This window comes from Rathayibacter sp. AY1F3, from assembly GCF_002931975.1.
GTDB lineage: Bacteria > Actinomycetota > Actinomycetes > Actinomycetales > Microbacteriaceae > Rathayibacter.
Window position 1 is genome coordinate 1 of record NZ_PSVF01000022.1, and the last position, 53,183, is coordinate 53,183.

The following is a 53,183-nucleotide window of genomic DNA, read 5'->3' on the forward strand; positions in this document are numbered from 1 at the left end:
CCGCACGCCCCCAGCCTCACGCGAACCGCCCCGCCACCTCCGCCAGGCACTCCCGGAACACTCGCACGGCCGGCGACGCCAGCTGCGCCTCGCGCTGGGCGGTGAAGATCGTGCGCCGGGGCGTGCCGGGCAGCTCGAGGAGGCGGCAGTCCGGCGCCTCGCCCGCCCAGACCAGGTCGGGCATCAGGGCGACGGCGTGGCCGGAGGCGGCGAGGCGGATCTGCGCCTGCAGGTCGGCGGTCTCGAAGCGGACGTCCGGCTCGAACCCCGCGACCCGGCAGGTCTGCTCGGCGAAGTGGCGGCTCGCGGTACCGCGCGGCTCCATCACCCAGGCGGAGTCGCGGGCCGAGGCGAGGTCGACGACGGCGGAGTCGCGGCTCACGGCGAGGCGGATCGCGTCGGTCGTCAGGTCGCTGCGCACCAGTCCGGGCAGCCAGGAGGTCGAGTGGCCGGGGTACTGCTCGGCGACGACGAGGTCGAACTCCCGCGCCCACGACGTCTCGTGCAGCGCGCCCTCGGGCTCGCGCTGCACCATCTCGACACGCACCTCGGGGAAGCGGTCGGCGACGGCCCGGAGCGCACCCGGCATGAGCGCGAGCGCGGCCGACTGGAACACCGCGACGCGCACCCGGCCGGTCACCGACTCCCCCGAGGCCGCGAGCGCCGCCTCCGCCCGCTCGAGCAGGGCCATCACCTCGCCGGCCGCTTCGACCAGGATCTCGGCCTGGGGTGTGAGCTGCACGCGCCGGCCCGCCTTCCGCAGCAGCTCGACGCCGGCCTCGCGCTCGAGCACGGCGAGCTGCTGCGAGACGGCGGAGGGACTGTAGGCGAGGGCCTCGGCCGCGGCGGCGAGAGTGCCGCGGATGGCCACCTCGCGGAGCAGGACCAGGCGGCGGACATCGAGCACGGCGTCTCCGATCGTTCAGCTGAGCTGACCGGTACCGGTAAGGAACGGTCGCTTCTGCTCAACGGTAGTCGGTCGAATACTGAAGGCACCCACCTCAGAGCAGAAGGACCGCACGATGACGGATCTCGCCAGCCCCGCTCTCGCCACCGGCCCCGCGGCCGACGGTCCGTCCGCCGATTCGATCGATCCCCGCCTGGTCGACGAGAGCGTCGCCCTGGTGCGGCGCTGGCTGCGCGAGGCGTCCGCGATCCCGATCGACGCCTCCGGGGCGCAGCTGGCGGGCGTGCTGAAGGACCCGGCCGGCCTGGACTTCACGGTCGGCTTCGTCGACGGCGTCGTCCGACCCGAGGACACCCGCGTCGCGGCGGCGGCGCTGAAGGCGATCGCGGGCGGCGTGCCGTCCTTCCTCCCTGCTCCGATGCGCGGCGCGGTCGCCCTCGGCGGCGTCATGGCGCCGCTCCTCCCGGACGTCGTGGTGCCGATCGCGCGCCGGGTGCTGCGGCGGATGGTCGGCCACCTGATCATCGACGCGACCGACTCCCGCCTGGGCCCGGCCATCGCCGCGATCCGCCGCGACGGCGTCCGGCTCAACATGAACCTGCTCGGCGAGGCCGTCCTCGGCCGCGAGGAGGCCCACCGCCGCCTGGAGGGGACGCACCGGCTCCTCGCCCGCGACGACGTCGACTACGTCTCGATCAAGGTCTCCTCGAGCACCGCCCCGCACAACCCGTGGGCCTTCGACGCCGCGGTCGACGACATCGTGGAGGAGCTGGCGCCGCTGTTCGCCCGGGCCGCCGCGTCCTCGCCGCAGAAGTTCATCAACCTCGACATGGAGGAGTACAAGGACCTCGACCTCACCATCGCGGTCTTCACCCGCATCCTCGACCGGCCGGAGTTCCTCGGCCTCGAGGCCGGCATCGTGCTGCAGGCCTACCTGCCGGACGCGCTCTCGGCGATGATCCGCCTGCAGGAGTGGAGCGCCGCCCGCCGGGCCCGCGGCGGCGCCGGCATCAAGGTGCGCCTGGTCAAGGGCGCGAACCTGCCGATGGAGCAGGTCGAGGCCTCGGTCCACGGCTGGCCGCTGGCGACCTGGAGCAGCAAGCAGGACTCCGACACGAACTACAAGCGCGTCGTCGACTACGCGCTGCACCCGGAGCGGATCCGCAACGTGCGGGTCGGCGTCGCCGGGCACAACCTCTTCGACGTCGCGTACTCGTGGCTGCTCGCCGGCACCCGCGGCGTAGGCGAGGGGATCGAGTACGAGATGCTCCTCGGCATGGCCCAGGGCCAGGCGGAGGCGGTGCGCCGCACGGTCGGCTCGCTCCTGCTCTACACGCCGGTCGTCGCGCCGGCCGAGTTCGACGTGGCGATCGCCTACCTGATCCGCCGCCTGGAGGAGGGCGCGTCGAGCCAGAACTTCATGTCGGCCGTCTTCGAGCTCGAGGCCGACCCGGCGCTCTTCGCGCGGGAGGAGGAGCGGTTCCGCGCTTCCGTCGCCGCCCTCGACGGGGCCGTCCCCCCGGCGCACCGCGTGCCCGACCGGTTCGCCGCGAGCGGCCGCCCGGGACCGGGCGACTTCCGCAGCACCCCCGACACCGACCCGTCCGTCGCCGCGAACCGCGAGTGGGCGCAGGCGATCCTCGCGCGCGTCCCCTCCTCCCGGGCCGGCGCCGACGCGATCGAGGCCGCCACGATCGGCACCCTCGACGAGCTGGAGTCGGTGCTCTCCGGCGCCCGCGGCAGCGGCTGGAGCGACGTCCCGGCCGAGGAGCGCGCCCGCATCCTGCACCGCGCGGGCGACGAGCTGGAGGCGCGCCGCGCCGAGCTGCTCGAGGTCATGGCGGCCGAGGGCGGCAAGACCCTCGACCAGGGCGACCCCGAGGTCTCGGAGGCCGTGGACTTCGCCCACTACTACGCCGAGCGCGCCCTCGAGCTCGACGCGGTCGACGGCGCCCGCTTCCACCCGGCCGCGCTGACCCTGGTCGCTCCGCCGTGGAACTTCCCGGTCGCGATCCCGGCCGGCGGCGTCCTCGCGGCGCTCGCGGCCGGCTCCGCGGTGGTGCTCAAGCCCGCCGGTCCGACCGCGCGCTGCGGCGCCGTGGTGGCCGAGGCGCTGTGGGCGGCGGGCGTGCCCCGCGAGGCCCTGCGCCTGCTCCGCCTGCCGGAGGAGGAGCTGGGGCGCGACCTGATCGCCTCCCCGCAGGTCGACCGCGTGATCCTCACCGGCGCCTACGAGACGGCGGAGCTGTTCCGCTCCTTCCGGAACGACCTCCCGCTGCTCGCCGAGACGAGCGGCAAGAACGCGATCGTGGTCACTCCCTCGGCCGACCTCGACCTGGCGGTGAAGGACGTGGTGGCGAGCGCCTTCGGGCACGCGGGCCAGAAGTGCTCCGCCGCCTCGCTCGTGGTGCTGGTGGGCTCCGTCGCGCGCTCGAAGCGGTTCCGCGCGCAGCTGCTCGACGCGGTCTCCTCCCTCACGGTCGGCTACCCGACCGACCCCGCGACGCGGATGGGGCCGGTGATCGAACCCGCCGAGGGCAAGCTGCTGCGCGGCCTGACCGCGCTCGGCGCCGGTGAGACCTGGCTGCTGCAGCCGCGGAGCCTCGACGACTCCGGACGCCTGTGGAGCCCCGGCGTCCGCGACGGCGTGCGCCGCGGGTCCGAGTTCCACCGCACCGAGTACTTCGGGCCGATCCTCGGGATCATGACGGCGGCGACCCTGGACGAGGCGATCGCGATCGTCAACGAGGTCGACTACGGGCTCACCTCGGGCCTGCACGCGCTCGACCCGGAGGAGATCGGCACCTGGCTCGACGGGATCGAGGCGGGCAACCTCTACGTGAACCGCGGGATCACCGGGGCGATCGTGCAGCGCCAGCCGTTCGGCGGCTGGAAGAAGTCGGCGGTCGGCCCGGGCACCAAGGCGGGCGGGCCGGACTACCTGCTCGGCCTGGGCTCCTGGACCGCGGCGCCGTCGGAGGCGACCGCTCCGGTCGTCGGACCGGCCGCCCGCCTGCTCGCCGCGTCGCGCGCGGAGCTCCCGGCGCAGGAGTACGCCGCGGTGGAGCGGACGGCGCGCAGCTGCGCGGCGGCGTGGGCCGCGGGCGCTCCTCGCGACGTGACGGGGCTGGAGGCGGAGCGGAACGTCTTCCGCCGCCTGCCCTACGACTCCGCCGTGCTGGTGCGCCTGGCCGCCGGGGAGCCGCTGGGCTCGCTCGTGCGGGTGGCCGTCGCGGCGGCGACCGCGCAGGCACGGGTGGTCGTCTCGAGCGCCGTGGCGCTGCCTCCGCAGCTCGCCGCCGGTCTCGACGAGGCGGCCGGCGCCGTCGTGGTCGAGGACGACGCGGCGTGGGAGGCGCGGGTGCGCGCGCACGGCGCCGGACGGGTGCGCCTGCTGGGCGCCTCCGCCGCGACGGTGACGGCCGTGACGGGCGGGCGCCCCGACCTCGCGGTCTACGCCGGCCCGGCGACCGAGGCGGGCCGGCTGGAGCTGCTGCCGTTCCTCCGCGAGCAGGCCGTGTCGATCACGGCCCACCGCTTCGGCACGCCGGACCACCTCACGGACGGGCTGCTCTGACCGGCGCGGTCCGACCGGCGTGATCCGACCGCCTGCCACGAGGTGCCGCTCCGGTACGCCCGCTCCGGTACGCCCCCTCCCGCGTGTCGCGTAACGGAGCGGCGTCTCGCGGGAGAGGGCGACGGAGCGACGACGGGGCGGAGAGGGGTCAGCCGCAGGCCGCACGTCAGTCCGCGTCAGCTCCGCGGTGGGTCCGCAGGGAGGGAGCGCGCGTCGTTGCTGGTGCGCGGGCCCTCCGGGAGGAGCGCGGCGCGTCCCCCGCCCGATCGACGGCGGCGGCCGGGGTCAGCAGGATGTGCGCATGACCCGCCAGGAGAACAGCCGGCGCACCGCCGCGCCCGCCCGCGCGCCACGCCCGCGCACGCGGCCGACCGTCGGCTCCGCCTTCGATCCGCGGTCGAACAGCATCAACGCCCTGCGGCTCGGGCTGGCGGTCCTCGTCATCGTGTCGCACTCCTTCCCCCTCGGCGGCTACGGCGACGACCCCGGTTTCGGCGGCTCCACCCTCGGCGCCTGGGCGGTCGGCGGGTTCTTCGCCACCTCCGGCTTCCTGATCACCGCGAGCCGGCTGCGCTCGCGATCGCTGGTCGACTTCCTCTGGCGGCGCTTCCTCCGCATCTATCCCGCCTTCCTCGTCTCGCTCCTGGTCGTGGCCTTCGTCGCCGCACCGCTGGCGTCGCTCCTCCTCGGAGCCGGCGAGTACAGCGCGGCCGGGGCGGTGCACTTCGTGGTCGCCAATGCGGCCCTCTACATCCGGGAGTACGGCATCGCGGGGATGCTCGGCTCCGTGCCCTACCCGGGCGCGTGGAACGGCTCGCTCTGGAGCCTGTTCTACGAGTTCGTCAGCTACGTCGTGATCGGCCTGCTCATCTCCCTGGCGCCCACGCGCTGGGTGCGCCCCCTCGTGGTCACGGGATTCGCGGGCCTCACCCTCGTCGCGGCGGTGCTCGCGACGGACCTCGTCCCGTTCCCGGCACCCCTCAACCAGACGGTGACGCTCGTCGGGTACTTCCTCGCCGGCGCGCTCGTGCACCTGTACCGCGACCGCCTCCCCCTGACGGGCGCACTCACCGCCGTCGCGGCCGCGCTGCTCGTCCTCGTGATCGCAACCGGCCTCTACCGCGTGCTCGCCGGCCTCCCCCTCGCCTATCTGATGGTCGCGCTCGGCGCCCGGCTCCCCCTGCGTCGGGTGGGCGCGACCCACGACGTCTCCTACGGGATGTACATCTACGCGTTCCCCGTGCAGCAGCTGCTCTCGCTGGCGATCGTCGGAGCCGGAGCCGCCGTGCCGCTCTGGGCGTACATCGCGCTCTCGGTCGCAGCGACCGTCCCCCTCGCGTGGGCGAGCTGGCTGCTGGTCGAGCGCCCCGCGATGCGGCTGAAGCGCCTCACCGCCCGGGCTCCCGTCGACGTGGAGGGCCACGTCCTGCGCTGAGGCGCCGAGCCGAGAGCCCGGAGCCGCGAGCCCGCGGCCGAGAGCCGAGCCGAGAGCACGGAGCCGCGAGCCCGGAGCCGTCCTCGCACATCCGCCTGCCCGCAGCCGTCCATGCCCGGTCGCGCCCCCGGAGCCGCCCGCCCGCAGCCCCCGCCGGTACCCGCGAGCCCCGCGCAGCCGCCGGACTCCGACTCTCCGCGTCAGCCGTCCCAGCCGCCGGGGAGGTCGCGGACCACCCGCCAGCGCGGGTCGAGCTGCGTCGCCGCCCCTCCGTTCCACGCGCGGCTGTGGAACCACGGCGCGATCACGTCGGCGCCGCCGTGCACGTGGTCGCCGAGATGAGCGCCCCAGTACGAGAAGGTCGAGTTCGTCAGCACGAGGCGGCGGGACGCGGCCAGCAGGGCGAGCTGCTGCGGCACCGGCGTCCCCGCCCCCGGGAAGCGCACCTCGAGGCCCTCGAGGACGCGGGCCAGCTTCACCCGGCACCAGTCGAGGTCGTCCGACACGATCAGGACGCTGCGCACGGGCTCCCGCTCGCGGGCCAGGGCGAGCGCCGCGTCGACGTACTCGACCACGTCGAAGGAGTAGCGGCCGCGGAAGGCCGGGACGCTGTAGTAGTCGCCGCGCCGGATGTTCACGGTGAGGTCCGCCTCCGGACGCGCCGCCGCCACCAGAGCGGTGAAGGGGCCGCCGGGCGGGAGCAGCATCGTCGCGACGAAGTCCGCCAGCTCGTCCGCCGTGAACTCCACGCCGAGCTCCTGGTGGACGCTCCCGAGCTCGCGGGGGCTGAAGAACGACATCTCCGCCGGGGGCACCACGAGCTCCTCGAGGACCCGCGGGAAGACCTCCGCCCACTCCGCGGTCCTCCGCGTCGCGCGCACCGCGGTCGGCACCCCGCGGCTCCGGCGGGCGTGGGCCTGCAGCCAGAAGTAGGCGAGGTTCCCGACCCCGAACGACTCGCCGGGCAGCAGCACCGTCGTGCCCCGTCGGCGGAGGGGCGCCAGCAGCGCTGAGCGGACGTCGCCGAGCGTCACCACCGCGGGCCTCCCCTGCTCACGAGAGCTCTCCGAGCGCCACGAGCTGGGCGAAGCCGGGGTGCGCGGCCCGCACCTCCTCGAAGGTGCCGGCCCCCTCGATCCGGCCGCCGTCGAGGAAAAGCAGCCGGTCGGCGCCGCGCACGGTCGAGAGCCGGTGGGCGACCACGAGGACGGTCATGCTGCCGTGCAGCTCGGCGACGGCCCGCGAGATCTCGTGCTCCGTGCGGTTGTCGAGCGCCGACGTCGCCTCGTCGAGGACGAGGACGGAGGGGCGCCGGTACAGCGCCCGGGCGAGGCCGAGCCGCTGGCGCTGGCCGCCGGAGAGGCGGACGCCGCGCTCGCCCACGCGGGTGTCCAGACCCTGCGGCAGCCCGCCGACGAACTCCTCGAGCTGCGCCGTCCGCAGCACCTCGCGCACGCGCTCGTGGTCGACCTCGGCCGCCGGCACCCCGAAGGCGACGTTCGCGGCGACGGTCGCGTCCAGGAGGAACACGTCCTGCGGCACCACGCCGAGCCCCGCGTACCAGGCCGCGGGGTCCTCGTCGATCGGCCGCCCGCCGCAGAGGATCCGGCCGCTCGTGGGCGGGAGCAGGCCGAGGACCAGGTCGAGGAGGGTGCTCTTGCCGGCGCCGCTGGATCCGACGAAGGCGGTCGTGGCGTTCCGCGGGATCACCAGGGAGACGTCCCGCACCACGTCCACGTCGGAGTCGGCGTAGCGGTACGTGACGTGCTCGAGCGCGATGTCGCCGGAGTAGCGGCCGCCCGGCCCGGGCGTCTCGTCGTGCGCCCCCTCGGAGGCGAGCTCCTCGGCCGCCTCGGAGACGATCCGCAGGCCCGCCTGCCCGCTGCGCACGATCGCGAAGGTGGCCGAGACGCGGTTGAGCGTCGGCAGGGCGCGGAGGGAGGCGGCCGCGAAGACGCCCAGGACGGAGAGCGCCTCGGCGCCGGAGCCGGTGGCGACCAGGATCCCCGAGACGCCCACGACGGCGACGACGAAGCCGATCTCGAGCAGGTACTTCGGCAGCTCCGAGACGAGCGAGAGGGAGCGCAGAGCCTGGGCGCTGCGGCGCTTGGCCCCGCTGAAGCCGGCGACCAGGCTCGCCGCGCTCGACGTGAGGCGCGCCTCGCGGAACCCGTCGAGCGAGGGGAGCAGGAACTGCCACGACTCCAGCGCGGCCTCCGCCATCTCCTCGCCGATCCGGCCCTGCCGCCGCCGCAGGAGCGCCTGGACGCCGCCGAGCAGCACCGCGAAGAAGACGGCCGCGAACAGGGTCGCGACCGGCGAGGCGACCAGCAGGATCGCCACGATCGCGACGAGCACCAGCAGGTCGGAGGCGATGCCGATCACGCCGAGGAGCACGCCGGCCGCCTGCGCGCTGGCGTCGTTGATGGTCCGGTACACCTCGGCGAGGCGCCGGGAGCGGTGGACGGCGTAGGGCGCGAGGACGTACCGCCGGAGCAGCTCCGTCGCAGCGTCGGCCGATATCCGCGTGGTGCGGCCGAGCAGCCACCACCGGAAGACGATCGTCCCGGCGCTCTTGAGCACGAAGACGACCGCGACGAAGCCGGCGATGATCGGGAGGAGGGTCTGGACGTCGGTCGAGCCGAGGACGCCGGAGAGGACGCCGAGCGCGCCCGTGGTGGTGTCGGTCCCGGTGAGCAGCGCCATGAGCGGCACCATCGCGGCGACGCCCAGGGTGTCGAGGACCGCGAGCGCGAGGGAGCCCGCGACGGCGGCGGTGATCCAGCCCGGAGAGGCGGCGCCGGCCAGCGAGAGGAGGGTGCGCAGTCCCGGTCGCAGGGACCCGCCGCTCACGCCGCCACCCCCTCGTACACGGCGGCGATCCCGCCGCACATGGCGGCGACGTCCCGCACGGCGCGAGGAGCCGCGGCCCTCGACGCCTGCCGCTCCAGCGCCGCGGCCACCGCCTCCGGGTCGTCGGCGTCGACCAGCGAGTCCCGCTCGACGATCTCGGGGTTCCCGCCCACCGCGGAGGCGACCACGCCGATCCCGCGGGCGGCCGCGTCGAGCAGCGTGTAGGAGCAGTTCTCCCAGACCGAGAGCTGGGCGACGACGTCCGCCGCGGCGAGCGCCGCCTCCGGATCGGCGAAGCCGGGGAAGGACACCGCGTCGCCGAGGCTGAGCCGCTCGGCCCGGGCGCGCAGGGCGCCGTCGAGCGGTCCCTCGCCCGCGACGGTCAGCGTGGCGCCGGGGACGCGCCGGTGCAGCACCGCGAAGGCCTCGAGCAGCGCGTCCAGGCGCTTCTCCGGCGCCAGGCGCGCGAGCGAGAGGACCCGGAGGGAGCCCGGCTCCCCCGGCTCGCGGTCGCGGGGCGCGGCGTCGACTCCGTTCAGCACGACCTGCACCGGCAGGCTCGGCCGCCACTTCTCGATCATGGTGCGGCGGGTGGCCTCCGAGACGGCGATCGCGCCGTGGAACGACCGCAGCCGCGCGTGGTGCGCCGCCGCGGTCGTCCGCGCCCGCAGTGCGGTGCGGTGGTAGACGTCGGGCCCGGCGATGCCGTGCTCCGTCGTGACGCGGCGGACCCCGCGGGGCAGCGGGGTCGCCGCGGTCACGAGGTCGGCGTGGGCGAGGTGGGAGTGGACGACCGCCGGGCGGAGAGCCGCCGCGGTCGCGCGCAGGGTCGCCACGGAGGCGGCGGCACCGGCGGACACTCCGAAGCGCCCGGTCGTCACGGCCGAGCCCTGCTCCCGCAGCCGCTCGGCGAGCGCTCCCTCCGGGCAGAGCACGACGAGCCGGTGGCCGGGGATCCCGTGCCGGGCGGCGTCGAGGACGTGGCGGGCCACCCCGCCGAACTCGCCGACCGGCACCGCCCAGAGCGCGAGCGGGGTCACAGCCACTCCTCCAGCCGCTCGAGCGCGGTCCAGAAGCCCTCGCCGCTGTTGACGTGCCCCTGCCAGATCTCGGGGATGAACGGCACCCCGGGCGCCAGCTCGTCGAGCGACGCCGCGAAGTCCGGCCAGTCGATCTCGCCCTCGCCGATCTGCACCCCCTCGCCGTCGACACCCGTCGCGTCGACGAGGTGCAGGTGCGCGCTGAGCGGAGCGAGCAGCGCCACCGCCTCCGAGAAGGCGAGCCCGAGGTGGTTCGCCGCGAGCTTGGTGTGCGAGGCGTCGAGGCAGAGCGGCGTGCCGGTCGCGGCCGCGAACTCGGCGGTGTCGTGCGGGTCCACGAAGAGGTTGTGGAACTGCTGCCCGCCCATGAGCCACGGGTAGGGCGGGAGGGTCTGCGCCAGCACGCGGACGCCGCTCGCGTCGATCCGCTCGAGGGCGTCGGCGACGCGCTCGTAGAGGGGAGCGCGCTGATCCGGAGCCACGTGCGCGTGCCGGGTGAAGCCGCCCATCGTGACGACCATCATCGGGTCCTCCTCCTGGCGGAACCAGCGCGCGAGGCTCCGGGTGGTCTCGACGGTGCGCTGCACCTCCGCGATCGAGCGCTCCCACACGTCGTCGTCGAAGGAGGCGAGATCGACGAGGAAGTCGCCCGCGAACAGGTCCGGCAGGTGGGTGGTGAAGCCGGAGTCGAGGCGGCGGGTGAACACGTCGTCCGGCTCGATCTCCAGGTCGCGGTACGAGAAGTGGAACTCGAGGAAGTCGGCGTTCGACTCCGCGGCGAGCGCCGCATGGTCGTGGTACCGCACCGGCAGGCCCCAGGGGCGGCGGAACCGGAACGGCCGGCCGGACGGCGTGCTCTCGCGCAGGTCGCCGGCGAAGAAGAACCCGCCCTCCTCGACGTCGCGGTGGAGGGCGCGGCCGAGCAGCTGCGGCAGCTCGTTGGGCTGGAGGCCCCGGCCGGGGCTGCGGACGACGACGTCGGCGGCGCGCACCACGTCCCCGATCGCGAGGTCGCGGGAGGCGACCAGCGACTTCGCGAGCGAGACGCGGTTCATCGACTCCCCCGTCGAGACCGATCGGGCGTCGCGCGTGCCGAGCGAGTCCTCGATGTCGCGGATCTCGCCGACCATGCGGCGGAACTCGTCCGGGAGCAGGGACACTGTGTGGTCGTTGCCCTCCATCCCCCGGTCGACCGTGAAGTGCTTCTCGACGATGCGGGCCCCGCGGGCGACCGCGGCGACGGGGACGTGCCAGCCCCGCTCGTGGCCGGAGTAGCCGACGACGCCGCCGCCGATCTCGGCGAGCCGGTCGAGGTAGGCGAGGTTGAGGTCGCGGTAGGGCGCCGGGTACGTCGACTGGGTGTGCAGCAGGGCGAAGGAGGTGCCGAGCGAGCGCAGCAGCGCGACCGACTCGAGGATCTCGGACTCGCGGGACATCCCGGTGCTGAGCAGCAGGGGCAGTCCCCGGGTGCCGGCGTCCTCGATCAGCCCGTGGTTGGTGAGGTCCGCCGAGGCGATCTTGAGGCCCGGGATCCCGTAGTCGACGAGGGCCTGCACGCTCGGGGCGTCCCACGGGGTGCAGAGGACGTCGATCCCGGCCTCGGCCGCGTGGTCGAAGACCCGGAGGAGCGGCTCGGCGGGCAGCGAGAAGCGGCGCAGGAGGTCGATCGTGTACTGGGCGCCGAGGTCCTCCCCCGCGGTGGCCCCGCCGGCGCGCCGGTAGAGGGAGTCGAGGTCGCGCAGCTGGAACTTCACCGCGTCGGCGCCCGCCTCGACCGCGAGGTCGACCAGCCGCCGCGCCAGATCGACCGATCCGTTGTGGTTGTTGCCGATCTCCGCGATCAGGAAGGCCGGGTGGCCGTCGCCCACCTCGTGGCGGCCGATCCGCAGCGCCCGATCGCCCTCGACCGCGATCGCGACGAGGTGCCCGCGGTCGTCGACGAGCGGGAGGTGGCTGATCCCGTCGCGGCCGAGCCGGGCGGCGATCGCGGTGGCCGGCTCGTCCGCTCCCGCCGTGCGGACGGCGGTGTTCGCGACGGCGAGGGCCGGGACGTCGAGGGAGGCCGTCGGGTTCGCGATGATCCAGCGGCGGAAGTCGCCGTCGGACACCGACCCGCGGAGGATCCCGTGCCCGTCGACGCAGAAGACGATCCGCTGCTTGTTCGCGTTGATCTTGGCCAGCGCGGTGAGCACCGGGTCCTCGGCGAAGACGATGAACGGGGCGAGGTGCCGGTCGATGATCATGCGCCGCCTCCCGCCGCGAGGCCGAGGAGGGTCTGCTCGACCACCGCGAGGTCCGCCTCGGTGTCGATGTCCCCGCCCTCCGCCTCGTCCATGACGAACAGGCCGACCCGGCCGCCGATCCGGTTGTTCTCGCGCTCGTAGACCTCGGTGCGGGTGAGGTAGAGGGACCCGGTCTCGCGGTAGAAGAAGTCGGCCTCAGCGAGGTCCTGGCGCCGCGGCCGGGCCGTGACGTCGTACTGCGGCACGGAGGCGCCCTCCTGCAGGCGCCAGAGGAACGGCGTCTGCGGGACGACGCCCACCAGCGAGTCGACCCCCGTCGAGGCGAACTGCTCGAGCGCGCGGGCGAGGGTGCCCGGGAGCCGGATCGGCGAGGTCGCCTGGAGCAGCATCACCGCGTCCGGGCGGCGCCCCAGCGCGGCCCGGTGCTCGATCGCGTGGAGCACGACGGGCTCGGTCGCCGTCTCGTCGCGCGCCAGCTCGGCGGGCCGGAGGAACGGCACGTCCGCTCCCGCCCCCTCCGCGATCGCGGCCAGCTCGGGGTCGTCGGTCGACACGAGCACGTCGAGACCGGCGGCGAGCGCCTGCTCGATGCTCCAGACCACCAGCGGGCGGCCCGCGACGGGGCGGGCGTTCTTGCGCGGGACGCCCTTCGAGCCCCCGCGCACGGGGATGACGCAGAGAACGGTCACGGGGTGCCTCCTTCGGCGATGGCGAGCGCCCGGCGGGCGACGGCGACGGCCGGCTCGACGGACGGGACGGGCGGAGCCGCGGTCGGCGTCTCCCCGCCCCAGCGCGCGAGCCGGTACCGGCTCCAGAACTCGAGCACCCAGGCGGGCGGGTCCTCGCAGACGACCCACGCGGGGATCCCGGCGGCCGCGGCCTCGAGGACCCCGGTCGAGAAGATCGAGGCGACCGGCCGGGCCTGCGCGGCGAGGTCGCCGCCGCGGAGCACCCGGATGCCGCGGCGCTCCCACCGCGCGTGCTGCCAGCGCGAGCGGCGGTCGACCTCGGCGGGGTGGGGGCGGTAGTCGGCGCCCGCCTCGCGGCAGAAGCGGGAGGCGGTGGCCGCGGCCGTCCGCCGGGGCAGCTCCGCGCCGTGCAGCTGGCCGAGGAACAGGGGCCGCTCCTCGAGCCGCTCGGGGCGCGGGCGGCGCGATGCGGTCCAGAGCAGCTGGCTGCCGACGACCTCGGTCTCCACGTCGCTGCGGCCGGAGGTCCAGAAGGCCGCGTCCTCCTCCGAGAACGCCAGCAGCGTCGCTCCGGGCGGGAGCGGCGGGGCGGAGGGGGTGAGCAGGCCGTGCTGCACGACCAGGAAGCGGGCGCCGAGGATCGCGGACCAGCGGTGGGCGGCCGCTCCCGCCGCGAGGAAGTGGCCGGTGGCGATCACGGCGCAGAGGCTCCGCAGCTCGGCGGGCGGGTCCGCCTCCGGGTCGACCGGGTGCGCACTCCAGCGGCCCGGCAGCAGCCCGGACAGCGCGTCGCCGGCTCCGGAGGGAGCGAGGACCGCCGCCGGAGCCCCGCCGAGAGGAGCGAGCGAGGCCGCGGTCGAGGCGAGGGCGCTCGCCGTCGACGCCTCCACCGCGAGCAGGACGGCGGGCCGGTCGCCGCGCACGTGCAGCACCAGGCGGGTCGGCTCGGAGCGCCGCAGCGCCGCCCGGGCGGTGCGCAGCGGGTCGCGGCCGCGCTGCCAGCGGCGCCAGGCCTCCAGGTCGGTCGGGTGCGTCAGCGCCACAGGGCCCTCACCTCCCGCATCCGGTGCACGAAGGTGTGCTCGGCGCCGGTGCGGCGCGCGCCCGCCTCGCGGATGCGCCGCGCCCACGAGGGGTCCGCGCCCGCCCGCCGCACGTGCTCGACGAGCTGGTCGCGCTCCTCGAAGACGAGCACCTCGCTGCCCACCTCGTAGAACTCCGCCACCTCGGGCCGGTCGATCAGGGTCAGCGCCCCGACGCCCGGCGCCTCGAAGGCGCGCATCGAGAGCCCGCCGTGGCCCGCGCCGTGCAGAGCCAGGGTCGCGGTCGAGCCGGCCATCACTCCGTAGTAGCCCGCCCGCGGGACGTCGCGGCGGGCGGGGACGCCGGCCGAGCGCCAGCGGCCGGTGCGCGCGACGTCCCAGGGATGGCGCGACCACTGCCGCCCGTACGCCTCGACCGCGACCCCGCCGGCCGCGAGCTCCCGCAGCACGCGCTCGCGCTCGGGGTAGCGGGCGCCGACGAAGGTCACCGCGGAGGAGGGGCGGGGGCGGAAGGAGAGGAGGGAGTCGAAGGCGTCGGGCAGGTGCCCGGCCGGAACCCCCGCGCGGGCGAGCTCGGCGACGTCGGCGGTGGAGTAGCTGACGATCGACACCGCCTCCCCGGCGAGGGAGCGCAGGCGGTCGACGGGGTGCCCCATGTTGCGGAGCTCGTCGTAGAGCCAGAGCACCACGGGGACGCCGGCGCGGCCGACCTCCTCCCACCAGGCGTCGCCGAGGGAGTCGCCCTTCACCACGAGGACGGCCCGGGGCCGGACGGCCCGCAGCGCCGCGATCGCGCGGTCGGTCTCGGCGCGCATCGACGAGCGCCGGAGCCGGCCCCCGGGGAGCCGGTGGCCGAGGGCGTCCCGCACGTGGGCCAGCCCGGTCGCGGCGTCGTAGCGGTGGACGACCACGTCGTCGCCCAGGTGTGCCAGCGCCGATTCGAGCGCCTCCCAGTAGCCGTGGAAGACCGGGCTCACCACGAGCACGGGCCCGCTCACCGGGACGCCGCCTCGGCGGCGGCGACGAGCCGGAGCTCGCGCCGGAGGACGGCCAGCGGACGCACGTCGCTGCCGGCGGCGGCGCGCACCGCGTTGGCGGCGAGGTTCACGGCGGAGGCGGCGCGCAGGGCCGCGGCGAGGGCGGCGGGGCGCCCGCCCCACTTGCGGGCGTAGCGCAGGCGCGAGGCGACCAGCCAGATCAGCCGGCGCGCGGGGTCGGAGGAGCCGCCTCCCGTGTGCTCGGCGACGACGGAGCCGGCGAAGACCGAGGGCACGCCGCGCTCGCGCAGCCGGCGCTGGAGGTCGACCTCCTCGCAGTTCATGTGGAAGGACTCGTCGAACCCGCCGACCGCGCGGAACTCGGCCACCGGCAGCAGCATCACGGCGCCCACCACCCAGTCCACCGGCACCGTCGCGCCCGGGGCGCACCGAGTGTCGTGGCCGACGGCCGCGTGCAGCCGCGGTCGCCAGCGCGCGAGCGGAGTGAGCCACTCCACGACGTAGTGGTGCGGCCGCGGGAAGCGCCGGCCGACCCACTGCCGCTCCCCGCCCGCGTCGACGAGGTCCGGAGCGACGACCGCGGGCAGCCACGGCCGTCCCGCCTCGAGCAGGTCGCGGAGGAAGGAGGGTCCGACGACGAGGTCGCTGTTGAGCACCAGGAGCAGCGGGTGGCGCGCCCGGGCGGCGCCCGTGTTCACCGCGGCGCCGAAGCCGCCGTTCCGCTCGCGCCGCACGACCTCCACTCCGTCGATCCCGGCCGGGAACGGGACCGGGGAGGCGTCGTCGACGACGACGATCTCGAGGGCGGGGGGCGACTCCTGGCTGCGGAGCCGCTCGACGAGGGCGAGCGCGGGCGCGGGGTCGCCGTAGTGCGGGATCACGACGCTCACCCCCTCGGCGGTCACCTCGCGACCGTCTCGGCGGCGCGATCCCGGCGGAGCGAGCGGCGGGTGCTCCGGACGGTGGCGGCCGGGGGCTCCGCGCCGACGGGCAGAGCGCCGAGAGCGGGGAGGATCACCCGGAGCAGGGCGTCGATGTCCTCGACGGCCGCCGCGGCGACGTCCGGTCCGCGCCCGAACGGGTCGGCGAAGTCGTCCTCGGCGCCGTAAGGGGCGGTGTCGTCGGCGAGCAGCCGCAGGAGCGGGACGCCGGGGGCGGCTCCCGCCAGCCGCGCCGCCCGGCGGACCGTGGTGGTGCGGCGCGCGGCGGCCGGGAAGTGGCGGGTGACCCACTCGCGCTGGCCCGCCTCGAACACGAGCACGGGGTCGGCGCCGGCGAGCATCCGGCCGTCGGCCTGGCGCGCGCGGTGCCCGGCCGTGGAGAGCCCGCGGGCCCGCAGCGCATCGCTGAGCTCGGGGTCGAGCCCGCGGCCGACCTCCGCGTGCGTTCCCGCGCTCTCGACCCGCCAGTCGGAGCCGGCGCCGAGCAGGCGCGCCGCGATCAGCTCGGCCGAGGGCGACCGGGCCACGTTCGCATGGCAGAGCAGGAGCAGGCGCCCGCTCATCGAGCCGCCCGGCGGGACGTCTGCGGAGGCAGGGCCCGCGACTCCACCGGGGCGAGCTCGGACCGGCGCGGTGCCGCCGCCGCGCGCTTGCGCCCCGTCGCCGGCTGCGGCTCGGCATAGTACGCGTTCTTGCGGTCGTAGTAGTAGTACCCGGTGTCGCCGTCACGGGCGGTGACCATGTTGAGCACGGTGCCGAGCACGCGGGCGCGGACCTGCTGGACGATCCGCCGGGCGGCGACGACCTCGGGCCGGCGCGTCTGGTTCGAGGCGACGACGAAGACGACGCCGTCGACGACGGTCGCGACGATGGAGGCGTCGGTGACGGGCAGCACGGGCGGCGCGTCGATGATGACGAAGTAGTCCTTCGAGAGGCGCGCGACCAGGGCGCGCATCGCCTCGGAGCCGAGCATCTCGGACGGGTTGGGCGGGATGTGCCCGGCCGGGAGAGCGTAGAGGCCCGCGGTACCGGTGGGGCGGATCGCGTCGTCCACAGGGATCTGGTGGCTGAGGACCTCGCTGAGGCCGATGGCGCCGTCGATGTCCAGCATCCGCGCCACGGAGGGCCGGCGGAGGTCCGCGTCGACCAGGAGGGTGCGCTGCCCGGACTCCGCGGTGACGCGGGCCAGTCCGGCGGCGATCGTGGACTTGCCCTCGGCCTGGTTGGCGCTGGTGATCACGACGCTGCGCGTCTCCTCGTCGACGCTGGAGAAGCGCAGGCCCGTCCGGAGCGAGCGGAACGCCTCCGCGGTGAGCGCGTCGGTGCCGCGGCGGCCGCCGGTCCGGCCCGGGCGTCCGGCCTTGGGGATGCGGCCGAGGACGCCGACGCCGAAGAGCTCGGTGAGGTCGTCGACGGTCCGCACGCGGATGTCGAGGGCCCGGCGGAGGAAGGCGAGACCGAAGCCGAGCACGAGCCCGCCCAGGGCGCCGAGCAGGATGTTCCGCACCCAGTCGGGGCTCGTCGGGGCGGCGGGCGGCTCCGCGTTCTCGAGCGGGACGACGGTGATCTGCGGTGTGCGGTCGGCGGTGGACTGCGTCTCGATGTCGGTGATGACGGCCGCCAGCGCCGCGAGCGCCCCGTTGGCCAGGGCGGCGGCGTTCTGCGCGGTCCCGGCCTCGGCGGTGACCTCGATCAGGGTGCTGCCCGGAGCGACCCTCGCGGTGAGGCGGCCGCTCAGGGCCTCTCCGCCGGGGTTCGCCTCCGGGTCGGCCTCGATCCGCTCCGAGACGGCGCTGCTCGAGATCAGCGGCAGGTAGGCGTTGGCCCGGGTCACCGCGGTCTGCGACCCGCTGATCGCATCGGCCGAGCTGCCGTCGCTCGCGGCGATCACGAATCCGGCCGAGCTCGACTCGTAGACCTTCGGAGTGAGGAACGAGAAGGCGGCCATCGCCAGGGCTCCGACGAGCACGGCGACCACGAGGGTCCGCCAGTTCCGCCGGATGAAAGCGATGAGATCGACGACAGTCACTGCGCACCTTTCTGCGTGCCGCGCATGCGCCGCACGACGATGCTGAGGTGTCGGTCACGCTAGCAATGCGGAGCGCCTTTCCCTAGGCGGTCCCCGACCCCTCGGGAGGCCCTTTCTGCGAGGATGACGACATGTCCGCGCCAGGGGGAGAGATCGTCGTCGAGAGGCGTTCCCCGCTCGTTCACGAGGCCTTTCCGGTAGCACATTCCGCTCGGATACTCGATGCCGTCCTGATGGGCCTCCTGGTCTACCGGCTCCCCACCCCCTTCCTCCCGGGGAGCGTCCCGCTGGCGCAGACGGCCCTGGCCGCCCTGGTCCTCGTCAGCCTCTTCCGGCGGCCCACCCGCCGTCTCGGACGGGCCGCCTGGTACCCGTGGCTGTGCCTCGCCCTGCTCGCCTTCGTCCTCGCCGGCTCGTCCTTCGACGGCCTCGACGCCCTGCGCCGGGCGGCGAACATCGCGCTCGTCATGCTCGCCGCGGGCTTCCTCGCGAGCGGGCGGATCGACGTGGTCTCGGGGCTCAAAGGACTCGCCGCGGCCCTGTCGCTGAACGCCGTGCTGTTCGTCGCGGGACTCGCCCCGGACAGCTACCAGGGCGCCCTGACCGGCTTCCTCCAGGACAAGAACGTGGCCGGTCTCGTCTACGGGGCGGCGGCACTGCTGGTCTCGGCGCTCAGCTCGCGGCTGTGGCTGCGAGTCGGTGTGCTCGCGCTCGGGGCCGCCGCGGTCGTCGCCACCGACTCCCGCACGTCCATGGCGGCCTACGCCTGCGCGCTCGTGTGGCTCGTCGCGGCGCCGTACCTGCGCCTGCTCTTCCGCGCGCTCCTCGGCGGCGGCCTCGTCCTGCTGTTCCTCTGGGCCGAGCGGAACCTGGCGACGGCCGGCGACTACGGGGTGGAGCGGGCCGGCTCCGACGCCCTGCGCGCCCGCATCCTCGACGCCTCGGTCGACAAGGTGGCGCTCTCGCCGTGGACCGGCTCCGGGCTCGGCGAGGCGACCGCGCGGCTCGACGGGATCGACTGGTTCTTCCACAACTCCTACCTGGCGCTGATGGCCGAGGGCGGCGTCGTGCTGCTCGTCGGCGTCATCGGCACCGTGCTCGTGGCCGGCTTCGCGACCACGGCCGCCGGGGCCGGGAGCCGCCCGGGGCACGCGGTCGGCGCGGCGAGCATCCTGGTGCTGCTGTGCGCGACGCAGCTGGGCGAGGTGTTCTTCGCCCCGATCTCGTTCGTCGTGATCGGCGCGGGTCTCGCTCTGCTCGCGGAGGAGTCCGCCCGCGCCCGCGCTCTGCCGCCGGAGTAGCGCCTCCCACGCCCGCCCGATCCGGCGCGGATCCACGGGTCCGGGGCGCGGAGGTCCCGGTCGGCGGGCCCTTCCCGGTGGGGCGGAGGTCGCCCGGTGCGGCCCCGGCCGACCGCCGCTCAGGCGCGGCCGCGCTCGCGGACCGCGTCGCGGAGGACCTCGCGGACGCCCGCCCACATGTGCCGCGCGTTCAGCTCGGCCAGCACCCGCTCCCGGCCCGCGCGGGCGACTTCGGCCCTCTTCCCGTCGTCGCTCAGCACCGCCTCCAGCACCACCGCGATCCCCGCCGGGTCGTGCAGGGGCAGCGCGAAGGACGTCTCGCCGTCGCGGATGTAGCCGGTCATCGCGGCGCTCGTGGTGACCGCCGTGCAGGTCCCGCAGCCGGAGGCCTCCAGCAGGACGCTCTCGCCCGTCGGGTAGGCGAGGTCGTGGCTGGTGACGACGACGAGCTCGGCGTCGCGCAGGTTGTCGCGGTGCCGATCGACCGGGACGGGATCGTGCAGGACGACGTTGGCCGGCAGCGCCCGGGACGGCCGCCGCGCAGGAGTGGTCACGATGTCGAACCGCCGGTGCGGCAGGCGCTCGGCGGCGGCGACCAGCGAGTCGAAGTCGCGCCCGCGGTCGACCCCGACGGCGAGCACCTCGAACCGCTTCGGACGCGGAGGAACGGGCCGGTAGTAGTCGGAGTCGACCCCGAAGAGGACCGGTGCGATCCGCCGCTCGTCGACGCCGTGGCGGGCGAAGACCTCGCGCTGGTTCTCGCTGAGCACGACGAGCCGGTCCACGCCCTGGAGCAGCCGGACCACCTGTCGGCGCCGCTCCGGCGAGCCGGTGAGCAGCTCCTCCGCCCACCAGCAGGAGAGGACCACGAGCGGCGTGCGGCCGTACGGCCCGAGCCGCGCGCGCCGGAGCAGCGCGGGGAGGCCCGCCTCCGGCTCGAGCACGCAGAGCACCGCGTCGGCCGAGCGGACCGCCCGGAGTGCGCGCAGCTGCGTGTCCACGTTCAGCCCCGTGCGGTGCTCCACGACGTCGCGCAGCTTCACGTGCGCGGGCCGAGACGCGTGACCGGGGACGAGGAGCCGCGTCGAGTCGTCCCGGAGGAGGTCGGCCCGGTACGGCAGCCTCCCGCGGGCGAAGGGCCTGCCCGGAGCCAGGCGCAGTGTCGGGTGCTTGAGGAACAGTCCGAGCACTCTGAGGACTTCCGGTTCGCGGGTCATCGTCGTCCTTTCCCGAGGGAGGAGGAGAGGCTCCCCGCGGCATTCCCCGGAAAGCGGATCGGTCTCCTGGCGGGAGGATCAGGAATCATCGGAGAGGGCCATCCGCGCCAGAAGTCCGTCGATAGCCGACTTCCCGGAGGACGGGGAGTAGGAATCGTTCCAGCGGGCACGATCCCTCTCCCGCGACTCCGATAGTCCTCTCTTCTTCCGGGCTCTGATCAGCTCGGCCAGAGCCCGCGGATCCCCGGCTCGGAACGTGGCGTCGATCGACGGGCCGACGACCTCGGGGAGCGCACCGGCATCGCTCACCACCACGGGAACGCCGGCCGACATCGCCTCCGTCACGACCAGGCCGAACGACTCCGGCTGCACCGACGGCACCACCAGGAGGTCGATCCGCGCGAAGAGGTCGCCGGGCTCGATCCACCCCGGCCGGTCCACCAGAGCGGCGACCGGAGCGAGGGCCGCCTCCACCTCGCGACGCTCCCGCTCCGCCACGAACCGGGGCTCGCCCGCCAGCACCAGGCGATACGCGCCCGGTTCCCCGGCCTCCAGCAGCGCCAGCGCCTCGGTGAGGACCCGCACCCCCTTCGCGAGCGAGGGACGCCCGAGGAAGCCGAGAACGGTCGTCCCGTCCTCCCGCGGCCGCGCCTCCGGCAGGTCGACGCGGCGGCTCCAGTTCGGCAGCACGGTCGACCCGGGGACGACCCCCGCCAGGTAGCGGGAGGGGACGAGGGTCGCCAGGGCGCCGCGGCGGGCGACGGGCGCGAGCAGCCGCTGCAGGCCGGACGGGCGCTGGTGCAGGTGCACGATCCGCCGCGGACGCCCTGCCGTCGCGACGGCCGGCACCAGACCGTTGCACCACAGCACGCCCTCGCGGGAGGTGGCGTCCCAGCGCCGCAGCGCGCGCATCCAGGCGGGTCTGCCCATGGCCTCGAGCTCGACGACCCGGTGGCCGGCGGCGAGGGCGGCGGCGACGAGCGCACGCGGCTCCGAGGGACCGACGACCACGACAGGCACCTCGAGCGCCTCGAGCGCCTCCGCGATGCTCAGCAGCATCACCTCGCCGCCGCCGATGTCGCCGTTGTTGGTCGCGAGCGCCACCGGAGGCCGCCCGGCGCCGCCCGCTCCCCCGTGGATCATCCGCCGCCCCGCCCGCCTCCGCGCGGCGCCCCCGCGGCCCGCGCGCCCATCCTCACCGAGACGAGCGCCCGGCTCCACCGAGCCCGGCCGGGCTCCGCGGGCCGCGGGAGCGCTGGAATACTGACCGGATGGAGCTCGTGGGCGTTCTCTGGGCCGATGAGGCCGTGCCGCTCGTGTCGGCGTTCGTCCACCGGCGGGCCGACGCGGCGGGCCTGCGCGCACTCGTGCTCAAGGGCCCGACCGCCGCCGCCGACCGGCTCCGGCCGCCCCGCACCTCCGGCGACGTCGACCTGCTGGTCGCCCCCGACGACCTGCCCCGGATCCTGGCGCTCCTGGCCGCCGACGGCTGGACCGAGCGGCCCTGGCCGGACGGACCGACGCTCGCGGCCAAGCACTCGCGCTCCTACCGGCACGCCGCGTGGCCGGTCGACATCGATGTGCACTGGCGCTGGCCGGGCTTCCTCGTGCCGCCGCGCGACGCCTTCGAGGCGCTGTGGAGCCGGCACCGGATCGTGGAGCTGGCCGGCCGTCCGGTGGCGACCGCGAGCGTCGCCGACTCGGCGCTCGTGCTGGCGCTGCACGCGCTCCGCGACGCCTGGCAGATCACCGACCCGCGCCTCACGCGGCCCTCCGACTACGACCTGCTCGTCGAGGCGGTGGCCGCCCGCGCGCAGCTGCACGCTCCGCTCCGGGCGGCGGCGGAGGAGCTCGGCGCCGTCCAGACCGCGCAGCCCTTCCTCGATGCGCTCGGCATCCGCGCGCGCGCCGGGGAGGTGCCCGCGGCCGAGCTGCGGGCGTGGCGGATCAACGCGAGCTCGCCCCACGCCTCCGCGGGGTGGGTGCAGGCCGTGCGCGCGGCCGGCTGGCGGCAGCGGCCGCTGCTCCTCGCCCGCGCCGTCTTCCCCGCTCCCCACGCCCTGCGTGCCGCCGACCCCGCCATCGGCCCGCGCCGGATCGACGTGGCGGCCGGCTGGTGGCGGCGGCTGCGCCGCGGCGCCCGCACGGCTCCGCTCGCGTGGGACCACCTCCGACGGACGGACAGGACCTGACATGACCCGCCGGCTGATCCGCGCCCCCTTCGGGCTCGGCGTGCGCTTCACCTTCGACGACACCGTCCCCGACCGCTTCGTGACGGAGGTGGAGGAGTCGTGGAACGACGTGGACGACGACGCCGATCGCCCGGGCTCCGAGTACCGGGTGTCGCTGACCGAGCCGGTCGGGGAGCCGGGAGTGATCGCGCAGCCGACCGAGGACGCCCTCGCCGAGCACATCGGCGCCGCGCTCACCCTCGCGGCGGCCGACGCCTGCGAGGGCCGGCTTCTCAGCGTGCACGCCTCCGCGGTCGCCCTGCCCGACGGCCGCGTCGTCGCGTTCGTCGGCCGGCCCGGTGCCGGGAAGTCGACGCTCGTGAGCCTCGCCGCGCGCCGGTACGGGTACGTGACCGACGAGACGCTCGCCGTCCGCCGCGACGGGCGGGTGCTGCCGTTCCGGAAGCCCGTCGCCCTCCTCGACGGCGGCGACTGGAAGCGGCACCGCTCCCCCGCCGCGATGGGCCTGCAGCCGCTGCCGGACGCTCCGCTGCGCCTGGCCGCCCTCCTCCTGATCGCCCGCGACCCGTCCGGCCCGGCGGAGCCCCGGCTCGAGCCGATCGCCTTCGACGAGGCGCTCTCGGTGCTGCTGCCCGAGCTGAGCCACTTCGCACGGCTGCCCGCGGCGCTGCACCACCTCGCCGGGCTGCTCGACTCCGTCGGCGGGGCGCAGGTGCTCCGCTACCGCGAGGCGGAGACCGTGCTGCCGCTCCTGGAGCGGATCGGGGAGCCGTCGCCGGTCGTCGCCGACGCGCCGGAGGCCGATGCGGCGGCGCCCGGCCCGGGCCTGCTCGCGCGAGCCGCCGGCGTCGAGTGGGTCGAGCGCGACGGAGTGGTCAGCTGCCTCCTCGACGAGCGGGTCGAGACGCTGACCGGGATCGGCCCGGTGCTGTGGCGCGCTCTCGGGACGCCCGCGACGGTCGACGCGCTGACCGGAGCCGTCGTCGCCGAGCACGGCGCCCCGCCCGCGGGCGACCCCCGGGCGCACGTCGAGGCCGTGCTCGACGCGATGGTCGAGCACGGCCTCGTGGTCCACGGCGCCTGACGGCGCCGAGCGCGCGGCTAGCCCGTGCGGACGTTCGGCCCGACGGAGCCGCGGGCGATGAACAGGTCGAGCAGGTTCACGAGCCCCACCGCGCGGATGTAGAGCGCCGCGACGTCGTAGCGGCCGACGGGGAGCGCCTCGAGGACGGCGGGCCCGGTCGGGTTGGTGGAGCGGTTCTGCGCGTTGACGTCGATCTGGATGACGTCCCGCAGGGCGGTGAAGACCGGGGTGAGGACCGCGTTCTGCAGCGTCGTGAGCAGCGGCGGGAGAGTCGCCGTCAGCAGAGTATTGATCAACCCGAGGAGGGCGCCCCGCACTGTGCCACCGCCACCGTCGGCCAGGCTCACACCTAATAGCGAAATGTTCGCCAGCAGGCGTGCGCTCAACTCAGTGAGCAGAGCAGCCGTGAAGGCACCGAGCACCGAGCCAGGGACCTGCAGCCCGTTGTCCAAGAAGAGGGTCGAGTTCGGCGGCAGATCATTCAGGTAGGAGGCGTAGGAGCCGAACGGCGTGTTTCCCGGCTGGCCTGGAGCGGGGCCGAAGAGCGCGGCCAGGTCGATCGTCAGAACGGCTGGATTCGTCGAGGACGCGGGTGTCGTCGGGATCAGGAGCTGGATCGGCTGCGCACCACCGGGCAGAGCCGTGCCGAAGATCCCCGCAAGGTTGATCGTCGCCGCACCCAGCGTGAGGCTGGAGACAGCAGTGAGGAGGCCCTGCACCGTCGTAGCGATCGTGTTCAGCGTCGGCGAGGTGAGCACCAGGTTCAGCCGAGTGATCTGGTAATCGCGCTGAAGATTGTCCGAGCCGGGAACGCAGGCCGATTGCAGAGCCGCGCGCCCGGTCAGAGCACCGATCTGCAGTGTGAGCCCGGCGACGTTGGTGAGCAGTCCCGCCAGACCTGCCCCTCCGATCGCCGCGAGGATCGCCCGGAGGTTGACGGTGCCGAAGTCGGGGTAGCTCCCCGAGGTCGGGGTCAGCGCCAGCTGGCCGGCATTGGTGATCGCACCGGAGGCTCCGCGGACGGTGCCGGTGGTGCTCGCCTCCGCGTACTGGTTGAGAGTGCCGACGGTGGCGGGAGCCGCCAGCGTGAGGAGGGAGGAGAGCGTGCCGGTCAGCCCGGTCGCGTTCACGGCGATGCCGTTCAGTACCGTGGCGTTGACGCCGCCCGTCACGACGACCGGGTCGGGCGGATTCGGTCCCGACGCCGGCGCAGTCGCCGTCACGCCCGAGACACCGGCGACATTGTCGAGGTTCACGCCGCCGAGGAAGCCGCTGAGAAGGCGTCCGCGGGCGACCGCCTGGAAGACCGTCCCCACCGGGAAGCAGCTGATCGAGACGGCGGAGGCGGACTGCGCCAGCATCACCGCGGGCACCGACCAGACCGCTCCGGCCACGACCGTCCGCCGTGCGAAGACGCCCGCGGAATTCGCGCTCTTCTTCTCGCTCTTATCGCTGATATCGCTGGATGCGAGCGGATTAGACTCCGACATTGGCGGCCCTCCGGTGCTGTCGCTCGACGTACACCCCTTGGCGCGTCGGCGGCAAACATAGCGAGAGAGGCGTCGCGATAAGAGGCGCTGGCGGATTTCTACTCGCACTGGCGGCGATCAGCGGAGAGGACGCGGAGAAGATGGCAGAGGACCCCCGGCTCCTTCTCTGGCGGCGCCGCCCGGACACGGCCTCCGTCGATCTGAACGGGCGCGTCCTGGTCCTCCCGCTGGACGTCTCCCCGATGGGCAGCCCCTACGCGCTGCGCGAGAGCGTGGCCGCGACCTGGCGGGCGCTCGACGACGAGCCGCAGGACTTCTCCGGCCTGGCCGACCGGCTCGCCCGCCTCCACGCCACCGATCCCGGCGCCATCGCCGACGACCTGGCGCGCGTGCTGACCGGGCTGGAGGAGCTGCTCCTGGTCGAGAGCCGCCCGCGCGGCGAGGAGCCACGATGAGCGTCGCGAGCGTCGTCGTCCCCAGCTACGCGGGGGCGGCCCGCCTGCCCCGCCTCCTCGCCGCCCTCGCGGCGCAGACCCACCGCGACCTCGACGTGGTCGTGGTCCTCGACGGCGTCGTCGATGCCAGCGAGCGCGCCCTCGACGCCTCCCCCGTGCCCGTGCGCCGCGTCGTGCTCCCCGAGAACCGGGGGCGCTCCGCCGCGCTCACCGCCGGCTTCGACGCCGCGCGGGGCGACGTGCTGATCCGCTGCGACGACGACCTCGAGCCCGGCCCGGGCTGGGCCGCCGCGCACGTCGGGGCCCATCGGGACGCGGTCGCCGGCGTCGTCGGCCTCTGCCCCGACGTCGACCCGGGCACCGCCTACTCCCGCGCCTACGGCCGGCCCGCCGGCGAGCGCTTCCGCCGCGGCGCCTACGCGGCGGGCCCCGACGCCTCCTGGCGCTACTGGGGCGGCAACGTCTCGGTGACGCGGGCGACGTACGACCGGGTCGGCGGCTACAGCACCGACTACCGCGAGTACGGCTGGGAGGACGTCGACTGGGGCTACCGGCTGCACCGCCTGGGAGTGCCGGTGCGGATCGAGCCCGGCGCCGAGGCCCTGCACCACGGCGCTTCCGTCTCGGCGGCGGTCCGCAGCCGGCGCGCGTTCCTCTCGGGGGCGGCCCGCCGCACCTTCGAGCGGCTGCACCCCGAGCAGGTGCGGGAGGCGGTGCCCGCGGCCGGCGCGTGGGACGCAGCCGTGCGCCTCCTGGCCCGCGGCGGGAGCGAGCGGCGGACGGCACTGGTCGCGGGAGTCGCGGACGCCGCGCTCGGAGTGGTGCCCCGCCCGGTCGGCGAGAAGCTGGTCGCGCTCGCCGTCGAGTCCGCGGCGATCGCGGGCTACGACCACGGCAGAGGGCGTCCCGCGCACGGGTGACGGCGGCGCGGATCGACGGACCGGCGGGCACGGCGGCGGCGCCGACGCCGTGCGGGAGCCGATCTAGGCTCCCCCGCATGCGAGTCCTTCTGGTGGGCGGAGCGGGCTACATCGGGAGCCACACCGCCGTCGCGCTCCTCGAGAGCGGCCACGAGGTGCTGGTCGTGGACGACCTCTCGCACGCGAGCGAGCGGACCCTCGACGCGGTGGAGGAGCTGACCGGCTCGGTGGTCCCCCGCCTGATCGCCGACGCGCGCGACACGGCCGCGCTGACGCGCTTCCTCACCGCCCACGGACCGGTCGACGCCCTGGTCCTGCTCGCCGGGCTCAAGTCGGTCGGCGACTCGGTGCGGCGGCCCCTCGAGTACTGGACGGTCAATGTCGGGCTCGCCACCGCGGCGTTCTCGGTCGCGGCGGAGTCGGGGATCCGCACCGTCGTGTTCTCGAGCTCGGCGGCCGTCTACAGCCCGGGCGGATCGATGCCGGTCGGGGAGGACTCCCCCGCCGGGCTCAGCGCGGCGAGCCCCTACGGCGCGACGAAGCGCGTCATCGAGGAGATCCTCGGCGACGCCGCGCGCGCCGATCCCCTCCTGCGCGCGGTCAGCCTCCGCTACTTCAATCCCATCGGCGCGCACCCGTCGGGGCGGATCGGCGAGGATCCGGCCACGGCGCCGGGGAGCCTGCTGCCCGTGCTGACGCGGGCCGCGGGCGACCCCTCCCGGTGCGTCGACGTCCTCGGCGACGACTACCCGACCCCCGACGGCACGGGGCTGCGCGACTACATCCACGTCTGCGATCTCGCGGCCGGGCACGTCGCGGCGCTCGAGCGCGCGCGGCCCGGGCACCGGGTCTACAACCTCGGCACGGGATCGCCGACGAGCGTCCTCGAGCTGATCGACGAGGTCGAGCGCGCGAGCGGGGAGACGGTCCGGTGGCGGGCCGTGGGGCGCCGGCCGGGCGACCTCGCCGCGAGCTGGGCCGACCCGGCACGCGCCGAGCGGGAGCTGGGCTGGCGGGCGGTGCGCACTGTCCGCGAGGGCGTCCGCGACCAGTGGCGGTGGCAGACCCTGCAGCGCATCGGCGTCTCCTGATCCTTCCGGCACGGCGTCACTGAAAGAGTGACTTCTTCTTCTCCGCGGTTCTCCTCCATCGTTGTGATCTCCGATTGAATAGAGCCTCCGCGACGCACTCCAGACGATCCTCGCCATTCCACTCGCGGCTTATCCGGATTATCCGACTCTTCTTTCCCCGTCGTTCTGCGACGACTCGTACTCGCCTTTCGATTCCTTCTCCATGAGCCGGTTAGCTTCTACTGCACTGCTGATCGGTCACCGACGACGGATAAGCATTCGGAGCCGCTCCCGTCTCCGGATGGCCGCCCGATCCTCACCGCACGCCCGGGGGAAGGGGCCCATCATCACTGCCGTCATCGACGCGACCACCCGTTCCCGATCCGTCCCCCCGGTCGGTCCCGGCCTGATCGTGCACGAGTGGGTCGAGCGCCGCGGAGGCGCCGAGCGCGTGCTCGAGGCGATGACCGAGGCCTTCGCCGACGCCGACGTCCGCGTCCTCTGGAGCGACTGCGCCGAGGTCGTCGGCAGGCCCGTCTCGGAGTCCTGGCTGGCGCGCACGCCGCTGCGCCGCCACAAGGTCCTCGCCCTGCCGGCGATGCTGCCCACGTGGCGGCTCCCGGTCGGCGCCTCCCGCGAGTGGGTGCTGGTCAGCTCGCACCTCTTCGCCCACCACGTCCGCACCAGCGGGCCGACCCGCAAGCTCGTCTACGCGCACACGCCGGCCCGCTACATCTGGGAGCCCGACCGCGACGGCCGCGGCAGCAGCCTCGCCGCCCGCACCGCGAGCCTGCTCCTCAAGCCGATCGACCGCCTCCGCGCCGCCGAGGCCTCCTCCATCGCGGTGAACAGCCTCTTCACCGGGCAGCGGGTGCGCGACGCGTGGCACCAGCCGTCGCGGGTCATCTACCCGCCGGTGAACACCGAGCTGCTCTCGACGATCACCGACTGGCGCTCCCCGCTCGACGACGACGAGCTGCGCCTCCTCGACTCGCTCGCCCGGCCGTTCATCCTGGGCGCCTCGCGGTTCGTCCCCTACAAGCGCCTCGAGAAGGTCATGGACGCCGGAGCCCGCACCGGGCTGCCGGTCGTCATCGCCGGGCACGGCCCCTGGGAGGCGCGGCTCCGCGCCTACGCCGAGGAGATCCGGGCCGACGTGACCTTCGTCATCTCGCCCTCCGACCAGCTGATCCGCGCGCTCTACGCGCAGGCGCTCGTGTACGTCTTCCCCGCCGTCGAGGACTTCGGGATCATGCCCGTCGAGGCGATGGCCTGCGGGACGCCGGTCATCGGGACCGACATCGGCGGAGTGCGCGAGAGCGTGTCCCTCGCCGGCGGGGGCGTCATCGCCGACCTCGAGGGCGATCCCGACTGGAGCGACCTGCTGCGCCGTGCGCTCGCGCTCGACGTCGACGCCTTCCGGGCTCGCACCCGGGTCTTCTCGCGCCGGCGCTTCATCGCCGAGATCCAGGACTGGGTCGCCGAGCAGACCGCCTGACGACGGCGCTCCCCGCCGCGGGAGGCGGCCCGTGCGCGCGTCACCGTGCGCGCGGACGACACTCCCGCGGAGGGATCAGAACAGGCCGCGCGGGGGCTCGATCGAGGCGAGGACGCCGGGAGCGGCGATCACGCTGAGGCGGCCGACCTCCTCCGGGGTCAGCTCGGGCAGGCGCTGCGCGAGGTCGAGGAAGCGCTCGATCTCGGACTCCTCGAGCACGTCGGCGGCGAGCGTGCGGAACTTCGACACGTACTGCTCGCGGCTGAACGGGTGCGCGCCCAGCGGGTGCGCGTCCGCCACCGCGATCTCGTCGACGATCGTCGTGCCGTCCGTCAGCAGGATCTCGACGCGCGCGCCGAACGCCTTCTCGCCCGGATCGGTGGAGTGGTAGCGGCGCGTCCACTCCGCGTCCTCCTGCGTGGTGACCCGGTGCCAGAGCGCGATGGTGTCGGCGCGGGCGGCCCGCTCGGGGGCGTAGCTGTGCACGTGGTGCCAGGCGCCGTCCTGCAGCGCCACCGTGAAGATGTACGGCACGGAGTGGTCCAGCGTCTCGCGGGACGCGGCCGGGTCGTACTTCTGCGGGTCGTTCGCGCCCGAGCCGATCACGAAGTGCGTGTGGTGCGAGGTGTGCAGGACGATCCGCTCGACGCGCTCGGGATCGGCGGCCTCGGGGTGCGTCCGGTGCAGGCGGCGGGCGAGGTCGATCAGCGCCTGCGCCTGGTACTCGGCCGAGTGCTCCTTCGTGTACGTGTCGAGGATCGCGCGCTTGGCCTCGCCGCGGTCGGGCAGCGGGACGTCGTAGCTCGCGTCGGCGCCGTCGAGCATCCAGGCGATGACGCCGTCCTCGCCCTCGTAGATCGGCGACGGGCTGGTCTCGCCGCGCATCGCCCGGTCGACCGCCTCGATCGCCATCTTCCCCGCGAAGGCCGGCGCGTACGCCTTCCAGCTCGAGATCTCGCCCTTGCGCGACTGCCGCGTGGCGGTCGTCGTGTGCAGGGCCTGCGCAACGGCCTGCTCGATCGTCGCGACGTCGAGGCCGAGCAGCGTGCCGATCCCGGCGGCGGCCGAGGGGCCGAGGTGCGCCACGTGGTCGATCTTGTGCCGGTGCAGGCTGATCGCGCGCACCAGGTCGACCTGGACCTCGTATCCGGTGACGATGCCGCGGACGAGCTGCGCCCCGCCGATGCCCGCGTGCTGGGCGACGGCGATCAGCGGAGGGATGTTGTCGCCCGGGTGCGAGTACTCGGCCGCCAGGAACGTGTCGTGGTAGTCGAGCTCGCGCACGGCGACTCCGTTGGCCCAGGCCGCCCACTCGGGCGAGACCCGGCGGGCCGGGTCGACGCCGAGGACGACCGAGCCCTGGCCGCCGATGGAGGCGGGGTGCGCGAGAGCCTGCGCGCGGGCGGCGACGACCGGGCGGCGCAGGAGCGACGCGGTGGCGACGGCGGCGTTGTCGATGACCCGGTTGACCACCATCTCGGCGACCTCGTCGTCGATCTCGACCGGATCGGCGGCGACCTCGGCGAGCGCGTGGGCGAGCTGCCCGTGTCGCGGGAGCTCCTCGTCGCTGCGGTGGACGCGGACGTGGTGTTCGTGCACGGGCGGCTCCTTCGTCTCTCCCCCAGGCTATCGCCCGCCTCCGGCCCCGGCCGCGCGGGCAGAATGGGCGGATGTCCTCCCCCACGCGCGTCGCGGCGCTCGACTGCGGCACCAACTCCCTCCGCCTGCTGATCGCCGACGTGGAGGGCGGCCGCCTCCGGGACGTCCAGCGCCGCACCGAGCTCGTGCGGCTGGGCCGCGGGGTCGACCGCACCGGCCGCTTCGACCCGGCCGCGCTCGAGCGGACCCTCGCCGTCACCCGCGAGTACGCGGCCGCCGCGCAGGAGGCCGGCGCCGAGCGCCTCCGCTTCGTCGCCACCTCGGCCACCCGCGACGCCGCCGACCGCGAGGACTTCCTCGCCGCCGTCGAGCGGATCCTCGGCGTCACCCCGGAGACGATCTCCGGCGAGGAGGAGGCGCGGCTCTCCTTCCGCGGCGCGGTCTCGGCCGTCGACTCCGCCCGGCCCGTGCTGGTCGTCGACCTCGGCGGCGGCTCGACCGAGCTCGTGCTCGGCGGAGCGGAGCCGGAGCAGGCGCACTCGATGGACGTCGGCAGCGTCCGCCTGACCGAGCGCCACCGCCGGGCCGCCGCGCCGACGGAGGGCGAGCGCGCGGCGATCCGGGCGGACGTGCGCGCCGCGCTGGCCGCCTCCTCCGTCGACCTCTCGCAGGCCCGGAGCGTCGTCGGCGTCGCCGCGACCGTGCTCACGATCACCGCGCACGTCCTCCGCACCACCGACCGCGCCGCGCTCGAGACGTCCCTCCCCCTCTCCGACGTCCTCGCCGCCTGCGACGAGCTCGCCGCACTGTCTCCGGAGGGGACGGCGGCCCTCCCCTGGGTCCGCCCGGGGCGCGAGGACGTGCTGGCGGCCGGCGCGCTGGTCTGGGGCGAGGTCCTCCGCGCGGTCCACGAGGCGTCGCCGGGCGTCGACCGGGTCCACTCGACCGCGCACGACATCCTCGACGGCATCGCGCTCGGCCTCGCCTGACTCCCGCGCGGGTCAGGCGGTGAGGGCGCTCCCGGAGTCGCGCGGGAGCCGGGCGGCGGCGGCGAGCGGCACGAGGGTCAGCACCGCGAGGGCGAGGAAGGCGACGCGGTACGGGACGAGGCCGGGCCCGATCGCGGTGCCGACGGCGAGCGCCACCGCGCCCACCGCGACTCCGAGTCCGGCCGCGATCTGCTGCGTGGTGGCGTTGAGGGTGTTCGCGCCCGACATCCCCTCCTGCGGGACCTCGGCGAACGTGACGGTGTTGTAGGCCGTGAAGCCCGCCGAGCGGGCCACTCCGCTCAGCACCAGCAGCGCCACCACGAGCGCCACCGGAGTCGCCGGCTCGAGGAACGCCATCGCCGCCATGCACGCCGCCCCGACCGCGCTCGCCGCGACCAGCACCCCGCGGAAGCCGAGGCGCCGCAGCAGCGGAGTCGTGGCCGGCTTGATCGCCAGGTTGCCGGCGAAGAGCGCCAGCACCACGGAGCCGGCCTGCACCGGGCTCCAGCCGAACGCGTCCTGGAACAGCAGCGGGAGCAGGAACGGCACCGCGTTCACGGTCGCCCGGTAGAGCGATCCGCTCGCGTTGGCGACCCGGAAGGTGCGGAAGCGGAAGGCGTCGAGCCGCACGAGCGGATGCTCGGCGCGGCGCAGGTGCCGCACGGCGAGCGCCGTCACGACCGCGCCGACGAGCAGCGGCGCCACCGCCCGCCCGTCGAGCTCGGAGCCGGTGAGGAGCCCCGCCGCTCCGACCAGCGCGCCCAGCCCGACCGCGACGAGCACCAGCCCGGTGACGTCGAGCGGGGGCGGCGCGCTCTCGGCGGTGGCGGGGACGATCCGGCGCGCGATCGCGAACGCGACGACCCCGAGGGGCAGGTTGATCAGGAAGATCCAGTGCCAGGAGGCGACGGTCGTGAGCAGCCCGCCGAGGAACGGCGCGATCACGGGGGCGACCAGTCCCGGCCAGACCAGGATCGCGATGGCGTGGATGATCCCCTCCCGCGGAGTCGCCCGCAGCACCGCGAGCCGGCCGACCGGCACCATCAGCGCGCCGCCGACGCCCTGCAGGACCCGGGCGCCGACCAGAAGCGGCAGCGTGGGGCTGAGCGCGCAGAGCAGGGAGGCGAGGGTGAAGACGGCGATCGCGCTGGTGAAGACGCGGCGCACGCCGAAGCGCTCGCTGAGCCAGCCCGAGGCCGGGATGAGGACGGCGACGGTGAGGAGGAACGCGGTGACGGTGATCGAGACCGCGGCGGAGTCGACGCCCAGGTCGGCGGCGATCGCGGGCGCGGCCGTCGTCACGATCGTGGCGTCGAGGTTCTCCATGAAGAAGCAGCCGGCGACGAGCAGCGCGAGGGAGCGGTGGCGGGGGTCCGTGCTGTCCTCCTCGGCGTGGGGCTGTCGGCGGCGAGCGTAGCGCGGCGACGGCGCGGCCGCCGGGCGGGTACCGTCGCAGCATGAGCGCTGCAGCCGAGACCAGGTCGATCCAACTCCGACGCTACGAGCTGATGGACGGGGTGATGGACGACTTCCTCGCCTGGTTCCCCGAGCGGATCGTGCCGGCGCGCGAGGCCCACGGCTTCCGGATCGAGTTCGCCTACGCCGACCGCGAGGTGAACGAGTTCGTCTGGGCGGTCAGCACGGCCGGCGACGCCGACGCGTTCGCCGAGGTCGAGCGGGCGTACCTGGCCTCGCCCGAGCGCGACGCCGCCTTCGCGGGCGAGCCGAAGCGCGTCGCGGTGCAGCACGTGCGGCTGGTCGAGCGGATCGTCTGACCCGGGCGGCGTCCGACCGGGGCGCCGTCGGGTCCGAGCACCGTCGGCGCCGGGCGCCGTCAGCTCCGGGCGCGCCGGACGGCCGCGAGGATGCCGCGGACCACGAGCGTCCCGACCGCGATCGACCCGATCGCTCCGGTCAGGCGCGCCCAGACGTGCTTCGGCCGGTCGATTCCGGCGCGGTCGGCGGGCGAGGGGAGCGAGGCGGGCGCGAGCGTGCGGCCCGCGGCTCCCGCCTCGGCCATGTGGGCGAGCCGGCGCACGGCCTCGCGGTTGCGGATCCAGAGGAACGAGTGCATCAGCGGCTTCGGGACGAGCGTGCCCGGGCCCTTCACGGGCGCCTCGTGCATCCGCACCTTCGCGCCGCGGGCGTGCGGCTCGACCTCGACGCGCACCCGGGCCTCGCCGAGCGGCCAGCCGGCGGCCTGGATGACCGTCCGGCGCGGCGGGTCCCACTCGAGAACCGTGGTGCGGTCGTCGATCACGAGCGGCCACAGGCCGAAGGAGTGGTGCAGCTGCGAGCCCACGTGCGGGAAGTCGGCGTCGACCTTCCGCATCCGCGACGCGCCGACGACCCAGCTCGGGAACAGCCAGCCGGAGGCGAGCACCGCGAAGACGGACTCGGGCGGGCAGTGGACGACGCGGGTGGTGCGGGACATCGCGGACTCCTTCGAGTGGTGGTGGGGCGCGTGGGGGCGCCGTCCCTCAGCCTGGCAGGCCGGGGGCGGCGACGGGCGCAGCGCAACGGCGGCGGCTCAGGCCGGGCGCGCCTCCGGCGACAGGTCGGGCGACTCGCGCACCCCGAACTCGTGCCGCAGCGCGCTGCGGGCGGCGTGCCAGCCGGCCATGCCGTGCACGCCCGGCCCGGGCGGGGTGGACGAGGAGCAGAGGTAGAGCCCCTTCGCGGGCGTCCGCCACGGGTCGGTCGTGGGGACCGGGCGCGAGAGCAGCTGCGCGACGCTCGCGGCGCCGGCGGCGATGTCGCCGCCCAGATAGTTCGGGTTGTAGGCCTGCATGTCGCGGGCGGTCATCGAGGAGGCGCCGATCACGCGGTCGCGGAACCCGGGGGCGAAGCGCTCGATCTGGGCGGTGATCGCCTCCTGCTGGTCGGCGGGCGAGTACCGGGGGACGTGCGTGTACGCCCAGAGGACGTGCTTGCCCTCGGGCGCCCGGGTCGGATCGACGATCGAGGGCTGCGCCACCAGCACGTAGGGGCTGCGGCTGTGCCGGCCCCGCTTCACGTCGCGCTCGGCAGCCGCGATCTCGGCGCGGCTCCCGCCGACGTGCAGCGTGCCCGCGCCGGCGAGCTCCGGGTTCGTCCACGGCACCGGCCCGTCGAGGGCGAAGTCGACCTTGGCCACGCCGTTGCCGTAGCGGAAGCGCTGGAGGGCCGCGGCGTACGCCGGGGGCAGCCGGTCCCCCGCCATCGCGAGCAGCGCCGTCGGCGTGCCGTCGACGAGCACGGCGCGGGCCGGGGGCAGCTCGGAGAGCGAGGTCACCTCGACGCCGGTCTCGATGGTGCCGCCGTGCGCCCGGAGGTCGTCGGCGAGCGCGTCGACGATCGACTGGCTGCCTCCGATCGGCACCGGCCAGCCGCGCGCGTGAGCGTAGGCGCCGAGCGCCAGGGCGGCCGCGGCCGTCGACGGGCTCGGCATCGGGCGGATCGAGTGCGCGGCGACCCCGGAGAACATCGCCGGGGCGACGTCCTCGCGGAAGCGCAGGTTCCACACCGGGGTGCCCTGCTCGAGCACCCGCAGCCCGAAGCGGATCAGCACGCTCGGGTCCGTCGGGATCCGCAGAAGCGCGTCGTTGGTGAAGCCCGCGACGCGGTCGGCCCGCTCGGAGAGAGGTCCCATCAGGGCGCGCCACGCCGCTCCGTCGCGCCCCAGCGCCTCGGCCGTGCGGTCGAGGTCGCGGTAGGCGATGCCCGCGCGGCCGCCGTCGAGCGGATGCGCGTACGAGATCTCGGGGACGACCAGCTCGATGCGCCGGTCGAGCCCGAAGGCGCGGAAGAAGCCGGACGCGAGCGCCATCGGGTGCACCGCCGAGCAGACGTCGTGGTGGAACCCGGGCAGCGTCAGCTCCGCCGTGCGCGCGCCGCCGCCGATCGTCTCGTTGCGCTCGAGCACGGTGACCGAGAGCCCGGCCCGCGCGAGCGTGACCGCGGCGGCGAGGCCGTTGGGCCCCGCCCCGATGACGACGGCGTCGACCACGGTCACTTCCTCCGCAGGGCCGAGACGACGCCCGCGGCGCCGGCGGCGAGGGCCGCGGCGGCCCCCGCGTAGCTCAGGGCGCGGTGGCGGATCATCCAGATCTGGGGCGTCATGGTGTGCGCGCGGTCGCTGAAGAGGCCGCGGGCGCCGTGATCGCCGGGGACCGGCTCGTAGACGTTGTTCGGCAGCATCGGCTCCGTCTTGTCGGGGGCCTGCTGACCGTCGAAGGCGCTGCGGGCGAGGTACCAGTCCATGAAGCGCCCGGCGAAGCGGTCGCCGAGGATGGTGCCCGCGGTCGGCTCGCCGACCCAGGTGCGGCGGCGCGGCTTGTCGGCCACGTCGGCGATCGCGATCGCGCCCACCTCGGGCTCGTAGATCGGCGGCACGGGCTGCGGGTGGTGCGGCAGCTGCGACTTCACCCAGTTGAACTGGATGGTGTTGAGCGCCGGCATGTCGACCTCGGACAGGCGCACGCGGCTCTTCGCGTGCAGCAGCTCCGCGGTGACGGCCTCGGTGAAGCCTCGGGCGCCGAACTTGGAGGCGCAGTACGCGGCCTGCAGCGGGATGCCCCGGTGCGCGAGGGCGGAGCCGACCTGGATGACGTGCCCGCGGTCGCGCGGGGTCATCCGGGAGAGGGCTGCGCGGGTGCCGTTGACGAAGCCGAAGAAGTTGACGCCCACGGCGCGCTCGAAGTCGGCGGGCTCGGTCGAGAGGAACTCGCCGAAGACGCCGACCATCGCGTCGTTGACCCACAGCTCGATCGGGCCGAGCTCGGCCTCGACCCGGTCGGCCGCCGACTCGACGGCCTCGCGGTCGGCCACGTCGGTCGGGATGCCCAGCCCGCGCCGGCCCTTCTGCTCGATCTCGGCCACCGTGGCCGCCAGTCCGTCCTCGCCGCGCGCCAGCACGGCGACGTCCCAGCCGCGGGAGGCGAGCTCGCGGACCGTGGCGCGTCCGAGCCCGGCCGTGCCGCCCGTGACGACGGCGACTCCGCGGCTCATGCGCGGGCCTCGCGGGAGGAGGTCTCGAGGCGGGGGTGCTGCGTCATGGTGCGGGCTCCTTCGTGAGGGCGCGGTGTGCGTCGGGAGTCCCACGCTAGGCGGGAGCGGCGGCGCGGCGCGCGGGGTTGCGCCCGATCGGTGGAGAGCTCGGTGGATCCGCGCTCGGGGAGGAGAATCGCTCCCGACAGCTCCCGGCTCTCCTCCAGAGACCGCCGCCAGACTGACGCCCGCCCGAGCACCCTCCGACCGGATCGACGCATGACCTCTCTCCTCGACCTGAGCCTCGTCTCCGGCCCCCTCGTCGTCGCCGTCTACGTGCTCGCGATCGCGGCGCTCCTCCTCCTGCTCGCCGCTCACGTCCGCGCTCCCCGCCGCGGGCGCTCCCGACGCGGCGGGATCGCCGTCGCGGTCCTCCTCCTGGGCCTGATCGGCGGTGCCGCCCTGGCCGCCCTCGTCGACGGGCCCGACGGCCCGTTCGGCGTCGACTTCACGCCGGTCACCAGGGTCGCGATCGGCCTCGGGATCGGCGGGCTGGGCGTCGCCCTGGTCGTCCTGGGGCACGCGATCGCCCGCCGCCGCGCGCGGGGGGTGCTCGCATCGCTCGCGGCCGGAGTGCTCATCGTCGCGGCGGCCGCGATGACCGTCAACATCGACTTCGGCCAGTACCCCACGGTGCGCAGCGCGCTCGGGATCAGCGCCTACTCCGACTCCTCCGTGCCGGTCGCCGCCGCGGACGGACCGCACTCGGACCTCGCGACCTGGACGGCCCCGGCCGGGATGCCCGCCGTCGGCTCGGTCTCGACGGTCGCCATCCCCGCCACCGCGTCGGGCTTCCCGGCTCGCGACGCCGTCGTCTACCTCCCGCCCGCGGCCCTCACCGCGACCCCGCCGCTGCTGCCGGTGATGATCATGCTCTCGGGGCAGCCGGGGTCGCCCTCCGATCCGCTCTCGACCGAGAAGTTCCAGCAGACCCTCGACGCTTACGCCGCCGCGCACGCCGGCCTCGCCCCGATCGTCGTGTCGCCCGACCAGCTGGGCGATCCGGACAGGAACCCGATGTGCGTCGACTCGCCGCTCGGGAAGTCCGCCACCTACCTCACCGTCGACGTCCCGAACTGGATCCGCGCGAACCTCCCGGTGCTCGGCGACGCGCAGCACTGGGCGATCGGCGGCCTCTCGCAGGGCGGGACCTGCTCGATCCAGCTCGGCGCCGGCCACCCGTCGCTCTTCGGCAACATCGTCGACGCCTCGGGCGAGCTCGCGCCGACCCTCGGCAGCGAGGCGGCGACGGTCGCGCAGGGGTTCGGCGGCGACCAGGCCGCCTACGAGGCCGCGAAGCCGGTGAACGTCCTCGCGGCGAACGCCCCCTACACCGGCACCGTCGCGATCTTCGGAGTCGGCGCCGAGGACACCTCGTTCCTCCCCGGAGCGAAGACCGTCTACGCCGCGGCCGTCGCCGCCGGCATGAGCGCCACCTACCTCGAGGTGCCGGACAGCGCCCACGACGTCACGGCGTGGTCGGCGACCTTCGACAAGGGCCTCGAGATCCTCGCCGACCGCTGGAAGCTCGTCCCCGCCTCCTGAGCGGCTCCGGGCCTCAGGCGCTCTCGACCAGCCGGACCGCCGCCTCGATCCCGCCGCTCCACGGCGCTCCGTGGCCCGGGACCACCCAGCGCGCCCCGGTGGGCAGGAGCGCCCGGAGCGACGCGAGCGCCTGCTCCGGCTCGTCGGTGAAGGGCGCGGGCTGCGGACCCGTGCGGCCGGTGAGCACGTGGCGGGTGGTCAGCCCGTCGCCGACGAAGACCGCGTCGGCCAGCGGCACGTGCACGGCGATGCTCCCCGGGGAGTGGCCCGGGAGCGCGATCACGCGCGGAGCGCCCGGCAGGTCGAGCGTCTGCCCGTCGTGCACCTCGACGACCTCGGTGAGCGGCGGGACCGTCGCGATGCCCTTCCGCAGCGCGTAGGCCGCGAAGCCGAGGAGCGGCAGGACGCGCAGCCGCGGTGTCGCGGTCCTCGGCTTCGCCCCGCCCTTCGCCCGCTCGGCGTCGGCGGCGTGCACGTGGACCGGCACGCCGTGGTCGCGGCGCAGGCGCTCCGCGAAGCCCACGTGGTCGGAGTCGCCGTGGGTCAGCACGACGCCGCGCACGTCGTCGAGGGTGCGGCCCATCGCGCGCAGCTCGGCCAGGAGCTCCGGCCAGAGACCGGGCAGGCCGGCGTCGATGAGCGTGACGCCCTCGTCGGTGTGGACGAGGTGGACGGCGACGATGTCGGTGCCGATGCGGCGCAGGTGGGGTCCGAGTTCCATGATGGCTACGCTAGTTAGCCATGATGGCTACTGTCAATAGCTATACTCGGCCCATGCCCACTCCCGACCGCACCTCCCTCGAGGCGATCGTGCGCGCCGCCGGCGAGCTCCTCGAGCGCGACGGGCTCGCCGGGGTCACGATGCAGGCCGTCGCGCAGAGCGTCGGAGTCCGCGCCCCCTCCCTCTACAAGCGCGTCGAGGGACGCGAGACGCTGATCCGCCTCGTCGCTGCGGACGCCCTGACCGTGCTCGCCGACCGCCTCGCCGACGCCCCGGACGCCGCCGCGCTCGCCGACCGCCTCCGCGCCTTCGGCCACGAGCGGCCGGCCGCGTTCCTCCTCGTGATGGCCCCCGCTCCCGGCACGCCCGTCACCGCCCAGGAGTACCGCGACGCGGCGAGCGCCCGCCTGCTGGACCTCACCGCGCAGCTGGCGGGCGAGGAGGACGCCCTCGAGGCGGCGCGCACGCTGACCGCCTGGGCGACGGGGTTCATCGGGATGGAGATCACCGGCGCCTTCACCCTCGGCGGCGACGTGGAGAGCGCCTGGCGCTTCGGGCTGGCGCGGATCGTCTCCGCGCTCGCTCCGGCCGCGTCGCGCTGAGCGCCACCGCTCAGGCCCGGCGGAGCGCCGCCTCGTCCTCGAGGAACCGCGGACGGCACGCGACGATCCCGCTGACCAGCAGCACCGCCACTCCGGCGAACAGCAGCGCGTACGCGCCGCTCCAGTCCCCCTGCGCCTCGTAGAGCACGCCGATCAGCAGCGGACCGAGGCAGGCGAGCCCGTAGCCGAGCCCCTGCGTGGCGCCGGAGAGGGTCGAGGAGCCGGTGGTCGTCCGCGTCCGCGCGTTCACGAGCGTCAGCGTCATCGGGAACGTGCTGACGCCGAGCCCGAGGCAGACCACCCACGCCACGGCTCCCTCCAGCGGAGCGACGACGAGGCCGGCGTAGCCGACCGCGAGCAGCGCGCAGCACACCACCACGACCACGACCGGGTTGCGCATCCCCAGCGTCAGCGGCGGCACCACGAAGGCGGCGGCGAGGCCGAACACCGAGAACAGCGCCAGCAGCGCCCCGCCCTGCGCCGGATCCGCGCCCGCGTCGACGAGGATCGTCGGCAGCCAGGTGATGATCCCGTAGGTGTGCAGACCGGTCATCCCGAGCATCAGCACCATCGCCCAGAGCAGCGGCGTGCGCCACGCCCCGTCCACGCGGCCGCCGGCGGCGGCGGGGGCCGCCCCGCCTCCTCCGCGGGCCGCGAGCGCCGCCCAGAGCAGGCAGGCCGCGGCCGTCATCACGGCCCAGATCCCGATCGCCCAGCGCCACCCCGCCGTTGAGGCCAGCGGCACCGCGACCAGCGGAGCGACGAACTGGCCCACCTGCAGCAGCGCCAGGTAGAGCGAGCTGACCGTCTTGATCCGCTCGGCGAAGTACCGCTTCACGATCGGCACGATGAGCACGTTCGTGGTGCCCACGCCCGCGAAGGCGACGACGGTCGAGAGCACCAGCGCGACCGGGCTCGGGCTGAGCGCGCGGAGGGCGATGCCCAGCGTGGTCACCAGCGTCGCGATCGCGAGCGTGCGCTCCAGGCCGATCCGGCGCGAGACGGCCGCGGCGACGAAGCCGAAGACGGCGAAGGAGGCGGTGACGATCGTCCCCAGCGCCCCGTAGAGCGAGGGCCCGAAGCCGAGATCGGCGCCGATCGTGTCGAGCAGCGGGCTGAAGCCGGTGACGGCGGTGCGGAGGTTCAGCGCGGTGATCGCGATGGCGGCGAGTGCCAGGAGGGCGGTGGCGCGGAGCGTCGGTGCTGCGGTCATGGAGTCCCCGAGAGATAGGATGATGGGATGAATCCTGGCGAGTCTAGCCCCGCGGCGCCGTTCCAGCGCGAGAGCGTGATCGACCACGTCACGGCGCTGTTCCACGAGGAGATCCGCTCCGGCCGCTGGGCCGTCGGCGAGCGGATCCCGGTGGAGGCCGAGCTCGCCCGCTGGACCGGCGCCGGACGCAACTCCGTCCGCGAGGCCGTCCAGGCCCTCGTGCAGGCGGGCCTCGTGCGGCGGGAGCAGGGGCGCGGCACGTTCGTCACCGCGCGCTCGCAGCTCGCCGAGTCGCTGCGACGCCGCATCCCGAGCGCCGCCCGCCGGGAGGGCCTCGAGCTGCGGTTCGCGATCGACGGGGCGACGGCCGCGCTGGCGGCCGAGCGCCGCACCGGGGAGGACGTCGCCGCCCTCCGCGCCCTGCTGGCCCGCCGGGCCCGCTCGTGGGAGGCGCCGGAGCTCGCCGAGCGGATCGCCGCGGACACCGCGCTGCACCGGGCCGTCGTCGTCGCGACCCACAACGACCTGTTCGTCGAGCTCTACGACGGCCTCACCGGCATGTTCGAGTCGGTGCTGGAGGAGGACGTCGTCGGCGAGGAGGACGTGCACGCCCGGCAGCACGCCGAGCTGGTCGAGGCGATCGCCGCGGGCGACGCCGAGGGGGCACGGCGCCGGATCGAGGAGCTGCTCGCGCCGCTGCTGGCCGAGGCGCAGCACGGCGTCTGAAGGGAATCCTCCGCGGCCGGCGGCGGACGGCACGCGCTCGCGGCCGGTTCCGAGCCGCCCGCCGAGTGGGATCAGCCCCGCGGACGCCGGGTCGACCAGAGCGCCCACGCCACCAGCAGCGGCTGGAACGCGAGGCGCACGGCGCGCTTGCGGTCGGTGTCGAGGCCGAAGGCGCTCGTCCGCGTCACCCACTGCGAGACGTTGCCCGGGAAGATCGCGGTGAAGAAGGCGGCGGCCGCGGCTCCGACCAGCGGCGCCCGTCGGCGCGCGAGCACCAGCGAGGCGCCGAGCCCGATCTCGACCACGCCCGAGGCGAGCACGACCGCGTCCTTGTCCAGCGGCACCCACTCGGGCACCTGCGCCTGGAACTCCTCCCGCTTGCGGGTGAGGTGGCTCACCCCCGCGAAGAGGAGGGCGGAGCCGAGGAGCACCTTGGCGCCGGTGCGGAGGAGGGAGGGGGAGGAGGATGTCATGCGCTCCATCGTTCCCGATGCGGGCCGCCGCCGCCGCCGTGGCGCGGCCAGTGCGCACGAACGTGCCGGTGTCGGAGGCGGCGCCTAGTCTGATCGCGTGACTGACCGCATCCTCGTCCTCACCACCGGTGGCACCGTCGACAAGGAGTACTCGCTCGCGGGCGAGCTCGAGATCGGCGCCCCGATGGTGCCGCGCCTGCTCGCCCCGGTGCTCACCACGCTCGAGTTCCGCGTCGAGGAGGTCCTCGCCAAGGACAGCCTCGAGCTCGACGACGCCGATCGGGCCCTCATCCGCGAGCGGGTGCTCGCCGCCGAAGAGGACCGGATCGTCCTCACCCACGGCACCGACACGATGACCGCGACGGCCGAGGCCCTCGGCGTCGTCCGCGATCGGGTGGTCGTCCTCACCGGCGCGATGCAGCCCGCACGGATGCTCGACAGCGATGCCGCGTTCAACCTCGGCACCGCGGTCGCCGCCGTGCAGCTGCTGCCGCCGGGCGTCTACCTCGCGATGAGCGGGCGGGTGCTGCCCGCCGGCTCCGTGGTGAAGGACCGGTCGATCGGGGTGTTCCTCCCGGCCTGAGCCGGACCAGGATCGACGGTCGCCCGCGGACGGGCTCCCGGCCGGACCGGCCTCAGGCCTCGGCGAGCTCCGTGGTGCAGGCCGCGCAGAGCCCGAAGACGTCCACGACGTGGTGCGCGTCCGTGAAGCCGTTCTGCGACGCGACCGAGCGCGCCCACTCCTCGACCTCGTCGGCCGCGATCTCGACCGTCAGTCCGCAGCGGCGGCAGATCAGGTGGTGGTGGTGCGTCCCCGGCGTGCAGGCGCGGTAGAGGCTCTCGCCCTCGGGCGACTGCAGTGAGTCGGCCTCGCCCTCCACGGCCAGGTCCGAGAGCGCGCGGTAGACCGTCGCGAGCCCGATCGGCGAGCCGGAGGCGTGCAGCGCACTGTGCAGGCCCTGGGCGCTGACGAAGTCCTCGCGACGCCCGAGAGCCTCGCGCACCGCCTCGCGCTGCCACGTGTTGCGCTTGACCACTGGACCACCTCCACTCCGCACGACCCGGGCCACGCTACCGCCTGCCGCCGACGGCGAGCCGGGAGCGCCGGACGCCCTTGCGGCCGATGATCCGGCAGACCGCGTAGATCGCGAACGAGATCGTCGTCACGTAGGGGCTGATCGGGATCGATCCGCCCAGCGCGAGCAGGATGCCGCCCACCAGCGCGCCGACGGCGAAGAGCACGCTCAGCAGCGGCACGATCACCGGCGAGGCGGACAGGCGCAGCGCCGCGGCCGCCGGCGTCACCAGGATCGCGAGCACGAGCAGCGAGCCGACGATCTGCACCGAGACGGCGACCGCGAGGCCGAGCAGGAGCATGAACGCGATCGAGAGCGCCCGGGTGGGGATGCCGCGCGCGGCCGCCACGTCGGCGTCGACGCTCGCGAAGGTGAGGGGGCGCCAGATCAGCGCGAGACCGACGAGGACGACCACCGAGATGCCGATCAGCCACCCGAGCTGCGGGTCGTCGACCGCGACGATCTGCCCGGTGAGCAGGCCGAACTTGTTCGCGCTGCGGCCCGGGTAGAGGGCCAGGCAGAGGATGCCGATGCCGAGTCCGAAGGGCATCAGCACCGCGATGATCGAGTTGCGGTCGCGGGCGCGCGAGCCGAGCACGCCGATCAGGACCGCCGCGATCAGCGAGCCGACGATCGATCCCTCGACGACGCCGACGCCCAGCAGCAGCCCCGCGGACGCCCCCGCGAACGAGAGCTCGCTGATGCCGTGGACCGCGAAGGCCATGTCGCGCGACATCACGAAGACGCCGATGAGCCCGCCGACCACTCCGAGGACCGCGCCGGCGATCACCGAGTTCATCAGGAGCGACAGCAGCGCTCCGTAGTCGGAGAAGTCGAAGATCTGCGACCAGACGTCCGTCACGACTGCCCCTCCTCGTGCTCGTGCACGTGCGAGTGGTCGGGGGCGCCGACCACGATGACCCGGCCCCGGGCGCGGATCACATCGACGGGTGCGTCGTAGAGCTCGCTGAGCACCTCCGAGCGCAGGACCTCGTCGGGGGTGCCGATCCGGAACCGCCCGCCGGCGAGGTAGAGCACGCGGTCCACCATGCCGAGCACCGGATTCACGTCGTGCGTGACGAAGAGGACGCCGAGGTTCCGCTCGCGGCGGTGCCGGTCGATCAGCTCGCTGACCGCTCGCTGGTGGGCGAGGTCGAGCGCGATCAGCGGCTCGTCGCAGAGCAGGAGCGCCGGGTCGCCCGCGAGCGCCTGGCCGACGCGGACGCGCTGCTGCTCGCCGCCGGACAGGCTGCCGATGGGGGCGTCGGCGAAGGCGGTGGCGCCGACGGCCTCGAGCAGCGCGTCGACGGCCGCGCGCCGGGAGCGGGAGGGCAGGGGCAGGCCGAACCGGTGGCCGTCGATCCCGAGCCCGAGCAGATCGCGGGCGCGCAGCGGAGTGCCCTCGTCGGCGAGCTTCTGCTGCGGGATGTAGCCGATGCGCCGGTTGCCGCGGTGCACGGGCTCGCCGAGCACCTGCAGCTCCCCCGCGCTCAGCTGCTGCTGGCCGAGCACCGCGCGCAGGAGGCTCGTCTTGCCGGAGCCGTTCGCGCCGAGCACCGCGACGAACTCGCCGGCGCGCACGTCGAGGTCGACGCCGCTCCACAGCTCGCGGTCGCCGAAGCGGAGGCCGGCGCCGCGCAGCCGCAGCACGGACGCCGAAGGGCCCGCCTCCGGGGAGACGGGCCTGGTCGGGGAGTCGTGGCTCACTGGGAGAGGGCTCCCTCGATCGCGTCGAGGTTGGCGGTCATCCAGCCGGTGTAGTCGTCGCCCTCGGGCAGCGTCTCGGTGACGGGGACGGCCGGGATCCCGGCGGCCTTCGCGGCGTCGAGCACCGCGTCCGTCTGCGCGCCCTCGGTCTGCTCGTTGTAGATCAGCGCGTCGACGGCCTCGCCGGAGAACAGCGCCAGCGTCTCCTGGAGCGTGGTCGCGGGGACGTCGGTGCCCTCCTCGACCGCCTCGCTGAAGGCCTCGGGAGTCGCGTCGGTCAGGCCGAGCGCATCGGTCATGTACAGCGGGACGGGCTCGGTGATCGCGATGGAGCGGCCGGAGAGCGTGCCCTTCAGCTCGCCCTCGCGGGCGATCAGGGCGTCGAGCCCCTCGTCGAGGGTGGCGAGATTGGCGGAGTAGGCGGAGGCGTTGTCGGGGTCGAGCGCGGCGAGCTCGTCGCCGATCCGCCCCGCGACCTCCTTCATCACCGAGAGGTCGTACCAGACGTGCTCGTTGAACTCCGCGTGCTCGTGCCCGCCCTCCGACTCCTCCTCCTCCGCGTGGTCGTGGACGTCCTCCAGGCCGGCGATCACGGTGGCCGTGATGACGGGGGCCTCGGTGCCGGCCGCGCTGATCATGGTGTCGAGGAAGTGGTCGTAGCCGCCGCCGTTCTCGATCACGAGGGTCGCGCCGGACACCGCGAGCTGATCGCGGGCGGTGGCCTCGTACTCGTGCGGGTCCTTGTCCGGGCTGTCGATGATGCTGGTCACCTCGACCAGGTCGCCGCCGATGCTCGAGACGAGGTCGCCGTAGACGTTCGTCGACGCGACGACCTTCACGGGTCCGCCCGCGGCGGCGGCGGAGGAGCTGTCGGAGGCGCTGCCCGCTCCGGAGCAGCCGCTCAGGGCGAGCGCGGTGCCGCCGAGGAGGGCGGTGAGGGCGAGGAGGCGGGTCTTCACGGTGAGCCGATCTGGGTCAGGGGCCGGGCGGGTGCCCCCACGCTAACGGCTATTGATAACGATTGTCAAAATCGTGCAGAGGCGCCCGCCGGTCATCCGCGGACACACGCGGACACGGGGCGACACGCGCCTCGCTCCGGACACCTCGCCCCTGGCACAGTCGCTGCACACCGCCCCCGACGAGACGAGGACACCGTGACCACCACCGCACCCACGACCGCCGGCGCCGACGCCGCGACGACGATCGGCGCCGCCGCCGAGCACTGGTCGGCCGCACCCCGGCCCGACTCCCCTGACGCCTGGCTCGTCCGCGCCGAGGAGGTCGCCGCCGTGCTCGCGACCGACGCCCTCGAGCGCGACCGCGCCGGCGCCGCCCCCTTCGCCGAGGTCGCCCTGCTCAAGGCGGCCGGCCTCGTCACGCTGCTCGGGCCCGCCGAGCACGGCGGCGGTGCCCAGGAGTGGACCACCGCCCTCCGCGTCGTCCGCACCGTCGCGCGCGGCGACGGCTCGATCGGCCAGCTGCTCGGCTACCACTACCTCTGGGCCTGGGCGGCCCGCCTCGTGGGGACCCCTGAGCAGATCATCGCGGTCGAGCAGCTCGCGACCGAGGGGGACCTCCTCTACGGAGGCGCGGTGAACCCCCGCGACTCCGACCTCACCGTGCGGGACGAGGGCGACGAGCTGGTCTTCACCGGCCGCAAGTCGTTCTCGACCGGCGGCGTGGTCAGCGACCTGACCGTGCTCGAGGGGGTGCTCGAGGGGACGGACACCCACCTCTTCGCGATCGTCCCCACCGATCAGGAGGGGATCGTCTTCGGCCGCGACTGGGACAGCCTCGGCCAGCGGCTCACCGAGTCCGGCTCCGTCGAGATCCGCGGCGTCCGCGTGCCGTGGGCGGCCGCGGCCGGCTTCGTCGACAGGGTCTACCGTCCGCTCGTCTACAACACCCTCAACGTGCCCGTCATCCAGCAGGTCTTCGCCGAGTTCTACCTCGGCATCGCGCAGGGAGCTCTCGAGCACGCGGCGCAGTACACCCGCGAGCGCACCCGGGCCTGGCCGTACGGCGGCGACGACAAGGAGCGCGCCGGCGACGAGTGGTACGTGCTCGAGGGATACGGCGACCTGCAGTCCCGGCTCTGGGCCGACGAGGCGCTGATCGACGCGACGGGGGCCGCGCTCTCGGCCGCGCTGCACGCTCCGCGCGAGGAGCTGACGCCTCGGCGCCGCGGCGAGATCGCCGTGCGGATCGCCGCGGCCAAGGCGCGGATCGTGGAGGACGGCCTCGCGACGGCGACCCGCGTCTTCGAGCTGACCGGCGCCCGCGCCTCCGCGAGCTCGGTCGGACTCGACCTCTACTGGCGGAACCTCCGCACCCACTCCCTGCACGATCCGCTGCCCTACAAGCGCCGCGAGGTCGGCGTCTTCGCCCTGCTCGACACCGTCCCCGAGCCCAGCTGGTACACCTGATCGGCCGCGGGGCGCGTCCTGCTCCGGCGACGCGCCCCGCCCGCACGCCGCCCCGGCGTCGATCCGCGACAGGCCGGAGCGGAGCCCCGGGGTAGCGTGAGGGCCGAGCGGAGGGAGGACCGTGGCCGTCACGCTGCACGACGTCGCCCGCGCCGCCGACGTCTCGATCAAGACCGTCTCGAACGTGATCAACGACTATCCGCACGTGCGCCCGGCCACCCGCTCCCGGGTGCAGGCGGCCATCGCGCAGCTGGGCTACCGCCCCAACCTCTCCGCGCGGAGCCTGCGCCGCGGCCGCACCGGCGTGATCGGCCTCGCCCTGCCGGAGCTGAGCCTCCCCTACTTCGCCGAGCTCGCCGACAGCGTGATGCGCGCCGCCGACGAGCGCGGCCTGACGGTGCTGATCGAGCAGACCGGCGGCGACCCCGAGCGCGAGCGGAGCGTCCTGGCGAGCGAGCGCCGGCAGCTCACCGACGGCCTGCTCTTCAGCCCGCTGGGCCTCGCCGACGAGGACGCGCTCGCGGTCGGCTTCCCCCTGGTGCTGCTCGGCGAGCGGATCTTCACCGGGCTGGTCGACCACGTCACCATGCAGAACACGGCGGCGGCGCACGCGGCCACCGCGCACCTGCTCGCCTCCGGCCGGCGCCGGATCGTGGTGCTCGGGACGCACCCCGACGCCGCCGTCAGCTCGGCGTCGCTCCGCCTCGAGGGCTACCGCGCCGCGCTCGCCGAGGCCGGCATCGCCTACGACGAGCGGATGATCGGCGTCTCGGGCCCGTGGCGGCGCTCCGGCGGCGCCGAGGCGATGCGCCGCGTGCTCGCCTCCGGGCTCGACTTCGACGCCGTGTTCGCGCTCAACGACACCCTCGCGCTCGGCGCGGTCCGCGCGCTCCAGGAGGCGGGGGTCCGCGTCCCCGAGGAGGTGGCGGTGATCGGCTTCGACGACATCGACGAGGCGGGCTACTCCTCCCCCAGCCTCTCCAGCGTGGACTCGGGGCGCGACGAGATCGCGCGCACTGCGGTCGAGGTGCTGCAGGCCCGGATCGAGGGCACCCGCACCGGCCCCGGGACGCTCCACGAGGCGGCGTTCACCGTGGTCGCCCGGGAGTCGACCGCGGGCCGGCCGATCGCGGAGGACCCGTCGGTCGGACGAGCGTCGGCCGGGGCCTAGGCGCAGGTCCCGCTGCCGCAGATCTCGCGGCGGATCCACGCTCCCGCGTCCGCGACGGCCAGCTCGCCGCGGCGGAGGAGCCGGCTCCACTCCACGGCCCGCGTCGTCAGCCGGTCGTCGGCCGAGCCGCGGACGTCGCCGCCGACGGTGCGGAGGAACAGGTGCGCGAGCGGGCCGCCGAGGTACAGCGTGGCGCCCGCGACGCCGGCGAAGTGGCGGGCCTGGCCGCGGGTGCCGTCGTCGTAGGGGCGGCGGAAGCCCTTCCCCCGGACCCGGTTGCGGCCGCCGTGCGCCAGGTCGAGGGCGCCGAGCGGAGCGCTGCGGATGCCGGCGACGTCCTTCGCGACGGCCGCGAGGAACTCGCGCGGGCGGGGATGCGACGCCGCGAGGGCGTCGGCGCGGTCGGCGAGCTCGGAGCAGGCGTCGGTGGCGGCATCGGAGGAGGGCACCCGCCCAGTCGAGCACAGGTGCGCTGAGCGGCGGCGGGGAGACGCGACACCCGAAGAGGTCTGCCGCAGTCGGCAGCGGCGAGCAGCGAGGCAGGAGGGGGCCGGTGCCGCTCTTGACAGCGGCCGAGCCGGGGCGGACCATCGTGTACAACGTTAGAAAGACCGCTCGCCGCCGAGCCCGCTGCGGGAGCCCGAAGCCCGAAAGGCCCTCATGACCGACGCCCCCGCCGCCACCGCGCGCATCAGCCTCGACCCCGCCGCGGTCGTCGCCCCCGTCACTCCGCGCCTCTTCGGCTCGTTCGTCGAGCACCTCGGCCGCTGCGTGTACGACGGCATCTACGAGCCCGGCCACCCCGCCTCGAACGAGGACGGGTTCCGCCTCGACGTGGTCGAGCTGGTCAAGGAGCTGGGCACCACGACGATCCGCTACCCCGGCGGCAACTTCGTCTCGGGCTACCGCTGGGAGGACGGCGTCGGCCCGCGCTCCGAGCGCCCCCGCCGCCGCGACCTGGCCTGGCACTCGCTCGAGACCAACGAGGTCGGGCTGGACGACTTCGCGAAGTGGGCGGAGCTGACCGGCAGCGAGATCATGTACGCCGTCAACCTCGGCACCCGCGGCGTCCTCGAGGCGCTCGACGTCCTCGAGTACGCCAACGGACCGGCCGGCACCGCTCTCGCCGACCAGCGCATCGCCAACGGCGGGACCGAGCCCTACGACATCCGCATGTGGTGCCTCGGGAACGAGATGGACGGCCCCTGGCAGGTCGGCCACATGAGCGCCGACGACTACGGCAAGCTCGCCTCCCGCACCGCCAAGGCCCTCAAGATCGCCGACCCCTCGCTCGAGCTGGTCGTCTGCGGCTCGTCGAGCTCGTCGATGCCGACCTTCGGCGAGTGGGAGCGCGTGGTCCTCGAGCACGCGTACGACGACGTCGAGTACGTCTCGTGCCACGCCTACTACCAGGAGTACGACGGCGACCTCGGCTCCTTCCTCGCCTCCTCCCTCGACATGGAGTACTTCATCGCCACCGTCGCGGCGACGGTGGACCACGTGAAGTTCAAGCTCAAGAAGACGAAGGACATCAAGCTCTCCTTCGACGAGTGGAACGTCTGGTACCTCGAGGAGTGGCAGGCCAAGGAGAAGGCCGACGCCGAGGGCGACCAGAGCACCCGCGAGTGGGCCTACGCCCCGCGCCTGCTCGAGGACGTCTACTCCGTCGCCGACGCCGTCGTCCTCGGCAATTTGATGATCACGCTGCTGAAGAACTCCGACCGGGTCACCTCCGCCTCCCTCGCGCAGCTCGTCAACGTGATCGCGCCGATCATGACCGAGCCGGGCGGAGCCGCGTGGCGCCAGACCACGTTCTTCCCGTTCTCGACCACCGCGCGCCTGGCCTCCGGCTCGGTGCTGCGCCCCCGGATCGACGCGGGGACCTACTCGACCGCCCGTCACGGCGACGCTCCGCTCATCGACTCCGTCGCCACCGTCGACGAGGGCCGCGCGGCCGTCTTCCTGGTGAACCGGTCGCAGACGGAGCCGATCGAGGTCACCGTCGACGTCAGCGGCCTCGGAGTGTCGAGCATCGCGGAGGCGCTGGCCCTGTTCGACGAGGACCCCTACGCGAAGAACACGCGTGACGACCAGGACCGCGTTCGCCTGCGCGAGGCCACGGCGACGCTCGAGGACGGCGTGCTGACGCTGACCCTCCCGCCCGTCTCGTGGACGGCGGTCGCGCTCACGGCGTAGCGACGTCCGACCCGCGGGACCGCGTCCGGCTTCCCGGAGCCGCGCGGACCCGCGGGCCCCGTCGGGAACCGTCCCGGCTCAGGCCGCGGGCCACTGCGGGGAGGAGGCGCTCGAGCTGGTCCGCGAGGTCGTCCGCCACCCCCACGAGATGCTCGACGCGGGACTGCGGGTCGTGCCGTGCTCCGACGATCCCGGGATGTTCCCGACCACGCTCGCCGACGAGTACCGTCTCGCCGCCGGACCGATCGGCGCGACCGCCGCTCAGCTGCGCGCGATGGCGCTCACCGGAGCGGAGGCCTCCTGGCTGCCCGCCGACGAGAAGGAGAGTCTGCGCGCGTCGTTCGCCGCGGAGCTGGACGCGCTGGACGCGGAGTTCGGGCTCGTCTGAGGCCCGGGACGCGACGGGCTCCCCGCCCTGACAGAGTGGACGGATGAGCCCCCTCCCCGATCCCCTGGCCTTCGACCTCGAGGCGCTGCGCCGGGAGGTGCTGCCGGACGACGGGGGCGAGGTCGACGACAGCATCCCCGCGCTCGCGGACGCCGACCCGGGTCTCTGCGCGATCGCGCTCGTCCTGCCCGACGGGTCCGTCCGCGCGAGCGCCGACGCGGAGGAGCGGTTCAGCATCCAGTCGGCCGTGAAGCCGTTCCTGTTCGCGCTCGCGCTCCTCGACAGCGGCGGTGACGCGCTCGACCGCGTCGGCATCGAGCCCACCGGCGAGGCCTTCGACGCCCTCAAGCTCGAGAGCGGCACCGGGCGCCCGCCGAACCCGATGGTCAACGCGGGAGCGCTGCTGACCGCCGCCCTGGTCGACGGGGGCGACGCCGACGGCCGGAGCGAGCGGATCCTCCGCGGCCTCTCCGCCTTCGCCGGCCGCCCGCTCTCCGTCGACGAGAGCGTCGCCGCCGACGAGCAACTCCTCGGCGACCGGAATCACGCCCTCGCGCACCTGATGCGCGCGGAGGGCACCCTGCACCGCAGCGCCGACGACGCCGTCTCCGCGTACGCCCGGGCGTGCGCCGTGCTGGTCGACGTCCGCGACCTGGCCGCGATGGGCGCGACGCTCGCGTTCGGCGGCGTGCACCCGGGGACCGGCGAGCGGGTCGTGCCGGCGTCGGTCGCGCGCGACGTGATCGCGGTCATGGCGACGTGCGGCGTCTACGACGGCTCGGGCCGCTGGATGCGCGCGGTCGGCGTCCCCGCCAAGTCGAGCGTCTCGGGCGCCCTCGTCCTCTCCGCTCCCGGCCGCCTCGGCGCCGCCGTCGTCAGCCCGCCGCTGGACCCCCAGGGCACCAGCGTCCGCGGCGCCCGCGTCGCCGCCCGCCTGAGCGACGCCCTCGCCCTGCACTCCTTCGCCGTCTCCCCCCGCTGACCGCTGCCGTTCGCCCGCTCTCCCCGCTCCCGCCGGCGCAGCCGCGGCCCGTGCCTCGCGCCGTCGCAGGCGCCGGCGCCCACCGCACCCTCAGCGGAGAGCACCCGCCCTCCCGCGACAGCGAAGGGCCGAGCCGCATCCGTGCACGCTCGCCCTCAGGGCCGAGCCACGTCAGCGCACGCTCGCCCGCAGGGCCGAGCTGACCGCCAAATCGCGTTCCAGCGATTCGCCGTAGCGGTACGCTCCCCGCTCCACGAAACGCCCCCACCTCGTACAGCCGACCGCGGAGCGGATGACGACGAAGGACGAATCCGCTCGATCGAGCACCGCCGAGCTCACCGCCGAATCGCGTTCCAGCGATTCGCCGTAGCGGTACGCTCCCCGCTCCACGACACGCGCCCCTCGGAAAGCCGACCGCGGAGCGGATGACGACGGGGGAGGAATCCGCTCAATCCAAGAGCAGCGCCGGTTCCTCCAGCACGCTGGCGACGTCGGCGACGAAGCGGCTGACGACGTCGCCGTCGACGACGCGGTGGTCGAAGGAGCCGCCGACCGTGGTGACGAAGCGGGGGCGGACCTCGCCGTCGACGACCCAGGGCTTCTGCTTGATCGTGCCGAGGGCGATGATCGCGACTTCGCCGGGGTTGAGGATGGGGGTGCCCGTGTCCATCCCGAAGACGCCGATGTTGGTGATGGTGATGGTGCCGTTCTGCATGTCGGCGGCGGTGGTCTTGCCGTCGCGGGCGTCGAGGGTGAGCTTCTCGAGGGCCTGGGCCAGTTCGAGGAGGCTCATCGACTGGGCGTCCTTGACGTTGGGGACGAGCAGTCCGCGCGGGGTGGCCGCGGCGATGCCGAGGTTGACGTAGTGGCGGACGACGATCTCGGTGTCTGTCCAGGCGGAGTTGACGGTGGGGTTGCGGCGGACGGCCCAGATGATGGCCTTGGCCATGATGAGCAGCGGCGAGACCTTGACGCCGGCGAAGTCGGGCGAGTTCTTGAGGCGCTTGACGAACTCCATGGTGCGGGTCGCGTCGACGTCGACGAAGACGCTGACGTGGGGCGCGGTGAACGCGCTCGTCGACATCGCGGCGGCGATCGCCTTGCGGACGCCGCGCACGGGGATCCGCTCCTCGCGGTCGTCGCCCCAGGCGGGGGTCTGGATGTTGCGGAAGACGCTGGCCTGGGAGGCGTGGCGGATGACGTCGTCGCGGGTGACCTCGCCGGCGAGGCCGGTGGCCTGCACCTCGAGGAGGTCGACGTCGAGGTCCTTCGCGAGCTTGCGGATCGGCGGCTTCGCGATGACGGGGAGCGCGGCGGCGGCCGGCACGGAGGCGGGCCGGGCCGCGCTCCCCGTCATCG

Annotated in this window: 48 protein-coding genes; 20 read left to right on the forward strand and 28 right to left on the reverse strand. The window is 74.7% G+C overall.

The genetic code is table 11. The features are described from left to right. Positions 1-16 precede the first annotated feature (16 nt). Positions 17-907, reverse strand: a complete 891-nt coding sequence (locus tag C5C39_RS12850) for a LysR family transcriptional regulator (RefSeq protein WP_104267855.1) — start codon at positions 905-907, stop codon at positions 17-19. A gap of 115 nt (positions 908-1,022) precedes the next feature. On the opposite strand from C5C39_RS12850, the gene C5C39_RS12855 reads away from it, so the two are divergent. Then, the gene (locus C5C39_RS12855; RefSeq protein WP_104353538.1) at positions 1,023-4,484 is read left to right on the forward strand and encodes a bifunctional proline dehydrogenase/L-glutamate gamma-semialdehyde dehydrogenase; all 3,462 of its coding nucleotides are present in this window, start codon (positions 1,023-1,025) and stop codon (positions 4,482-4,484) included. Between the two features lie 301 nt (positions 4,485-4,785). Beyond that, on the forward strand, positions 4,786-5,919 hold the full coding sequence (locus C5C39_RS12860) for an acyltransferase (protein ID WP_104353539.1): 1,134 nt from the start codon (positions 4,786-4,788) through the stop codon (positions 5,917-5,919). A 200-nt stretch (positions 5,920-6,119) separates the two neighbouring features. On the opposite strand, the gene C5C39_RS12865 is transcribed toward C5C39_RS12860, so the two are convergent. From C5C39_RS12865 to C5C39_RS12910, 10 genes are read right to left on the reverse strand one after another with little or no spacing between them, the layout of a single operon-like run. Then, positions 6,120-6,956, reverse strand: a complete 837-nt coding sequence (locus C5C39_RS12865; RefSeq protein WP_104353540.1) for an alpha-1,2-fucosyltransferase — start codon at positions 6,954-6,956, stop codon at positions 6,120-6,122. A 16-nt stretch (positions 6,957-6,972) separates the two neighbouring features. Next, the gene (locus tag C5C39_RS17575) at positions 6,973-8,772 is read right to left on the reverse strand and encodes an ABC transporter ATP-binding protein (RefSeq protein WP_104284028.1); all 1,800 of its coding nucleotides are present in this window, start codon (positions 8,770-8,772) and stop codon (positions 6,973-6,975) included. Beyond that, entirely contained in the window at positions 8,769-9,812 is a 1,044-nt protein-coding gene (locus C5C39_RS12875) for a glycosyltransferase family 4 protein (RefSeq protein WP_104353541.1), read from the reverse strand. Before C5C39_RS12875 ends, C5C39_RS17575 begins: the two co-directional genes overlap by 4 nt. Continuing rightward, complete coding sequence (locus tag C5C39_RS12880; protein WP_104353542.1) at positions 9,809-12,055, reverse strand: N-acetylneuraminate synthase family protein; 2,247 nt, start codon at positions 12,053-12,055, stop codon at positions 9,809-9,811. The genes C5C39_RS12875 and C5C39_RS12880 overlap by 4 nt, the downstream gene beginning before the upstream one ends. Next, a complete protein-coding gene (locus C5C39_RS12885; RefSeq protein WP_104353543.1) occupies positions 12,052-12,744 on the reverse strand; it encodes a cytidylyltransferase domain-containing protein in 693 nt (230 codons plus the stop codon). The genes C5C39_RS12880 and C5C39_RS12885 overlap by 4 nt, the downstream gene beginning before the upstream one ends. After that, a complete protein-coding gene (locus tag C5C39_RS12890) occupies positions 12,741-13,787 on the reverse strand; it encodes a hypothetical protein (protein ID WP_104353544.1) in 1,047 nt (348 codons plus the stop codon). The genes C5C39_RS12885 and C5C39_RS12890 overlap by 4 nt, the downstream gene beginning before the upstream one ends. Beyond that, positions 13,778-14,785, reverse strand: coding sequence for a glycosyltransferase (locus tag C5C39_RS12895; protein WP_104353545.1), 1,008 nt, complete (start codon positions 14,783-14,785; stop codon positions 13,778-13,780). Before C5C39_RS12895 ends, C5C39_RS12890 begins: the two co-directional genes overlap by 10 nt. Further along, positions 14,782-15,690, reverse strand: a complete 909-nt coding sequence (locus tag C5C39_RS12900; protein ID WP_104353546.1) for a glycosyltransferase family 2 protein — start codon at positions 15,688-15,690, stop codon at positions 14,782-14,784. The genes C5C39_RS12895 and C5C39_RS12900 overlap by 4 nt, the downstream gene beginning before the upstream one ends. Further along, positions 15,687-16,289, reverse strand: a complete 603-nt coding sequence (locus C5C39_RS12905) for a hypothetical protein (protein WP_104233580.1) — start codon at positions 16,287-16,289, stop codon at positions 15,687-15,689. Before C5C39_RS12905 ends, C5C39_RS12900 begins: the two co-directional genes overlap by 4 nt. After that, positions 16,286-17,755, reverse strand: a complete 1,470-nt coding sequence (locus C5C39_RS12910) for a polysaccharide biosynthesis tyrosine autokinase (RefSeq protein ID WP_104233579.1) — start codon at positions 17,753-17,755, stop codon at positions 16,286-16,288. Before C5C39_RS12910 ends, C5C39_RS12905 begins: the two co-directional genes overlap by 4 nt. A 233-nt stretch (positions 17,756-17,988) precedes the next feature. Here C5C39_RS12910 and C5C39_RS12915 point away from each other — a divergent pair, with 233 nt between their 5' ends. After that, positions 17,989-19,056: an O-antigen ligase family protein gene (locus C5C39_RS12915; RefSeq protein ID WP_104353547.1), complete on the forward strand. Its 1,068-nt coding sequence runs from the start codon at positions 17,989-17,991 to the stop codon at positions 19,054-19,056. Between the two features lie 119 nt (positions 19,057-19,175). On the opposite strand, the gene C5C39_RS12920 is transcribed toward C5C39_RS12915, so the two are convergent. Both C5C39_RS12920 and C5C39_RS12925 read right to left on the reverse strand, forming a co-directional pair. Next, positions 19,176-20,273 carry a glycosyltransferase family 4 protein gene (locus C5C39_RS12920; protein ID WP_104353548.1) on the reverse strand — a complete coding sequence of 366 codons (1,098 nt, stop codon included), beginning with the start codon at positions 20,271-20,273 and terminating at the stop codon, positions 19,176-19,178. Between the two features lie 78 nt (positions 20,274-20,351). Further along, on the reverse strand, positions 20,352-21,416 hold the full coding sequence (locus C5C39_RS12925; protein ID WP_104353549.1) for a glycosyltransferase family 4 protein: 1,065 nt from the start codon (positions 21,414-21,416) through the stop codon (positions 20,352-20,354). A 128-nt stretch (positions 21,417-21,544) separates the two neighbouring features. Between C5C39_RS12925 and C5C39_RS12930 the strand changes: the two genes are divergently transcribed. Next, complete coding sequence (locus C5C39_RS12930; protein WP_104238364.1) at positions 21,545-22,465, forward strand: nucleotidyltransferase family protein; 921 nt, start codon at positions 21,545-21,547, stop codon at positions 22,463-22,465. 1 nt (position 22,466) lies between these two features. Beyond that, positions 22,467-23,549, forward strand: coding sequence for a PqqD family protein (locus C5C39_RS12935; RefSeq protein ID WP_104353550.1), 1,083 nt, complete (start codon positions 22,467-22,469; stop codon positions 23,547-23,549). Between the two features lie 17 nt (positions 23,550-23,566). Here C5C39_RS12935 and C5C39_RS12940 read toward each other — a convergent pair whose 3' ends face one another. After that, on the reverse strand, positions 23,567-25,039 hold the full coding sequence (locus C5C39_RS12940) for a choice-of-anchor G family protein (RefSeq protein WP_146083942.1): 1,473 nt from the start codon (positions 25,037-25,039) through the stop codon (positions 23,567-23,569). A 140-nt stretch (positions 25,040-25,179) separates the two neighbouring features. On the opposite strand from C5C39_RS12940, the gene C5C39_RS12945 reads away from it, so the two are divergent. From C5C39_RS12945 to C5C39_RS12960, 4 genes are all read left to right on the forward strand, one after another. Further along, on the forward strand, positions 25,180-25,494 hold the full coding sequence (locus tag C5C39_RS12945; protein WP_104353552.1) for a hypothetical protein: 315 nt from the start codon (positions 25,180-25,182) through the stop codon (positions 25,492-25,494). Then, positions 25,491-26,414, forward strand: coding sequence for a glycosyltransferase family 2 protein (locus C5C39_RS12950; RefSeq protein WP_104353553.1), 924 nt, complete (start codon positions 25,491-25,493; stop codon positions 26,412-26,414). The genes C5C39_RS12945 and C5C39_RS12950 overlap by 4 nt, the downstream gene beginning before the upstream one ends. A gap of 77 nt (positions 26,415-26,491) precedes the next feature. Continuing rightward, a complete protein-coding gene (gene galE, locus C5C39_RS12955; RefSeq protein ID WP_104353554.1) occupies positions 26,492-27,505 on the forward strand; it encodes a UDP-glucose 4-epimerase GalE in 1,014 nt (337 codons plus the stop codon). 280 nt (positions 27,506-27,785) lie between these two features. Continuing rightward, entirely contained in the window at positions 27,786-28,982 is a 1,197-nt protein-coding gene (locus C5C39_RS12960) for a glycosyltransferase (RefSeq protein WP_104224527.1), read from the forward strand. Positions 28,983-29,057: 75 nt separating this feature from the next. Here C5C39_RS12960 and C5C39_RS12965 read toward each other — a convergent pair whose 3' ends face one another. Continuing rightward, positions 29,058-30,581, reverse strand: a complete 1,524-nt coding sequence (locus C5C39_RS12965) for an MmgE/PrpD family protein (RefSeq protein WP_104238371.1) — start codon at positions 30,579-30,581, stop codon at positions 29,058-29,060. Positions 30,582-30,652: 71 nt separating this feature from the next. Here C5C39_RS12965 and C5C39_RS12970 point away from each other — a divergent pair, with 71 nt between their 5' ends. Further along, positions 30,653-31,570: an exopolyphosphatase gene (locus C5C39_RS12970; RefSeq protein ID WP_104353555.1), complete on the forward strand. Its 918-nt coding sequence runs from the start codon at positions 30,653-30,655 to the stop codon at positions 31,568-31,570. Between the two features lie 12 nt (positions 31,571-31,582). On the opposite strand, the gene C5C39_RS12975 is transcribed toward C5C39_RS12970, so the two are convergent. Next, positions 31,583-32,896 (reverse strand): MFS transporter, encoded by a 1,314-nt coding sequence (locus tag C5C39_RS12975; RefSeq protein ID WP_104251039.1) that lies wholly within the window; start codon positions 32,894-32,896, stop codon positions 31,583-31,585. A 131-nt stretch (positions 32,897-33,027) separates the two neighbouring features. Between C5C39_RS12975 and C5C39_RS12980 the strand changes: the two genes are divergently transcribed. Next, the gene (locus tag C5C39_RS12980; protein ID WP_104353556.1) at positions 33,028-33,345 is read left to right on the forward strand and encodes an NIPSNAP family protein; all 318 of its coding nucleotides are present in this window, start codon (positions 33,028-33,030) and stop codon (positions 33,343-33,345) included. Between the two features lie 59 nt (positions 33,346-33,404). On the opposite strand, the gene C5C39_RS12985 is transcribed toward C5C39_RS12980, so the two are convergent. The 3 genes from C5C39_RS12985 to C5C39_RS12995 all read right to left on the reverse strand — a co-directional run bounded on the left by C5C39_RS12985 (position 33,405) and on the right by C5C39_RS12995 (position 36,559). After that, positions 33,405-34,004: an SRPBCC domain-containing protein gene (locus tag C5C39_RS12985; RefSeq protein WP_104353557.1), complete on the reverse strand. Its 600-nt coding sequence runs from the start codon at positions 34,002-34,004 to the stop codon at positions 33,405-33,407. A 96-nt stretch (positions 34,005-34,100) separates the two neighbouring features. After that, a complete protein-coding gene (locus C5C39_RS12990; RefSeq protein ID WP_374953700.1) occupies positions 34,101-35,558 on the reverse strand; it encodes a phytoene desaturase family protein in 1,458 nt (485 codons plus the stop codon). 2 nt (positions 35,559-35,560) lie between these two features. Continuing rightward, positions 35,561-36,559: an SDR family oxidoreductase gene (locus tag C5C39_RS12995; RefSeq protein WP_104233564.1), complete on the reverse strand. Its 999-nt coding sequence runs from the start codon at positions 36,557-36,559 to the stop codon at positions 35,561-35,563. A 258-nt stretch (positions 36,560-36,817) separates the two neighbouring features. Here C5C39_RS12995 and C5C39_RS13000 point away from each other — a divergent pair, with 258 nt between their 5' ends. Then, positions 36,818-38,143 carry an esterase family protein gene (locus tag C5C39_RS13000; protein WP_104353558.1) on the forward strand — a complete coding sequence of 442 codons (1,326 nt, stop codon included), beginning with the start codon at positions 36,818-36,820 and terminating at the stop codon, positions 38,141-38,143. Positions 38,144-38,156: 13 nt separating this feature from the next. On the opposite strand, the gene C5C39_RS13005 is transcribed toward C5C39_RS13000, so the two are convergent. Further along, entirely contained in the window at positions 38,157-38,864 is a 708-nt protein-coding gene (locus C5C39_RS13005; RefSeq protein WP_104251043.1) for an MBL fold metallo-hydrolase, read from the reverse strand. A gap of 53 nt (positions 38,865-38,917) precedes the next feature. Between C5C39_RS13005 and C5C39_RS13010 the strand changes: the two genes are divergently transcribed. Then, the gene (locus tag C5C39_RS13010; RefSeq protein ID WP_104353559.1) at positions 38,918-39,466 is read left to right on the forward strand and encodes a TetR/AcrR family transcriptional regulator; all 549 of its coding nucleotides are present in this window, start codon (positions 38,918-38,920) and stop codon (positions 39,464-39,466) included. A 10-nt stretch (positions 39,467-39,476) separates the two neighbouring features. Here C5C39_RS13010 and C5C39_RS13015 read toward each other — a convergent pair whose 3' ends face one another. Continuing rightward, positions 39,477-40,679, reverse strand: coding sequence for an MFS transporter (locus tag C5C39_RS13015; protein ID WP_104256448.1), 1,203 nt, complete (start codon positions 40,677-40,679; stop codon positions 39,477-39,479). 27 nt (positions 40,680-40,706) lie between these two features. Between C5C39_RS13015 and C5C39_RS13020 the strand changes: the two genes are divergently transcribed. Further along, positions 40,707-41,405 (forward strand): FadR/GntR family transcriptional regulator, encoded by a 699-nt coding sequence (locus C5C39_RS13020; protein WP_104353560.1) that lies wholly within the window; start codon positions 40,707-40,709, stop codon positions 41,403-41,405. A 71-nt stretch (positions 41,406-41,476) separates the two neighbouring features. Here the strand turns inward: C5C39_RS13020 and C5C39_RS13025 are convergent, their stop codons facing one another. After that, positions 41,477-41,887, reverse strand: coding sequence for a hypothetical protein (locus C5C39_RS13025; protein ID WP_181027249.1), 411 nt, complete (start codon positions 41,885-41,887; stop codon positions 41,477-41,479). An 88-nt stretch (positions 41,888-41,975) separates the two neighbouring features. Between C5C39_RS13025 and C5C39_RS13030 the strand changes: the two genes are divergently transcribed. Then, the gene (locus C5C39_RS13030; protein WP_104224541.1) at positions 41,976-42,461 is read left to right on the forward strand and encodes an asparaginase domain-containing protein; all 486 of its coding nucleotides are present in this window, start codon (positions 41,976-41,978) and stop codon (positions 42,459-42,461) included. A gap of 52 nt (positions 42,462-42,513) precedes the next feature. Here C5C39_RS13030 and C5C39_RS13035 read toward each other — a convergent pair whose 3' ends face one another. Genes C5C39_RS13035 through C5C39_RS13050 form a run of 4 tightly spaced genes read right to left on the reverse strand, consistent with a single transcriptional unit; the run spans position 42,514 to position 45,620 of the window. After that, complete coding sequence (locus tag C5C39_RS13035) at positions 42,514-42,915, reverse strand: Fur family transcriptional regulator (RefSeq protein WP_104296046.1); 402 nt, start codon at positions 42,913-42,915, stop codon at positions 42,514-42,516. A gap of 34 nt (positions 42,916-42,949) precedes the next feature. Then, positions 42,950-43,753, reverse strand: coding sequence for a metal ABC transporter permease (locus tag C5C39_RS13040; protein WP_104353567.1), 804 nt, complete (start codon positions 43,751-43,753; stop codon positions 42,950-42,952). Between the two features lie 59 nt (positions 43,754-43,812). Beyond that, positions 43,813-44,661 carry a metal ABC transporter ATP-binding protein gene (locus tag C5C39_RS13045; protein WP_104227225.1) on the reverse strand — a complete coding sequence of 283 codons (849 nt, stop codon included), beginning with the start codon at positions 44,659-44,661 and terminating at the stop codon, positions 43,813-43,815. Next, positions 44,658-45,620 carry a metal ABC transporter solute-binding protein, Zn/Mn family gene (locus C5C39_RS13050; protein WP_104227226.1) on the reverse strand — a complete coding sequence of 321 codons (963 nt, stop codon included), beginning with the start codon at positions 45,618-45,620 and terminating at the stop codon, positions 44,658-44,660. The genes C5C39_RS13045 and C5C39_RS13050 overlap by 4 nt, the downstream gene beginning before the upstream one ends. A gap of 195 nt (positions 45,621-45,815) precedes the next feature. Here C5C39_RS13050 and C5C39_RS13055 point away from each other — a divergent pair, with 195 nt between their 5' ends. Further along, positions 45,816-47,087: an acyl-CoA dehydrogenase family protein gene (locus C5C39_RS13055; protein ID WP_258075837.1), complete on the forward strand. Its 1,272-nt coding sequence runs from the start codon at positions 45,816-45,818 to the stop codon at positions 47,085-47,087. Between the two features lie 121 nt (positions 47,088-47,208). Beyond that, on the forward strand, positions 47,209-48,258 hold the full coding sequence (locus tag C5C39_RS13060; protein WP_104353561.1) for a LacI family DNA-binding transcriptional regulator: 1,050 nt from the start codon (positions 47,209-47,211) through the stop codon (positions 48,256-48,258). Here the strand turns inward: C5C39_RS13060 and C5C39_RS13065 are convergent. Continuing rightward, positions 48,255-48,707, reverse strand: a complete 453-nt coding sequence (locus C5C39_RS13065) for a hypothetical protein (RefSeq protein WP_104353562.1) — start codon at positions 48,705-48,707, stop codon at positions 48,255-48,257. The two genes, C5C39_RS13060 and C5C39_RS13065, sit on opposite strands and share 4 nt — an antisense overlap. Before the next feature lie 211 nt (positions 48,708-48,918). Here C5C39_RS13065 and C5C39_RS13070 point away from each other — a divergent pair, with 211 nt between their 5' ends. The 3 genes from C5C39_RS13070 (at position 48,919) to glsA (ending at position 51,824) form a co-directional block, all read left to right on the forward strand. Beyond that, entirely contained in the window at positions 48,919-50,454 is a 1,536-nt protein-coding gene (locus C5C39_RS13070) for an alpha-N-arabinofuranosidase (protein ID WP_104353563.1), read from the forward strand. 115 nt (positions 50,455-50,569) lie between these two features. After that, positions 50,570-50,842, forward strand: a complete 273-nt coding sequence (locus tag C5C39_RS13075; RefSeq protein WP_258075838.1) for a hypothetical protein — start codon at positions 50,570-50,572, stop codon at positions 50,840-50,842. 43 nt (positions 50,843-50,885) lie between these two features. Beyond that, the gene (glsA, locus tag C5C39_RS13080; protein ID WP_104353565.1) at positions 50,886-51,824 is read left to right on the forward strand and encodes a glutaminase A; all 939 of its coding nucleotides are present in this window, start codon (positions 50,886-50,888) and stop codon (positions 51,822-51,824) included. Positions 51,825-52,272: 448 nt separating this feature from the next. On the opposite strand, the gene C5C39_RS13090 is transcribed toward glsA, so the two are convergent. Then, a partial coding sequence (locus C5C39_RS13090; RefSeq protein WP_146083943.1) for a dihydrolipoamide acetyltransferase family protein occupies positions 52,273-53,183 on the reverse strand: 911 nt, incomplete at its 5' end.

Excerpts from the sequence above, each read along its gene's own strand:
- C5C39_RS12855 (WP_104353538.1), top strand. The coding sequence starts at position 1,023 with ATGACGGATCTCGCCAGCCCCGCTCTCGCCACCGGCCCCGCGGCCGAC.
- C5C39_RS12860 (WP_104353539.1), top strand. The coding sequence starts at position 4,786 with ATGACCCGCCAGGAGAACAGCCGGCGCACCGCCGCGCCCGCCCGCGCG.
- C5C39_RS12880 (WP_104353542.1), bottom strand. The coding sequence starts at position 12,055 with ATGATCATCGACCGGCACCTCGCCCCGTTCATCGTCTTCGCCGAGGAC.
- C5C39_RS12905 (WP_104233580.1), bottom strand. The coding sequence starts at position 16,289 with ATGAGCGGGCGCCTGCTCCTGCTCTGCCATGCGAACGTGGCCCGGTCG.
- C5C39_RS12915 (WP_104353547.1), top strand. The coding sequence starts at position 17,989 with ATGGGCCTCCTGGTCTACCGGCTCCCCACCCCCTTCCTCCCGGGGAGC.
- C5C39_RS12920 (WP_104353548.1), bottom strand. The coding sequence starts at position 20,273 with ATGACCCGCGAACCGGAAGTCCTCAGAGTGCTCGGACTGTTCCTCAAG.
- C5C39_RS12925 (WP_104353549.1), bottom strand. The coding sequence starts at position 21,416 with ATGATCCACGGGGGAGCGGGCGGCGCCGGGCGGCCTCCGGTGGCGCTC.
- C5C39_RS12930 (WP_104238364.1), top strand. The coding sequence starts at position 21,545 with ATGGAGCTCGTGGGCGTTCTCTGGGCCGATGAGGCCGTGCCGCTCGTG.
- C5C39_RS12935 (WP_104353550.1), top strand. The coding sequence starts at position 22,467 with ATGACCCGCCGGCTGATCCGCGCCCCCTTCGGGCTCGGCGTGCGCTTC.
- C5C39_RS12940 (WP_146083942.1), bottom strand. The coding sequence starts at position 25,039 with ATGTCGGAGTCTAATCCGCTCGCATCCAGCGATATCAGCGATAAGAGC.
- C5C39_RS12945 (WP_104353552.1), top strand. The coding sequence starts at position 25,180 with ATGGCAGAGGACCCCCGGCTCCTTCTCTGGCGGCGCCGCCCGGACACG.
- C5C39_RS12950 (WP_104353553.1), top strand. The coding sequence starts at position 25,491 with ATGAGCGTCGCGAGCGTCGTCGTCCCCAGCTACGCGGGGGCGGCCCGC.
- galE (WP_104353554.1), top strand. The coding sequence starts at position 26,492 with ATGCGAGTCCTTCTGGTGGGCGGAGCGGGCTACATCGGGAGCCACACC.
- C5C39_RS12960 (WP_104224527.1), top strand. The coding sequence starts at position 27,786 with ATGGCCGCCCGATCCTCACCGCACGCCCGGGGGAAGGGGCCCATCATC.
- C5C39_RS12970 (WP_104353555.1), top strand. The coding sequence starts at position 30,653 with ATGTCCTCCCCCACGCGCGTCGCGGCGCTCGACTGCGGCACCAACTCC.
- C5C39_RS12975 (WP_104251039.1), bottom strand. The coding sequence starts at position 32,896 with ATGGAGAACCTCGACGCCACGATCGTGACGACGGCCGCGCCCGCGATC.
- C5C39_RS12980 (WP_104353556.1), top strand. The coding sequence starts at position 33,028 with ATGAGCGCTGCAGCCGAGACCAGGTCGATCCAACTCCGACGCTACGAG.
- C5C39_RS12985 (WP_104353557.1), bottom strand. The coding sequence starts at position 34,004 with ATGTCCCGCACCACCCGCGTCGTCCACTGCCCGCCCGAGTCCGTCTTC.
- C5C39_RS12995 (WP_104233564.1), bottom strand. The coding sequence starts at position 36,559 with ATGAGCCGCGGAGTCGCCGTCGTCACGGGCGGCACGGCCGGGCTCGGA.
- C5C39_RS13000 (WP_104353558.1), top strand. The coding sequence starts at position 36,818 with ATGACCTCTCTCCTCGACCTGAGCCTCGTCTCCGGCCCCCTCGTCGTC.
- C5C39_RS13005 (WP_104251043.1), bottom strand. The coding sequence starts at position 38,864 with ATGGAACTCGGACCCCACCTGCGCCGCATCGGCACCGACATCGTCGCC.
- C5C39_RS13010 (WP_104353559.1), top strand. The coding sequence starts at position 38,918 with ATGCCCACTCCCGACCGCACCTCCCTCGAGGCGATCGTGCGCGCCGCC.
- C5C39_RS13015 (WP_104256448.1), bottom strand. The coding sequence starts at position 40,679 with ATGACCGCAGCACCGACGCTCCGCGCCACCGCCCTCCTGGCACTCGCC.
- C5C39_RS13020 (WP_104353560.1), top strand. The coding sequence starts at position 40,707 with ATGAATCCTGGCGAGTCTAGCCCCGCGGCGCCGTTCCAGCGCGAGAGC.
- C5C39_RS13025 (WP_181027249.1), bottom strand. The coding sequence starts at position 41,887 with ATGGAGCGCATGACATCCTCCTCCCCCTCCCTCCTCCGCACCGGCGCC.
- C5C39_RS13040 (WP_104353567.1), bottom strand. The coding sequence starts at position 43,753 with ATGAACTCGGTGATCGCCGGCGCGGTCCTCGGAGTGGTCGGCGGGCTC.
- C5C39_RS13070 (WP_104353563.1), top strand. The coding sequence starts at position 48,919 with ATGACCGACGCCCCCGCCGCCACCGCGCGCATCAGCCTCGACCCCGCC.
- glsA (WP_104353565.1), top strand. The coding sequence starts at position 50,886 with ATGAGCCCCCTCCCCGATCCCCTGGCCTTCGACCTCGAGGCGCTGCGC.